This window comes from Paenibacillus sp. FSL R5-0407 (assembly GCF_038009185.1).
In the GTDB taxonomy this organism is placed as follows: Bacteria; Bacillota; Bacilli; order Paenibacillales; family Paenibacillaceae; genus Fontibacillus; species Fontibacillus vini.
Genome location: NZ_JBBPAX010000001.1, coordinates 1,759,347 through 1,817,017 on the forward strand (window position 1 = coordinate 1,759,347; position 57,671 = coordinate 1,817,017).

Genomic DNA, 57,671 nt, shown 5'->3' on the forward strand with positions numbered 1-57,671 from the left:
TTCTGCCGCTGCGCCGGCTTCTTCCGCTGCTGCGGGTTCGACGGGCGCGGCCTCATCGGTTTTAACTGGTTTGCGAAGCCATCGCATCATTGTGTATCGGTCTCCTAATTTCATTTTATAAATGCCAAGACGGTACGGGTCGGACGAAATCGCTTCTATGTATCCATCACGTCTTGCATTATAAACGAAAATTCATACCAAAAAGTTACAAGAAATTTTACGATATTGATATTTTTATTTCCATATTTTTTACACTGATGTAATCTGCTATTTTTTGATAGTATTACGAAGATTGCTATATTCAGTGGAAAAGAGGGGAGTACGATCAAACCGTTAAAAACAGCGATTCTCCTGCTCGCACTTCTATCACCTTCTATCATCCAACCGCAAACCTACGTTGCCGGTAAGGAATTTCCTTTTAATGACATTGGGACAAGCTATGCTAAAGAGACTATTATTCGGCTTAATGAACAAAAAATTATGAACGGTACCTCGGACAACGTATTCTCCCCCGCCAAGCCGATTACGCGCGCGGAATTTATAATAACCGTCAATCGTATACTGGGACTCGAATCGGTCTCATCGTCCGTTCCCGCCTATAAAGACGTTGCAAAAGGAGACTGGTTCTACTCCGGCGTCCAAGCGCAGACCGAACTGGGACTTACCGAAGGAAAAGGAGACGGTACCTTCGCCCCTTTTCAACCGGTTACAAGACAGGAAGCGGCTGTGTGGATCGTCCGGATTCTAAACGAGCAGGCCTCGGGCACCGGTACGGGATTAAATTACGGATATAAAGATGCGGACTTGATTGCACCATGGGCTCGCCCTTATGTCGCCGCCATGTCCAAGCTTGGACTGATGGAGGGGAGCGGCGGCCGCTTTAATCCCGTCCAGTCGTTGACCAGACAGGAAACCGCAACGATTCTGGACCGTATACTTCAGAACGATGCCTGGTCCCGTAAATTATCGGCTAAGGCTCCCGCCGCTATCCAATTGGGTTGGCAATATGACCAAACCGATGAGCAGTTCAAACAATCGGTCCTGAAATCGAACGTGAATGTGTTGTCGCCAAGATGGTTCTTTTTAAATGAGGACGGCAGCATCTCCGATCACAGCGATGCCAATCTATCCGCTTGGGCCAAAAAGAACGGTAAACAGGTATGGGCCATGTTCGGCAACCGTCTCAACCAGGAAAACACGCATTCCCTGCTATCCTCCGGCGAGAAATCGGCAGCCGCCATTGCCAAAATCAAAAGCCTAGCCGTGAAGAGTGGGTTGCACGGGATTAATCTGGACTTTGAAAATGTAGCTGCAACCGATGGGAGGGCCTTCACAGCGTTCGTCTCGGAGCTGGCCCGGCAGCTTCACGCCAACGGGATGACGCTGTCCGTCGACGTATCTCCGGATCTCGGAACCGATTGGACCGAAGCCTTCGATTATGCTTCTCTCGGTAAGATTGCAGACTATATCGTACTGATGGGCTACGATGAGCATTGGGCCGGCGGTCCTGCCGGCTCCGTCTCTTCGTTGCCTTGGGTTGAATATGGACTTGAGACACTGCTGAAGCAAGTGCCCGCCTCCAAAGTCATCCTGGCCCTGCCCTTGTACGTCAGGGATTGGACAGTGGATAGCAAAGGAAACACGATAAACTCGGAGGACCTTAGCTTGGGAGAACAATTTCAACGGATCGCGCGTTTCGGCGTCAAACCGGAGTGGAACAGCCAACTCGGCCAATACACGACCAAATACTATTCATCGGCTGCGCACAAGATCTGGCTGGAAGATTCCCGCTCTCTGACCCAAAAGTACACGATGGCGCTGGAAGAGAACATAGCGGGCTTCGCCTACTGGTCTATCGGAGGAGATACGCCCGAAGTTTGGCCAGCCCTGCGCAATGCCGCTAAATATTCGGCGATCAAGTCACAGAGATAACACTACACATAGTACAAGCCCGCTGGGGAGACCCTGCGGGCTTGTTTGGCTTTTGTGCTAAGATAGGACGGGGAACTGTTTCGAATTGAAACTGAATTAAAATTGGTCTGAAATTGTAAGTCTGATATGAGTCTGAAACGAATTTGAAGCTAATCTGAACCGAGCATACCGAAGCTCTCTGATCGCAAACTAACGAACTCCAGCAACGTTATTTCAAGGTATTTTCGAGGATTTGAAATGTAAGGAACTCAGTAACTCTTATTTGATGAAATCCTATCCCATTTACAACAATACCGTCTAATTAGCGATACATAGATTCGTTAAATTCTGAAAATCGCTTTTTTTCGCTCAATAGCGTGTCTCAGATTCGTTAAGTTCACAACAAAAAAACCATGACCCTTCACGCAAATGCGTAAGGGCCATGGATCATAGACATCTATACACTAATCTTCGTTTTACTTGCCGAAGGAGGACGGATCCTCTCTCCAGGACTTCAGCAAAGCCAGATCCTCCGGCTTGATTTCGCCCCGCTCGATGGCAACGTCGATCAGCGCGCTGTAGTTGGACAAGGTTTGCAGCGGAATTCCTGCCGCTTTAAAGCCCTGTACCGCCTTGTCCAGCTGGTAGCTGAAAATCGCCAGCACGGCCAATGGCTCGGCGCCCGCTTCGCGGACAGCCTGGGCCGCCTTGATCGAGCTGCCGCCGGTCGAAATCAAATCCTCGATGACGATTACTTTTTGCCCTGGCTTGATCAGACCCTCGATTTGGTTCTCCTTGCCATGTCCTTTCGCTTTGTCGCGAATGTAGGCCATAGGGAGTCCCAGCTTCTGGGCCACGAATGCCGCATGCGGAATGCCCGCGGTCGCTGTTCCGGCGATCACCTCAGTGTCGGGGTAGGCATCACGAATCACCGCTGCAAAAGACTCTGCAACCAGGTCCCGGATGTCAGGATAGGACATCGTCAACCGATTATCGCAATAGATCGGCGATTTGATGCCGGAAGTCCAGGTAAAAGGTTCATGCGGACGAAGCGCTACCGCGCCGATGTCCAGCAAACGACCTGCCACTTGATTTGCAATCTGTTCAATATTGATCATTACTTCATCATCTCCTCAATGATTTGTTCCGCTGCCTCACGCGGTTGTGGCGCTCCCGTAATCGGACGTCCGACAACGATATAATCCGTACCCTGCCGCATCGCTTCTCCAGGCGTTAATGTGCGGGATTGATCTCCCGCACTGCTTCCCGCCGGACGAATGCCGGGGGTGACTGTAATGAACGAGGCTCCGCATTGTCCCTTTATTGCTTGTACTTCCAAAGGAGAAGCAACGACGCCATCCAGACCGGCTTCCTTAGTGAAAGCTGCATAGGACAAAACCGATTGCTCAACGCTGCCTTGGATGCCGATTTCCCGATTTAACGTGTCTTGATTTGTGCTGGTCAGTTGGGTTACCCCGATCAAAAGCGGCTTCTTCAATGATGCATCGCTTTCCAAAGCTGACATCACGCCTTCATAAGCGGCTGCCATCATCTTCAACCCGCCTGCCGCATGGACATTGAACATATCGACGCCAAGACGCGTGATGCTGTTCGCCCCGCCCTTCACCGTGTTGGGGATATCATGCATTTTCAGATCGAGAAACACCGAGTAGCCTTGCGATTTCAGTTCCTTCACAAAATCCGGCCCCGCAGTATAGAAAAGCTGCATCCCCACCTTCATGTAGCAAGGTATTCCCTTCAATGCTTGAATCGTTTCCCGGGCTTGTTCCGCGGAAGGGTAGTCCAGGGCAACCATCAGCCTGCCGGCAGCCTGTTCATATGACAACGCCATTTGTACTCCTCCAGTCATACTTGCGGCTCCGATGCGCAAGATGCATCCGGAGCCGCTATATTTTTTATCAGATTGCTGTTATAAGCTTGGCATAGCCTGGGAAGAGAAGTTGATCGTCTGCAGCATGTTCAGCAGGGCACGCACCGTATCCAGCGAGGTCATGCACACAATCCCGTTCTCTACAGCTTCCCGGCGAATCCGGAAGCCGTCGCGCTCAGGTTCTTTGCCTTTGGTCAACGTATTGATTACGAAGTGCGCCTCTCCATTGCGGATCAAATCCAGAATGTTCGGCACGCCCTCGGTCAGTTTGTGCACCGTAGTGACATGAATGCCCTCTTCGATCAATGCCGCTGCCGTTCCTTCTGTAGCGATGATCTTGTAACCCAGGTTGTAGAAGCCGCGCAGCAGCTCTACCGCTTCTTGTTTATCCTTATCCGCAACCGTAGCGATGATGGCGCCCGTGGTCGGGATTTTCATACCTGCACCGATCAGGCCTTTATATAGCGCCTTGGCATATTGCGGATCGCGGCCCATTACTTCGCCGGTCGATTTCATTTCCGGTCCGAGCGTAGGCTCGACGCGACGGAGCTTGGCGAAGGAGAATACCGGCACTTTGACCGAGACCTGATCGCTCTCCGGCCACAAGCCGTCTTCATAACCCAGTTCCTTCAGCTTCGTGCCAAGGATAGCCTTAGTAGCCACATTAGCCATCGGGATGTTCGTAACTTTGCTCAAGAAAGGAACCGTCCGCGAGGAGCGCGGGTTGACCTCGATCACATACACTTCATTCTTATAGATGACGAACTGAATGTTGACCAGACCGACCGTCTTAAGTTCCTTGGCTATTTTTGTAGTAATATCGACGATCTTATCTTTCAGTTCATCCGAAAGGTATTGAGGCGGATACACCGCGATCGAGTCACCGGAGTGAACCCCGGCCCGTTCGACATGCTCCATGATGCCCGGAATGAGTACCGTTTCACCATCGCAGATCGCATCCACTTCGACCTCTTTGCCAAGCATATAGCGGTCGATAAGCACAGGATGCTCCGGGTTGATGTTTACGGCTTCCTTCATGTATTTCAGAAGCTCCGCGTCGGAGTATACGATCTCCATCGCACGTCCGCCGAGGACGTAGGATGGACGCACCAGTACCGGATAACCGAGCGACTGCGCTGTGCCGACCGCTTCGTCAACCGAAGTCACCGTACTGCCTTTCGGCTGGGCGATACCCAGTCTGGACAGAAGAGCTTCGAACTTCTTCCGGTCCTCGGCCTCGTCGATGCTTTCGAGCGAAGTCCCGAGAATGTTTACTCCTGCAGCTTGAAGCGGCGCTGCCAGGTTGATGGCCGTCTGGCCGCCAAACTGTACGATAACGCCGACCGGCTTCTCCTGCTCGATGACGTTCATGACGTCTTCGAAGAAGAGCGGCTCAAAGTACAGCCGGTCCGATGTATTGAAGTCCGTAGACACTGTCTCCGGGTTGTTGTTGATAATGACAGCCTCGTATCCGGCCTTTTGAATCGCCCATACCGCATGCACGGTGGAGTAATCGAATTCGATACCTTGGCCGATCCGAATCGGTCCGGAGCCGAGCACGACGATTTTCTCTTTGTCCGTATGGATGACTTCATTTTCCGTTTCATACGTGGAGTAGTAGTAAGGCGTTGAAGCTTCGAATTCGGCAGCGCAGGTATCGACCATTTTGTAGACCGGACGAAGTCCTCTCTCCTTCCGGAACAACGTAACGCTTTGCTCCGTCAGATGAGTGCCTGAAGGCTGGCCAATGGCGCGCAGCTCAGCGATCGCTCGGTCCGTAAATCCGAGTCGCTTCGCTTCATACAGCGTTTCATAAGTCAGTTCGGATTCCGAAGCAATTTTGGCTTCGAATTGTACCAGACGTTCAATTTTGTCCAGGAACCACCAGTCAATTTGCGTCAGATCCTGAATTTGTTGCAGACTGTAGCCGCGGCGGAAAGCTTCGGCCACCAGGAACAGGCGCTCGTCGTCGGCCTTGATCAGGCGTTGGTCCAGAGTTTCCTTATCCAGTTCGTCCGCCCCTTTCAGGTACAGACGGTGCGTTCCGATCTCCAGCGAGCGAACCGCTTTGTGGATCGACTCTTCAAAAGTCCGGCCGATCGCCATGACTTCGCCCGTCGCTTTCATTTGCGTGCCGAGCTTACGGTTGGCGCTGACAAATTTATCGAACGGCCAGCGTGGAATTTTGCTGACGATATAATCGAGCGTCGGCTCGAAGCAAGCATAAGTTTGGCCGGTAACCGGGTTTACGATTTCATCCAGCGTATAACCCATTGCAATTTTTGCGGCCATTTTCGCGATTGGATAACCGGTTGCTTTGGACGCGAGCGCCGAGGAGCGGCTGACCCGCGGATTCACCTCGATGACATAGTACTGGAAGCTTTGCGGATCCAGTGCGAATTGCACGTTGCAGCCGCCTTCGATGTTCAAGGCACGGATGATCTTGAGCGAAGCGGAGCGCAGCATTTGATACTCCCGATCGGACAGCGTTTGGCTCGGAGCCACTACGATACTGTCTCCGGTATGTACGCCTACCGGGTCAAAGTTCTCCATATTGCAGACTACGATACAGTTATCGTTCGCATCGCGCATAACTTCATATTCGACTTCCTTCATGCCGGCGATTGATTTCTCGATCAGGCACTGACCGATCGGGCTGTAGCGGATCCCCGATGCGACGGTCTCTTTCAATTCTTCCAAGGTTGCGCAAATGCCGCCGCCTGTGCCGCCGAGTGTGTAGGCCGGACGAACGATCACCGGATAACCGATCTCTTCGGCAAAATTAAGGGCTTCGTCTACCGAAGTGATGATCGCACTTTCAGGCACCGGCTGTTCCAATTCACGCATCAGTTCGCGGAACAAGTCGCGGTCCTCCGCCTTCTCGATGGAGGTAAGCTGGGTTCCGAGCAGTTTTACATTTTCGCGCTCCAGTACGCCGGCGCGGGCAAGCTCCACCGCCATGTTGAGGCCGGTTTGACCTCCGAGCGTAGGCAAGAGCCCATCCGGGCGCTCCTGGCGAATAATTTGCGTAACGAATTCCAGAGTAATCGGTTCGATATATACTTTATCCGCCATGTTGGTGTCGGTCATGATCGTAGCCGGGTTACTGTTGATCAGCACCACTTCAACGCCTTCTTCTTTCAGCGCTTGGCAGGCCTGAGTACCGGCGTAGTCAAACTCCGCCGCCTGGCCGATAACGATCGGTCCTGAACCGATGACGAGGATCTTCTTAAGTTCTTTATTAATCGGCATATTACAGTACTCCTTTCGCTGCAGCCGTCAGTTCGGCTTGACGCGGCTTTTGAGGATTCAGCCGCTTGTGTTCTCTTATCATTTCGATAAAGCGGTCAAAAAGATAGCTGTTATCATAAGGTCCTGGCGCCGCTTCCGGGTGATATTGCACCGAGAAGGCAGGGTATTTGGCATGCTTGACGCCCTCAACCGTTTTGTCGTTATTATTGATGTGCGTAACGATCAAATCCGTTCCCGCAAGGGAGGCTTCGTTGACCGTATAACCATGGTTCTGGGATGTGATGTAGCAGCGGCCGGTTTCGAGGTCCTTCACCGGGTGATTTCCCCCGCGATGGCCGAATTTCAGCTTTTCAGTATCCGCTCCGCAAGCCAGCGACAGCAGCTGGTGCCCAAGGCAGATCCCGAAGATCGGATATTCACCGAGCAGCTCGGAGATTGTGTTCACCGCATAAGAAACATCCTTCGGATCCCCAGGCCCGTTAGAGAGCTGAATGCCGTCCGGATGCAGCCGGCGGATTTCTTCTGCCGTCGTGTCATGAGGGACGATAACGACGTCACAGTCACGCTTGTTCAATTCGCGGAGAATCCCGCTTTTCGCACCGTAATCGACGAGAACGATACGTTCTTTGGATCCTGGGCTGCTGTATACGTTAGGCGTCGAAGTCCGGGCAACCTGGTTGCGCAGTTCCTCGATGCTGGTCGATGCGATCATTTCTTGCAGTTCGGCCACGGATTTGGAGGAAGTCGTCAAAATCCCCTTCATCGTGCCATGCTGGCGGATAATCCGGGTCAGCATCCGCGTGTCGATATCGGTAATTCCAGGGATGCCGTATTCCTTCAGCAAATCCCCCAAGTTGTACTGCGCCCGCCAGTTGCTTGGCGTTGGCTCATAGCGGCGGACAACAAACCCGTGGATCGAAGGGACGATCGATTCAAAATCATCCCTCGAAATTCCATAGTTTCCGATCAGCGGATAAGTCATTGTTACAATCTGTCCGCAGTAAGAAGGATCAGACAATACTTCCTGGTAACCTGTAATTCCTGTATTAAAAACGACCTCTCCGGTGCTTTCGGCTTCCGCGCCGAACGATTTCCCGGTGAACAATGTGCCGTCTTCCAACAATAATCTTGCCTGCATCCTGCAGCACTCCTTTACGTAATCTATTTATAATTGCTGATTATTCGCTCCAAACCACTTTGCCGGACACGATCGTCGTTACCGGCCAGCCTTTCAATTTCCATCCGCCGAACGGCGTGTTACGGCCCTTGGAGGCAAAGTCCTCCGGGTTGACGTCCTTCTCCAGATCCAGGTCCACGATCGTCAAATCGGCTGGTGCCCCTGGTGCTAATCGTCCCGTTTCCAGTCCGAATACGCGGGCCGGATCGGCCGTCATCCGCTGTACCAGCATCTCCAGGCTCCAGCGGCCTTCCGCGACGAACTTGGTATAAAGCAGCGGGAACGCCGTTTCAAAACCGACGATTCCGAATGGAGCAAGCTGCATTCCTTTAGCTTTTTCATCCTCGCTGTGCGGAGCGTGGTCCGTTACGACAATGTCGATCGTCCCATCCTCCAGCGCCTGGATGCATGCCTCCACATCGCGTCTTGAGCGCAGCGGCGGGTTCATTTTCCAATTGGCGTCCAGACCGGGAATATCCTCTTCCGCAAGAATCAGGTGGTGAGGGCAAACCTCGGCGGTCACGTTGATTCCGATCTCTTTCGCTTGACGGATCAGCCGGATGGATTGCTCCGTGCTGACATGGCATACATGGTAATGTACCCCGGTAGCTTCCGCCAGCAGGATGTCCCTTCCGACATGGATCGCTTCCGACTCGTTCGGGATTCCTTTCAGCCCGTGGCGCTTAGCGAATTCCCCTTCGGCTACCGGCGCGCCTTCGACGAGGGAATTATCCTCGCAGTGAGCGATGACCGGCATATCCATCGATGCGGCAAGAGTCATCGCATCCTTCATCATCTGCGCGTTTTGCACACCTACGCCGTCATCGGTGAACCCGATCGCGCCCGCCGCTTTCAAGGCCGCAAAATCCGTCAACTCGCGTCCCAACTCGTTTTTCGTAATGGCCGCATAAGGGAGCACATGAACCAACCCGGCTTCCTTCGCTTTGTCCAGTACAAAGGAAACGACTTCGGGGCTATCCGTTACCGGCCTTGTATTCGGCATGCAGGCGATCGTCGTGAATCCGCCCTTTGCAGCCGAGCGCGATCCGCTTTCGATCGTTTCTTTATGTTCAAATCCGGGCTCCCGCAGATGGACGTGCATGTCGATGAATCCCGGCGTCACCAGTTTGCCTGCGGCATCAATGACTTGAGCCTCCGCAGCCGGCTGATCTGCTGCGGTTTCTCCGGCGGCATCCGTAATTTTCACAATTACTCCGTCCGCCACCATGATGTGCTTGCTTTCCAGTTCTCCTTTTTCATTCAATACACTGGCATTTCGAATTATAAGTTGCATGGATGAAACCTCCGCTTGTTCTTTTGCAATCTTTGAAATCCAATTACCTTCTATGGTAAGAATCGTTACCTATATATGAATCGATGCCTATTTCATCGCTCGTTCCATAACCGCCATCCGGATGGGTACCCCATTCGACATTTGTTTAAAGATCCGCGATTGCGGATGTTCCACCACTGCGTCATCGATTTCTACGTTCCGATTGATGGGAGCTGGGTGCATGATGATCACATGCGGGGCAAGACCCGCTGCACGCTCCTCCGTAAGCCCGTACTCCAGACGATATTGCTCGGCGGATTTCAGCAATCCTTCGGCATGACGTTCCAGCTGTACCCGCAGCATCATGACTACATCGGCGCAGAGCGCCTCGTCCATGGATACATAGGGAGCTTCCGCCGCAAGTTCCGGAGCCCGCATGCTGTCCGGCGCGCACAATTTGACTTCAGCACCGAATTTCTGCAAGGCCCACAGGTTCGAGCGGGCTACCCGGCTGTGTTTAATGTCACCGATAATCGACACCTTAAGTCCCTTCAATTCTCCGAAATGCTTCTTCATCGTGTACAAGTCAAGCAAAGCTTGCGTCGGATGTTCGTTATTCCCGTCACCGGCATTCACTAGCGGTATGTTTACTCTGGTGGCCAATTCGGCCAACATGCCGACCGGCTTAAGCCGAATCACGCCTGCATCGATTCCCATTGATTCCAAAGTGCGCACCGTGTCGTAAATGGATTCGCCCTTTTCGACACTAGATACGGCGGCTGAGAAGTTCAGAACCTCCGCTCCCAGTCTTTTCTCGGCCATTTCAAACGAGAACCGAGTACGCGTGCTATTTTCAAAAAACATGTTCGCTACAAAACGATCTTTCAGTACGGGAATCACTTTCTCGTCCCGGCTTTCCCAATACGCCGCCCGGTCCAGAATCGAACTAATTTCCGAGGCGCTGAGCTCTTTTAGCCCAAGTAAGCTGCGTTCCTTCAAAGTGGATGCGGTCATTGTCATCACTGTTCCCCCCGCTGCTGCAAAATCCGGACTTGATCGTTACCGTCGCTTTCCTGAAGCAATACTTCGATTTCTTCAGCCTTGGAGGTCGGTACATTCTTTCCGATATAATCCGGCCGGATCGGCAGTTCGCGGTGTCCCCGGTCTACAAGTACAGCGAGTTGAATTGATTCCGGTCTTCCCGCGTCCATGATGGCATCCATCGCCGCACGGATCGTCCGGCCGGTATATAGAACGTCGTCGAACAAAATGACTTTTTTGTTATGAATCGGCACAGGGAAAGCTGCGTGCTCTGTTCCCCGCTCTTGAGCGGCGCGGTCATCGCGGTAAGCCGTTACATCCAGCTCAAACCATGGCATTGGCGTCCCTTCGATATTTTCGAGTCTTTCAGCAAGCCGTTTCGCTAAAAATACGCCGCGAGTTTTAATCCCGGCCAGTACACAGCCTTCAATTCCATTGTTACGCTCCAGGATTTCATGGGCCACTCTGGTAAGGGCACGGCGAATGGCTATTTCATCCATAATAATATGACTCTCGGTGCTCATTGGAACTGCCTCCTCAGGATAAATTATCCAGATTCCGTGATAAGCCACAAAAAAACTCCTTGCCTGATTCGGGCAAGGAGTCTCTAGTCACAGGTTTAAGCCATGACTGTCATGCGGATTCAGGGTATGCATTGCCGCAGCAATGGTCATAATGTTCCCCAAATCCTCATTCACGTTACCTTGCCAGCCTCACGGGACTGAATTAAAGGTTCATATTGATTTACATGAATTATGACAGAATGCGGCCTGACTGTCAAGACAACCACCCTTGGATAATTATCCCTGGCTGAAATCGATGTCGGCATCCTTGTTCCTTAATAAAGAGCAGCGAAAGTTTTCCTGCTAATAAATATACATTATAATTAATATTTATTCAATCCATTTTTGCGGGTCTGCATAGAAAAAACCGCCCGGCTGCTTGCCGGACGGTTCCAGATCATTATTCAAATATGAACTTCACATCGCCAAGACGGCGTTTGATTTCCGAGATGACCCTCTCTTCTTCCACAGCTCCGCTTGCCGCGAACGTAACCGAAAAGCGAACGTAAGGCCCGGCATCATCCCAAGGAACCGTCGAAATCAGTTTCTCCCGGATCAGGTATTGAGCAAAATCCTCCGCCGTCGCAAATGACGGTCCGCCTTCGACCCCTTTCGGAGCGGCTACGTAGAGGAAGAACGAGCCTTTCGGTTTTTTGGCCTTGAACCCGAGTTCATTCAGCGCGGCAACCAGCAGATTGTGGCGGCGCGAGTATTTTTCGGCAATCCGCTCCGTGATTTCAGGATGGGCTAAACCATATGCTGCCGCTTTCTGTATGGCAATGAACTGGCCGGAATCGTTATTATCCTTCACATCGCTGAATGCTTTTACAATCAGAGGGTTCCCGGCCACAAATCCGATTCTCCAACCGGTCATATTGTAAGATTTCGATAAGGAGTGCAGCTCGACGCCTACATCCTTTGCTCCGGGTATGGATAGAAAACTGAGCGGCTTCAATCCGTCATAGGTTAAAGCGGCGTAAGGAGCGTCATGCACGACAACCACATTAAATTTACGAGCCCATTCCACCACTTCCGCAAAGAACTCCGCCGTGGCGCTTGCGCCTGTCGGATTGTTCGGATAGTTCAGATAGAGCAGCTTGGCCTTGCGGGCAATCTCTTCGGGAATCGAAGCTAGGTCCGGCAAAAAATGATTTTCTTCCGTCAACGGTACCGTGTACACTTCACCGCCAAGATATTTCGTATGCGTCCCAAGAATCGGATAGCCCGGTACCGTCATAATCGTAATGTCTCCAGGGTTAATAAAACAGGATGGCAGCATCGCGAGAGCCGGCTTAGAGCCGATGGAATGCACGATTTCCATATCCGGATCGATTCCCGTTACGCCGAAGACCTCTTGAAGATATAGGGCTGCAGCCGATTTGAATTCGGCAATTCCATTGTCCGCGTAGCCGCGGTTCTCCGGTTTGGCCGCTTCCTCAGCCAGCTTTGCTACGATCCCGGGATCCGCCATTTCGTCAGGTTCGCCGACGCCCATATCAATCAATTCCACATCGGGAAAATCTCTTTTTGCCGCTGCTTTTGCGCGTTTGATTTTTTCAAATTTATAAATGGCGGTATCCTTCCCATAGTCGGCTCCTCCGATACGATCGGCAAATTGACGCTGGATATATGTCTCTTGATATAATTCTATACTCATAAAATGTCCATTCCCTTCTTCAAAATCTCCCTTGTCTGGTCCTTTTTCTTATATCCAGCTTAAATGGAATCGGGGTTTTTGGAGAATGGATTATTCACCGGATCGTTTGTACTTATCGACTTTATAAGATAACTATCGAAGTGGATGTGGTACCGGATTAAGCCAATCAAAAAGAGCATCCTTCGTTCCAATTTGCACAAAATGCACGTTTGGAAAAGGATGCTCTCAATGGATCAGTCATTGAATATTCGATTAACGATTACGCAGGGAATGCAGCAGATCCTCCATATCGCCCGGAATCGGTGCGCTGAACTCCAGGTATTCTCCGCTTGATGGATGGACAAATCCCAGCACTGCGGCATGCAGCGCCTGCCCGGGCAACTTAAGGCTGCCCTTACTCCGCCCGTACAATGGATCTCCTACCAGCGGATGCCCTATAAATTTCATATGCACACGGATTTGATGCGTTCGCCCGGTCTCCAATTTAAGCTCCAGCAGCGTATAGTCGCCAAAACGTTCCGCCACTTGAAAATGCGTGACCGCTTCCTTGCTGTTCCGCTCGATCACCGTATACATTTTGCGGTCATGGGGATCCCGTCCGATCGGAGCGTCAACCGTTCCCTGGTCGTGACTTACATTCCCGTGAACCAGGGCGTAATACTTGCGGGTCACCGAATGCTCCTTCAGCTGAGCGGCCAAAGATGCATGGGCCTTATCATTTTTGGCGGCCATCAACAAACCTGAAGTGTCTTTATCGATGCGGTGTACGATGCCCGGTCGAAGTTCCCCGTTAATGCCCGATAAGTCCTTGCAATGAAACATCAGCGCATTCACCAGAGTTCCCGAGGAATGTCCCGGGGCCGGATGTACCACCATCCCGCGGTCCTTGTTTACGACAATGACATCCGCGTCTTCATAATACACATCAAGCGGAATATCTTCAGGTACAATTTCTACCGACTCTGCTTCCGGGACGGTCAATGTAATGACGTCCCCCTCGGCGATTTTATAATTTGCTTTGATGCGGCCGCCGTTGACGAGAATGTCCCCGTTTTCGATCCAAAGCTGAATCTGGCTCCGGGAGTACTCCTCGCCTACCTGGGCTTTAATATACTTGTCGATTCGATCCTTCGCTGCACCGGCATCCGCCGTCCATTCTGCATTTCCGTCTTCAGGATCAAAGAAAGGCTTGTCCAATATCATACTTGCTCCTCTTGCTCATGTTTAGTCAACTGTTGTTGTTTTTCTCTGCGAATTTCCAAAATGGAATCCAAAACGATGAGACATACCCCGATCACAATACAGGAGTCCGCCACGTTAAAAATCGGAAAGGTGTAAGTGCCAAAATTGAATTGAAGGAAATCGACGACTTCGCCGCTTACGGCCCGGTCGAGGAAATTCCCCACGGCTCCGCCCAATACGAGCGACAGCGCGGTAGGCAGCAGCTTGTTGCCCGACGACTTCACTTTTTGCAAATACCAGATGATACCCACAACAACGACAGTCGTAATCACGATAAAAAACCAACGCTGCCCTTCCAGTATCCCGAATGCCGCCCCCGTATTCCGGTGGGAAGTAATCAGGAAAAAGTCGCCGATGACCGGAATTTGTTCCCCGATCGTTAAACCGGACGCAATCAGATATTTCGTTCCTTGGTCGATTAAAAACACAATTAATGCAATCAGAAAATAGATCACGCGGGAATTCACCTCGTTTTTTCGTTAGACTGCCGAAAGAATGCGACAGAATGTTCCACTTCTAAGACCTGTATATTGTAGCACAGCCGCAATTCACCCGTCCATGCACGAAAGGATTTTCCTTAGGTAAAACGTCATGCTTCTGCGCAAAATAGCTTTACGGCAAAATACCCAAACGATTTCTTTCCGGAAAGGAGAACCTTTCATGCCACACCTGACGAAGCAGCAACTGGCGGAGCTGAAATCGGACCTTGAAACGGCCCGTGACGAAACGTATCGAATGCTTGAGGAAAAGGATCATTACGGACTTCGCGGTTCCCTGCGGGATAATACGAGCGAGTTGTCCTCCATCGACAACCACCCTGCCGATATCGGAACCGAAATGTTTGAACGCGGCAAAGACCTGGCATTGAACGAGCATGATGAACTGCGGCTGACCCGGATCAACGGAGCCCTGGACCGGATGGCCGAAGGGACTTACGGATATTGTCAAACTTGCAAAGAGCCCATCAGCTTCGAACGCCTGAAGGCCGTACCTGAAACGGCTTACTGCGTTGATGATAGCCCTCAATCCTTTGTTTCGGCAAAACGGCCGATCGAGGAACTGTTTCTGGCACCACCTTTTGGCCGTACGAGCCTTGACGAGCATGAGGATCAGAACGGCTTTGACGGCGAGGACGCTTGGCAAATCGTCGAAGGCTTTGGGACATCCAACTCGCCGGCGCTTGCCGAAGATAACGAAATCGATGACTACAACGACATGGAAATCGAAGCCTCGGAAGAGCTTGACGGGTTTGTCGAGCCATACGAAACATTTGTCGCGACCGACATCTATGGAGAGAACGTCGTTTTTTACCGGAACGGATTATACAGAAAGCATATGCAGGCCACGGAACATCTGGATAGCGAGGACTCTTTGGGCACAGGATCTAATAAGTATTGAGTTCAAGCTGTCTTTGTACGATCCGTACGATGTCCGCGATATAATCGCCGATAATCGGCAGGTTAAGCGCGCCCAGTACCTGAAGGACATAAATGATCGTTGCCGCAAAAAAAGTAAAGCCGATCGCAATGCCGACCCCTCTTGCCGTGCCGGATAACAAATTCAGCCAAATTAGACGCCATGGCCGGTTTAGCAGTTCCGTGTATTCGGCAATTCTGGATCTTTCCAACTGCCTGGTCCAGCTCAAGGTTAGCCGGTAAATAGCGCTCATCTGCTCTTCGGGCGTCTGGGGAATCGGCATTTGAGGGTCTTCCGGCGGTGATTCGATTTTAGTTTTACCGTTCTTTCTTCGACGCTTCATCGGCACCTCCGCAAAAATGAAACGAGCCCGGGCGGACTCTTTCGAAATGAAAGAATGCCTCACCCAAGCTCGTTTCTTCTTGGTTAATCCTAGTATGACCGCTGGACTTGCGCTCCATACAACGGATAAACCTTATTCCTTTATGCGGAACTTCCTTTATGCCAAAATATAAACTCCGATTTTTTTACCGCCCAAATCTACGGTTTCTCCTTGGCCTTCCGCGGTTCCAAAGGTTACGTCTGTAATGAGCACGTTCTCCCGCAGCACCTGTTCAAAAGCCTGGATGGCAGCTTTAAGCTCGTCGTCGACATCCAAGGTCAAATGCACTCTCTTTTCGATCGGAAGATCGAGCTTTTTACGTGTGTCCTGTACGGCGCGAACCACCTCACGCACCCATCCTTCCTGCTCCAGCTCAGGAGTGATGTCGGTATTCAGCGCAACGGTAATCCCGTACCCGGATGCGGAGGCAAATCCCGCTTTCGCCTGTTTTTCGACAAGGAGTTCCTCTGCGGTAACAGACAGTTCCTCACCTTCAGGAGAAGTAACGTTCACTTTGCCGTTCTCCACGACTTTACGGGTTTCCTCGGCAGCCATACCTTTAAGAAAGCCTTGCAGAAAGCCGACGTTCTTGCCGTACTTCTTCCCGGCCACTTTGAGGTTCAGCTTTAATGTAAAATCAACGAACCCGCTGTCGCTGGTCTCCAGTTCGATCGCCTTCACGTTGATTTCTTCCTTGATGATCTCCTCATACTCGTTCAAAGCCACATCACGATCCATGGATACGATCAGGCTCGACAACGGCTGACGGGTTTTGATGCCGGTTTCGTTGCGGACGTTACGGGCCAATTCAACGATTTGCCGCGCGCTTTCCATATCCGCTTCCAGCGTAAGATCGATCAGAGATTCGTCCGCCTTCGGATAATCTGCCAGATGGACGCTTTCTCCGCCTCCCAGGTTCGTAAAGATATCTTCGGACAGCATCGGCGTAAATGGAGCCATCAGCTTGGACAGCGAGAGCAGCACGTTGATCAGCGTCTGGTAGGCGGATACTTTGTCTTCGCCCAGGCCGCTGCCCCAGAAACGGTCGCGCGACCGGCGGATATACCAGTTGCTCAGCTCGTCGATGAAAGATTCGATTGCTCTGGAAGTATTCACAAAGTCATTTACGGCCAATCCTTTGTCTACGACCAGGATCAGGCTGTTCAAACGGGACAGGATCCAGCGGTCCAGCTTATTCGCGGATGGGCGGAATGCATGCTCTTCCGGCTTGAAGCCGTCAATGCCGGCATACAGCGTCAAGAAGGCATGGGTATTAACCAGCGTATCCACCACTTTCGATTTCGCTTCCGCCACGATACCCTTGGAGAAGCGCTTGCTGTTCCACGGTGCACTGTCGGAAAGCAACGCCCACCGGAATGCATCTGTGCCGAACTCCTTGATGATATCCCAAGGGTCGATAACATTGCCCTTCGACTTGGACATCTTCTGTCCGTTCTCGTCCAGTACGTGACCGGTTGCGATAACGGCCTTGTAAGGCGCTTTACCCGTAAACAGGGTGGATACGGCCAGCAGGCTGTAGAACCAGCCCCGTGTCTGGTCAATCCCTTCGCAAATCATGTCCGCAGGGAATTGGTCCTTAAAGGTATCTTCGTTCTCAAACGGATAGTGATGCTGAGCGAAAGGCATCGAGCCGCTGTCGAACCAGACGTCGATCACTTCGCTCGTCCGTTCCATGATCCCATCTTCGCAGTGAGGACATTTCACTTTCACTTCATCCACATACGGTTTGTGAAGCTCCAGCTCCGGACTGACCTCTCCTACCGCATGAGCGCGAAGCTCGGCTAAGCTATGCGGCGCGAACTGCTTCCCGCAGTCGTTGCTTTGGCAAACCCACACATTAAGCGGAGTACCCCAGTAGCGGTTTCGGCTGATGTTCCAGTCCACCAGTTCCTCCAGGAACTTTCCGAACCGGCCTTCCCGGACATGCCCTGGATACCAAGTCACGGAGTTGTTGTTGGCGATCAATTGATCCTTGACCGCTGTCGTTTCAATGAACCAGCTGTCCATTGCGTAATACAGCAGCGGAGATTTGCAGCGCCAGCAGAACGGGTAGCTATGCTCGTATTTTTCCTTGCTGTATAGTGTGCCCTTCTCGGACAGCATTTTTACGATATCCAGATCGCAATCTTTAACGAAGCGTCCGGCAAAATCGCTAACCGTATCCGTATAACGGCCTTGCCCGTCCACGACGCTGACGAAGCTGATCCCGTTTTCGCGGCAGGTCTTGTAGTCGTCTTCCCCGTGTGCCGGAGCCATATGAACGATACCGGTACCGCTGGCATCCGTTACGAACGAAGCGCCTACGATGACGTTTACTTTATCCGCTTGGATGTAACTGAAAGGCGGCGAATAAGTTTTGCCGACCAGATCGGATCCCTTAACGACCGATTCCACGGTGTAGTCGCCCTTCATGACTTTTTCGACAAGGTTCTTGGCGACGATGTATACGCCATCCTCTTGTTTTACTTTGGCATATTCCATGTCCGGATTGACGGCCAAGGCAACGTGAGCCGGCAAAGTCCAAGGCGTAGTCGTCCAGGCAAGTACGTATTCGCCTGTATCATGGAGCTTGAATTTTGCGGTCGCACTCAGGTCCTTCACGTCCTCGTAACCTTGCGCCACTTCATGCGAGCTAAGCGAGGTTTGGCAGCAAGGGCAGTAAGGGCTGACCCGGTGACCCCGGTAAAGCAAGCCCTTCTCGTGAATGGTAGCCAAAATGTTCCACACGCTCTCAATGTAGTTGTTGTCGAGCGTGATGTACGGATCATCAAGGTCGGTCCAGTAAGCGATCGCTTCGGTAAAATCACGCCATTGTTTTTCGTAACCGAATACGCTGGCCTTACATTTTTTAACGAATTCCTCAATCCCGTATTTCTCGATTTCCTGCTTGCCGGAAATGCCCAATTCTTTCTCAACGCCAAGCTCGACGGGAAGACCGTGCGTATCCCATCCGGCTTTACGAACAACACGGTATCCTTTCATGGTCTGGTAACGGCCGACAAAATCCTTGATGACGCGTCCCAGCACGTGACCGATATGAGGAAGTCCGTTAGCGGTCGGAGGTCCTTCATAGAACACATAGTTCGGACGGCCTTCCCGGTTTTCGATACTGCGCTTGAACGTATTCTCGCTGTTCCATTTGTCCAGGATACGCAGGTCGCGCGTGCGGGCCTGTTCTTTGATATCGACTTTTTTCATTCCTGATACTTCCCTTCAACAAAATTCTTGTAAAATCAAAAAAGCCCCGTCCCAAAAGGGACGAGACTTGACCTCGCGATACCACCCTTGTTTCAAGCCGGTCACGGTTAATACATCTCCGTAGTCAGCATGACACCTTGATCCCATACGCTTCATATGGGTCCGGTATAACGGCCGGCTGCCGGCATAGCTTACGCTTTCCCTGCGGAAATTCAGCTAGGCTTCTCCGGGACGATCTTCCGTCGGCGTCTTGAACATTGGCTTTCAGCAAAATGCCAACTCTCTGGGGGACAACATCGCCGCGTACTGGTTCCCATCATCAAATCAATATAGGGAATTCACAAACACAACTTACAATATGTTATTATTTATAACTTATTTCCCAGGGGAATGTCAACCTAAGTGCAGCCTAATCGACGCAGATTGAATTTTTACTAATAAATCTCTTTCACTTCGCGGTCACGGTCGCGTTCACGTTCACGTTCTTGTTCGAAAGAACGCTCGCGGTTCTCAAGTGACTCCCACCCGTCGTGGCTCAAGAGGTCCAGTTGGGCTTCCACCAACGTACGGAAACGGGCGCGGTAGATCGAGGCCTGCTTTTTCAACTCCTCGACTTCCATTGCGATTTTGCGCGATTTGGAGAGCGATTCATTAACGATCCGGTCCGCATTCTTCTCGGCTTCCTTCACGATAAGCTGCGCTTCTTTCTTCGCGTTGTTCTTCACTTCATCGGCCGCCTCTTGCGCGACTATGATCGTCTTGCTAAGCGTCTCTTCAATATTGGAGAAATGATCCAGCTTCTCTTGCAGCGAGAACAGCTGATTGTGCAGCTCTTTGTTCTCCCGGATCACGATTTCATAATCTTTGATGACCTGGTCGAGGAATTCGTTCACTTCGTCTTCATCATAGCCGCGAATGCGTCTCGAAAACTCCTTATTATGTATATCCAGCGGTGTTAGTGGCATGATCCGCACCTCCTATTATATTTAAACCTTCCCCTCCGGGAAGCCTGTCTCCAGAACTCTCATTTTATGCGTAGGTAGTTAATTTCGACAAGAATTGCCGATCTCCTGCAAAGAGATCATACAAATTTACCGATTTTTACACGGAGTCTGCCTTTTTTTGTCATGCCATCACATTCGAGCACCTTGAAACGTCCAAAGCCCTGCAAAGCGACGATGTCGCCCGCCTTCAACATTTTGGACGGATCCTCCTCCGTCCTCCAATTCACCCGGCAACGTCCGGCCTTGATCGGCACCAGCACCTTGCTCCGGCTAAGCCGGTAAACATCGCCGGCGATGCCGTCTAAACGTAAAGAAGCCACCGTCAGATCCAGCGGCTCAAGCTCGGCTTCCGCCGTTTTGAGTGAATCTAAATCCATGATATCGGTCATAACGCCAACCCGGTGTACTTGGTGCAGATTCATGCTTAAAAAGGAGGATATTTCTTCCGCGACGATGACATGGCAGCCGTCCTCCCGAACGTGAATATCACCGATTTTCTCCCGCTTAAGCCCAAGCCCGAGCACGGCTCCGAGGTAATCCCCATGCTGCAAAGAGGCCAGTCTCTGGTCATCCGAGGTAATGCTCATTACTTTCATCCGCATCGGTTCCTCGTCCAAGTCCCGGTAATCCGGGGCCACGAGAGCACGCTGCCGCTCTGCACCATTATAACCGCCGTCCAACCGCAGAGCGGCATCAGGATGGCGGTTGACCAGTGTTTGCAATATGAAGCTCTGCCGCGGATCCAAAAAGTCGGTAAGCTTGACTTCATGATAATCCCCGGCGTTTACAACCCATTCCCAGGCCCGATCTACAAACGGACGTTCTTCCGGCTTAAAATGTTCATAAATGTCTGGTCTCATAGTCGATCCACGCTATATACCAAAAATATAACCCAGCACGGCGATGAGGCCGACTTTGGCTAAACGCAGCGCATACAAGGCCACGATTGGCGAGAAGTCGATCATTCCCATCAGCGGAGGAATAAACCGCCGGAAAGGAGATAGATAAGGTTCAACCAGCTTTCCGAGCAGATCGCCGATGAAACTCTCCCGTGCGTTAGGCACCCAAGACATCAGGATGTAAATAAGAATCATATAAAAATAAATATTAAACAACAAATTAACAATACTTTCGATTGTGCCGCTTCCCAAGCTGTCTTCACCTCATTCTGTTGTAATCGGAATCCTCGGTCAGTATTTCGGTAATCGCTCCCTGAATTTCCACGGTATCCGGCGTACACAGAAAAATATTGCCGCCAATCTTGGAAATGCTGCCGCTCAGCGCATAAATCGTGCCGCTCAGAAAGTCGATAATCCGCATCGCCTGGTCGTTGCGAACCCTTTGCAGGTTGACTACGACACTCCGGTGAGAACGCAAATGATCCGCAATCTCTTGCGCTTCATCATAAGAGCGCGGTTCATAAAGAATCACCTTGACGTTCTTTTGCGAATGAATGCTGACCACGTTGCTTCCCTTCTGGTTTCTACGGGTTTCAAAGCTCGGGGTTTCAAATTCGGGCTCATCTTGTCCCGGAAAAGTTTCGCGTTCCACGATTTCTTCCTCTTCCTGCAGGCCCAAGAAGTTCATGAACCGGTTCATTACTCCCATTACGTCTCTTCCCCTTTCCCTACTAAAAGAGTACCGAGGCGCACCCAGGTCGCCCCTTCTTCAATCGCCACTTCAAAATCGCCCGACATGCCCATGGACAATTCCGTAATCGGCTCCTTTGTCACGCCCTTGGCGTTCAACTCATCCCTCAATTCGCGCAGTCTGCGGAATACGGGTCTTGTCCGCTCGGGGTCTTCCTCCTCCGGTGCCATCGTCATCAGTCCGATAATCCGAATATGAGGATACTGCTCCGCTTCGCGAAGGAAGGCTTCGGCTTCTCCCGGGGTAATCCCCTGTTTGGAAGTCTCTCCGGAAACGTTGACCTGCAAAAACACGTTGACCGTGGCGCCCGCCGCTGCGGCGCGCTTGTCCAGTTCCTGGGCCAGCGAAAGCCGGTCCAGAGAATGAATATATTGAAATTTCCCTACGACGTCCTTGACCTTTCTGCTCTGGAGATGGCCGATAAAATGCCAGACTCCTTGTCCGCCAAGCGCCTCCCATTTCGGCACCGCCACACCCGGGCGATTCTCTCCCAAATGGGTAATTCCGCTCTCCAGGACGGAGCGGGTCATCTCGGTTGTCACATACTTGGTCACGGCGATAACCGTGACCTCCCCGGGATTTCTTCCGCTTCGGTCACAGGCCGCCCGGATCCGTTCTTCTACATGCTGTATCCGTTCTTTAAGTGACAAGAAGGGATCACCTCTCTTTCAAACCAACCCAGCTGGCCATTCGCCCGGTCACCCCGTTATGTTTACGGTAAGAGAAAAACCGGTCGCTCTGACAGCTTGTACACCAAGATGTACATTCGATATGTGTCGGCAATATTCCTGCTTTTATCATAATAATTCGATTCATTTCTTTCAAGTTCAGCATGCTTCGGTCTTCCCGGACAGAGGAAACCGCAATTTTCGGCTCCCATTCCTCTCTTGGAATTCCCGCGAAGGCCTCCCGGACTTTCCCCATCACATGCTCATCCACCTCATAGCAGCACTCCCCTATGGATGGGCCGATCGCCGTCCGGATATCGCTCCTGAGGCTTCCGTATTCCTGCTCCATCTTGGCGATGACCGCTTCTGCGATCCGGCCAACAGTCCCTTTCCAGCCCGCGTGTGCCAAACCTACCGCCCGGTGTACGGGATCAACGAAATAGAGCGGGACGCAATCGGCATAAAAAGAAGTCAGCAGCACATTAGGAACGTTAGTTACGAGACCGTCAGTTGCCTGAAATGCACTGTCCCGGTCGCGGAACCCTTTTCCGATATCCTCTTCCCTGACGACTGCGACGTCCACGCCGTGCACCTGCTCGCCGCAGGTCCAGGTTTCCGCCGGGAAACCTAAAGCACCGGCCAGTCTTCTCCGATTCTCCAGCACCGTTTCGGGATCATCGTCGACATGATACGCCAAATTCAGACTATCGTACGGTGCTTCCCCGACACCACCTGCACGGCCGGAGAACCCTGCGCTTAATCCCGGTACAAGGCTCTCCCATACCTTTAGTTCATATTGTTCAGGAATATCCTGTCTAGGATTCCAAATAAACGGCTCCATCATCCATCTCCCCCTGATGTTTGTCTCTCCACAGTTTAACACATCTGCCTCTCGCGAGTCCCCTGCGGTTATACGGCCATTAACGGCGATCGGCCCGCCCATCCCGGTCGATATAAACCGTTGTCTCATAAGAAGGCTGTATCCGGGATTCCCTCAATTCCTCCATCTTGACGAGGACGACGTCGGAGCCGATCTTCACGATATTTTTCCAGGGAATAATCAGATCGGTTCCGTTTCCGAATAGCCCGAGAAACTTGGTGCTTGCCGGTACGACGATCGCCTCGATCACGCCCTGCCGCAAATCCAGCTCAAGATCGCTAATATGCCCTAACCGCTTGCCGTCCACCACATTGATGACGTCTTTGGTTTGAAAATCCGATATCTTCATGCTTGCTCTGACCACATTGTCCATCCATCATCGCCCCCTGACTGCCGAATGCTATCCCTATACTATATGAGCGGCAGCTTCAAAACATTAAAGCCTACCGACAAGATGTTAAAGAAAACGGCAGCCCTTCCTCGCTCCCCTGTCCCAATGACGAAAAAAAGGCCCCGAAGGGCCTTGCAGAGTTCACGACTTTACATGCTTCTGCATTTGTAGGATGGCGGATTTCTCGAGCCTGGATACCTGAGCCTGGGAGATGCCGATCTCGTCAGCTACCTCCATCTGGGTCTTGCCTTCGAAGAATCGCATCGACAGAATCATCTTCTCCCGTCGTCCCAACCGCTGCATCGCTTCCCGCAGGGCGATCTCCTCAATCCACGAGACGTCCTTATTCCTGTCGTCGCTGATCTGATCCATGACATAGATGGGATCGCCCCCGTCATGGTAGATCGGTTCGAACAGGGATACCGGATCTTGAATAGCGTCGAGCGCGAATACGACATCCTCCTTCGGAAGACCGAGCGCCTCCGATATTTCAAAAATCGTCGGTTCCCGGGAATTTTTGTTCGTCAGGCTGTCGCGCATCTGCAGTGCCTTATAAGCGATGTCCCGCAGACTCCGCGATACGCGGATCGGGTTATTGTCCCGGAGGTAACGGCGGATTTCCCCGATGATCATCGGCACCGCATAGGTCGAAAATTTGACGTTCTGCGATAAATCAAAATTATCGATGGCTTTCATGAGTCCGATGCAGCCGACTTGGAACAGGTCGTCCACAAACTCCCCCCGATTGTTGAACCGCTGGATGACACTCAGTACGAGTCTGAGGTTGCCATTCACTAACTTTTCTCTGGCTGATCTTACGTGGTCCTGCTGCAAAGAGTGGAACAATTCACGCATTTCCGCATTGGTTAGAACGGGCAATTTTGCGGTATCAACCCCGCAAATCTCGACTTTGTTTCGGGTCATCAAGTCTACCTCCCAAGGAGAAACATTAATGATCATTATCTCCCGGGACTGTATTTTTATTCCTGAAAAAAGTACATGCCCGCTCCGGGCTACACCATCTTATTGAATTCCTTACGCAGCCGTTTAATGATCCTTTTTTCAAGACGCGAAATATAAGACTGGGAAATTCCAAGCAAATCCGCTACGTCTTTTTGCGTCTTTTCATCGCCGTCGACAAGGCCGAAGCGAAGCTCCATGATCATCCGTTCACGCTCGCTCAGCTTATCAAGCGCCTTATGAAGCAGCTTGCGGTCGACCTGTTCCTCGATGTTACGGTATATCGTGTCATTCTCCGTCCCTAGTACGTCGGAAAGAAGAAGTTCATTTCCATCCCAATCGATATTCAGCGGTTCATCGAAGGATACTTCTGTCCGGATTTTGCTGTTCCGGCGCAAATACATCAATATTTCATTTTCGATGCAGCGGGACGCATAGGTCGCGAGCTTGATTTTTTTCTCGGGATCAAACGTGTTGACCGCCTTGATAAGTCCAATCGTGCCGATCGACACAAGGTCCTCGATGTTAATGCCCGTGTTCTCAAATTTTCTGGCGATATATACGACCAGCCGGAGATTCCGTTCGATCAGCATCGCCCGGATTGCGGCATCCCCGGTCGTCAGCCGCTGCAGCAAATATTCTTCTTCCTCGCGCGTCAATGGAGGCGGCAGCGCTTCGCTTCCGCCGATATAATAGATTTCTTCGCTTTTCAGTCCGAATAAAAATAATAAACGGTAGTACTGCAGCTGCAGCATCATTTTCCATTTTACACGCATGGCTTATTTTTCCTCCCATATTCCATTCCCGTATTCATGAAGTTCCTAACCCCAGACTCATACACCGGCGTGAGACCGCGCTCCTTGATCCGGTTTCCCGTTGCCGAAGCTCTTCCGATCCGTTCCGCTCTCCTCGGCCTCCCCGGCTAATGACGGATGAATGATGGCCCGATACGCTCCTTCCGAAGACAGACTTCCCCCGTCCAGTCCGACAAGGACACGCGTATTCCTGATTTCCCGGCCTTCCAGCATAACGGTCACTTCATCCGGTTTCAAAGCGACCATAAACTGTGAACCTCTGTTCAATCCGCGATAAGGAACCAGTCTCAGCCGGTCCCGCCAAGGAAACTCCTCATCCTCCGACCATTCCAGAATAAGGTTGTCCGCCTGACTCCCGGCCTCGAGTCCTTTTAAGGAGCCCGGCAAAAATTCACTCCATAACGAAGTCTCCATCACCATTACCGGCAGCCGGCTCAGCGGATCGGTCAATTGATTGCCGGTATCGATCAGTCCGGTGCAGCAAATCTCCGCCTCTCCGATCCGGACCTTTACCTCCGCAAGATAAGTGGAGATCAATTCCTGCCTTCGTCTTGATGAAATCACCAGTTTGAACCAAATCAATACGGCGAAAAAAACGAAGAGCACAAACAAGGTACCGATTTGCAGCGAGAATCCCATGCCCCCGGAAGCGGAATACCAAATTCCATTCCAAAGGTCGCCGGAGCTCTGGAGCAAATAATGTATCCCCAAAATTCCACCGGCTGCCGCAAAATTGACGATGTAGAATGCCCCTAAATTCCGCAAATAGTTTTGCAGACTGCCAAAACCGAAGGCGATCCATAACATGACGACGGAAAACAGAAATTTCACCAAAAAAGTGAACAGAAACGACAGTTCGGGCAAGAACATCATAACTACGTAGGACGCCCCGACCGCCGCGGAAAGCAACAGCCGCCAAACGACGACTTTCCGTTTCCGCATCCACGCTGTTACGGCCAGAAGACTTCCGTCGATCAGCAGGTTCATCAAAAAAATCAGATCGAGATAAACGACCATGCTTCATCACCTGCCTGAACCTGTTCTCTACTAGAATCTACCTGCCTATAACGTGGAGATGGTTCTCAGTATATAGACTTCCATATGTAAAGTCTGTCTAAAATTGAAAGCGGGAGCCCACTAATTTTGTCGACAGCCAAGAATGATATAACTTAAAAATAGAAAAACCGGCTCAAGGTTCATCTTAACCCTTGAGCCGGTTCTCCCGCTTGCTATGTTTAAAACTGTCCCGTTACTTCCATCAGCAAAACTAATACTTTTGCTACCTGATCCCGGTTTGCCTGTTCCTGAGGAGCAAACTTGCCTTCAGGCAAGCCGCCGATCATTCCCAGATTTCTTGCGGCTTGCACGCTGTCCAGAGCAAAACTGCTGATCTGATCTTCGTCCGCAAAGGAACCGATAGAAGGATTTCCTGCCGGCAGGCCGGCGAGGGAATTGCCTTTCAAATATTCGTAGCCCTTCATCACCATGGTAAGCATTTCTTCCCGCGTTACTTTCTGGTCCGGACGGAAGGTTCCGTCTTCATAGCCAGAGACAATTCCGGCCTGCTTCAAGGCGATTATGAAGCCTTGGTAATACGAACCCGCGGCCACATCACTGAACGGCGCAGTTCCTTCGGCTTCACCCATTTGCAGGGCTCTGCCCAGGAAAGCTGTCAACTGCCCTCTTGTTACCGCATTCTGCGGCGCAAAACGTTCGTCATCGATTCCTGTTGCAACGCCACGAGCCACTAGAATCTCAATATAGGTTTTGGCCCAGCTGTCGGAAGAATCCTTGAACGTTTTGTTCGATTCCATTACGGCATAATTCCCGGTGTTCGTAGTATCAAAGCTTACGGCCCCGCTACCGAACTTTCCTCCACGGAACTGAACGTCACCGTTATCGTTCAACTGATATACACCGGATTTTCTCTTATCGCTAAGCTTCTGCATTTCTTCCTTAGACAGCAACAGAGACATCATTATCGGCTTGTTGAATGCCGAGATTTCGATTCGGTTACCAGAGTTGTCTAAGGTATAGCCGGTGAAGGAAAGTAGATTCCCGGCCGGCTTCAGATCTCGTCCAGCGACCCCTGCGTTCGACAACAAGCTTTGCGCTTCGGCCCCGTCAACAACGGCAAACCGAAGGTTCATCTCCCGGATCGTGGAGAGATTCATGGCCATTGGACTTGTTCCGGCCGCAATATTTGCCGTTGCATCCGCCGTCCGTACTTTCAAAGCGATTCCGGCAGCTTCCAGCTTGGCAAGATAGGAGCCGGTCAGCGTCAGTTCCAATGTTTCACCCGACTGTCCGCCGGTGTTAATGACCACGGCTGACCCGGTATTAATTTGATTTAATAGACCGGTCTTCCCCGCTAATTGTTGCCGGATCAAATCCAAACCATTAGTCAACCGATCCAGGGCGGACTGAAGCTGCTTCGGATCGACCTTCCAAACCTTCTTCCCGTCTTTATCCTTCGCTTCATAGGCCGTTACCGTTCCAAGCGTATCCAGCTCTTTCAAAATAGCTTCTGCCGCCTGAGCATCGCTTGCAGGCAGGCTGCCGAGCCGTTTCTTTAAGGAGTCCAAGGAGTTGTCTTTAGATGATGCGGACCCGTTTGACCCGGTATCTCCCCCACCGTTTCCGGGATTACCCGGATTACCCGGATTTCCTGGATTACCGTTATCCGAGCCTTGTGTTTGAATAATTACGGACGTTAATGGCTCAAGTGTTATGGAACTTGATGTAAGCTGGAAACCTGAAGGTTGTGAAACGCCATTCTTGCCAGCCTCATCATTATCGACTAGTACTTTGCCTGAGGTTAAATTCTCCTGCAGGCTCAGCGTTCTCGGCTTACTGTCCGCGTTCACGAATACATAGTAATTTCCGCTGCCATCAGTTGCTTTGTTTTTGTATGCGATGAGCAGATCGCTGTCGACGGCCATTTCAGGCGACTGGATCAGCGTGACATTCTGATCTACAAGCTTCATATCGCCCAACGTAAAGGCATTGGTCGACTTTCTCAGCTCGATCAGTCCTCTCGTATACTCCCTTGTGACATGATTGACAGGGAATTTCTCCGCATCCGTCGCTTTGGTCCAGTCGAACATATTGACCGCATCGGAAGAATCATAGGAATCATGAACGAAATAGCCGAAGGCATTGCCGGACTCATCTTTCAGTTCATGATATTTTTGCTCAGGCAAGCCTTCCCCTTTCCACTGCTTGGTTCGTCCGTATTCCTGCCCCGCATGAAGGAACGCCGTTCCCTGCGAAGTCATAATCAGCAGATTCCCCAAGCGGATGCGCTTATGGATTTCCAGATCATTGGCCGGAACGGCCGGATCCTTTTTGATAGACTGAGCGATGACGTCATAGAGCGGCAGATTGTCATGAGCCTCGATATAGGACACCATATCTCCGGGATCGTCCGCCGGCGTATTGGAAGGCTGAGCCTTGATGTTATTGAATATCGTTTCAATCGGCCTTGCACCGCCGGTAATAAATCTTGGTTCTCCCTCCGAACCGAAGCCGGACTTCAATTCATTCCGGATTTCATCCGAGAATACGCCGACATTATCCGTTTTGTTCATCCAGTCTTGGGTTGCTCCATGCCCTTCCAGAGCCGGTTCCGCAATCCCGCCGCTGAATGTCCGCCAGCCTTCCCCGATAAAGAGGACATCCGGATTGATTTTGACGGCTTCGTCGTAGGCGTTCTGAACGGCTTCATAAGTGGCATCGCCCATCATATCCCAGCGCATGCCGTCAATTTTATACTCGTCGAACCAGTACTTGACGGAGTCCACCATTAATTTTTCGGCCATCTTGTGGTTAGTTGCCAGGTTGTTGCCGAAGCCGCCGACATTATTTCCGTTGGCGTCTTTCCAGGCATAGTAGTCCGGCACGATGTCGTTCAAGAAGTCGGCTTTGGCCATATGGGTATAGACCACATCGAGAATAACGCCCATTCCCGCTTCATGGATGGCATCGATCATGCCCTTCAATTCTTCGATTCGAAGCTGCGGGTCTGCAGGGTTCTCGGAATAAGCTCCATCCGGTGAAAAATAATTGTGCGGATCATATCCCCAGTTATATTCATTTCCTTGTGTCGAGTAGGCGAGCTCTCTCTCTTCCATGTTCATCTCGTCCCCGTAATACCATGCCATAACGGGGAGCAATTGAACGTGGGTGACTCCCAGCGATTTTAAATAATCCAGTTTATCGCCGAACGCTTTATATGAGCCCCATTTTCCATTCAAATCGCCTTCAATGGAAGGATCGGAGGTAAAGTCCCTTACATGAATTTCCCAAACGACAGCATCCTCCCGCTTCTCATAGCCGTCAATTTGAGCAAAGTCATATCCTTCAGGATTCGTGTCGCTCAAGTCTACGATAGCCGCCTTACCGACGATATCACCGTCAGGACCGGGCTTACCGTTCGTATCCACTCGAAATGGCGCCATGGATTTGGCATACGGATCGAGCACAGCCTTTGTAACTCCTTGATTCGTGACAAAGTACTGGTAGAAGTATCCCTTCAAATCGGAGGTCTGAAAGTCGGCAGGAGACGCCTCCGCCGCCCACACCCCCTGGTCTCCCTGAACCAGGTCGATGCTGCCTATGTAACGCGTCGAATCGTCTTTGTCATAGACGCTTGCCGTAACGGAGCTGGCGGTCGGGGACCAAAGTTTGAACGTTACGCCGCCATCGTGGTAAGTCGCCCCCAGATCGTTTCCGTCGTAATAAAACATCTCATCCAGCATTCTCCAACTGGTTGAAGCCGTAACCGTCTTTCCAGAATAGGTCACGCTCAGAGGAAGATGCTCAAGCAGACTTGCGCCGGATACTTCCGCTTCAACCGACGTAGTGCTCGTTATGTTTACTTGATTGACTTTAACTTCTGCTCCTTGGCTATCCTTAATCACAAGTTCATCCTTCAAGGCATCTGGTTCCAGTCCATCCGTCATGGTAAAGCCCAGTAAAAGTTTACTTTCGGACAAGACCTCCGCAGATACGAGTCCTACCGGAACTTCCCCGTAAGGAGAGACATAGACATTGTTGTCGCCTTGCTTAATCCATAAGCGGTTGTACCGATCCATTAGGCTAAACGATTTGTCACCGCCGTCCTTCTCGTCTCCATTATTGCGGTTGACGACCAGGAAACCTATCTTTTTGGCTTCCGGCTGGAGCGGAACATCCACATAGGCGCCATAACGGTCAGTTTGCTCTGCGACAAAAGGAACCGCCCCCTTTGGCCAATCTTCGGTAGGTGCCAGCACGTCCCCCCATAACCAAAGACCGTAGGTGCCATAATTCTGGTCATCGCGGGAGTAATGAATCCGGACCGTGTTTGCAGGCAAATCTACAGGTTCATACGAGTAGACTTGATCCGAACCCGCCTTGATCCAGACCTCGTTCATGGCCGAGGAGGACAGGGTCAGGTTTTTGTCGCCTCCCTCCTTCTCTCCCGTAGTTCGGTGTACTACAAGAAATCCGACCTTCTTCGCACCTTCGCTAAGCTTGATATCGAGGTAATGTCCATAACTGTCGGCTTGATCAGGATTGAAGGCGCTTGCACCGGAAGACCAGTTTTGCGAAGGCTCCGCTACATCACCCCATAACCATATCCCCGTTCCGTCCGTATTCCCGTTGTAGTGGATCCGGACATGTCCGGCAGGCACTTCAGTCGCGACGCCACTCAGCGTTGCTTCGCTTTCTTCTGGAACATAAGGAACTTCCTCTGCAGCTAAACTTAATCCAGCGGAATTAAACAGTAATGAGAGTATCATAAAAAATGAAAAAATGACTTTTCCTTTTCTCTTCTTCCCTAGCTTCATTTTATCCGGCCTCCTGTTTATGCGAATAGAATGTTCAATCTCCAAGTTGCGCAATCGTTTGCGCAAACGGCACTATTCTCCTCCTCTCTATCCTGTAATAGCGGACAAGTCTAATTGCTAAATAATGAAACCGTTTGCATAATATATAACATATCGATTCCTTATTCGTCAATTCTCTAAATAGTTCACGCCAGGCTACCATCCATTAACGGGATGCCGGAAAAGAAAAAAAGACCCCCTCCCAATACAGGGAAGAGGTCTTCGGGGAAGACTTTTGATTATATAGATTATTCGTTATTGTTCCGACGATTCCGGAGGAAAGTAGGGATGTCCAACTGATCCCCGCTTGGCTGGTTCCCGAACGGTCTGAGTGAAGAAGACGTATTGCGGTTCTCCTGCGGTTGTTCGGTTGTGCCTGCAGCAGCAGGCTTGCGGCCCGGTAACATCGGCGGAGCCTTGTGCTCAAAGCCGGTAGCAATCACCGTTACCTTGATATCTTCCTTCATGTTCTCGTCGATGATAGCACCGAAGATCATATTCACTTCCGGATCGGAAGCCGAAATTACGATTTCTGCCGCTTCATTTACTTCATACAACGACAGGTTTGCTCCGCCGGTAATGTTCATAATTACACCGCGTGCACCCTCGATCGACGTTTCGAGCAGCGGGCTCATGATCGCTTTGCGAGCAGCCTCAGCCGCACGATTCTCGCCGGTTGCATATCCGATACCCATGAGTGCGGAACCCCGCTCGGTCATGATGGTCTTAACGTCGGCAAAGTCGAGGTTGATCAAGCCCGGTACGGCGATCAGGTCGGAAATGCCCTGAACAGCCTGACGAAGTACGTTATCCGCTTCGCGGAACGCTTCCAGCATCGGCGTTTTCTTGTCGACGATTTCCAAAAGCCGGTCGTTCGGAATGACGATTAACGTATCTACCTTTTCTTTTAACGCCTCAATACCGATATCTGCTTGCGAGGAGCGTTTGCGTCCCTCGAAAGTGAACGGACGCGTGACGACGCCAACGGTAAGCGCGCCGCATTCTCTGGCAATTTCCGCAATAACCGGCGCAGCACCGGTACCCGTACCGCCGCCCATTCCGGCTGTCACGAACACCATATCGGCGCCCTTCAGCGTGTTTGCGATCAAATCGCGGGATTCCTCAGCGGCCTTCTTCCCGACTTCCGGGTTGGCACCGGCCCCGAGGCCGCGCGTTAATTTATCGCCAATCTGCAGCTTATGTTCGGATTTGGCCAAATGCAGTGCTTGGGCGTCCGTGTTCACCGTAATGAACTCAACCCCCTGAACACCGTTCTCGATCATCCGGTTGACGGCATTGCTACCGCCGCCGCCGCAACCGATGACTTTTATTTGAGCCAAGCTCTCCATTTCAAAATCAAATTCCAACATACTCTTCCATCTCCCCCTCATTGTGCATGGATGGCCCGTCCATCGTAATAATCCTTATATAAATTCGCTGAATAATTTCTTAAGGCGTTCCATAACGCCTGTCTTCCCAACCGTTTCCTGCGGTCCCGCGGGTTTCGGCCGATTCGCCGTTTTCTTCGGGCTTGCATTCCGGATTCGGATGTTCTTGATCACCTTATAAAGGATCCCCACACCTCCGGTAAATCCCGGATCACGCACCCCGATATAATCGGGAACGGCGATCCGCACGGAAGCGGCCAATTCTTGCTGGGCAATCTTCAGCAAACCCGGCATGGAGACGGTACCTCCCGTAAGTATATAACCTCCAGGCTGTTCGTTGTAACCGAGTCGTTTGACTTCCTGGCCGATCATTTGGAATATTTCCTGTACCCGAGGCTCCGCAATCGCGGAAAGATCCTCTTGGGTAAATTCTTTATCCACATTGCTGCCAATGCGTGTTACCTTGAAAGTGACGTCCGGCGCCGCATCCTCCATGGACGCGCAGCCATACTTCAGCTTCACCTTCTCCGCCTGGTCAGTCAGCGTACGTAGGCCGTACGCGATATCATTCGTTATAAATTCTCCCCCAATCGGAAGCGTGGATGTAGCTACAATCGTGCCGCTTTCGAATACCGCGATTGTTGTGGAGCCGGCGCCGATGTCCACCAGTACCGAACCCATCGTCTTTTCGTCCTTGGATAGAGCCAATTGACCCGAACCCAACGACAGAAGAACAAGATCCCGCACCTTAAGTCCGGATTTTTCCACACAGCGAAGCAAATTATGTATCGCCGTTTTGGCACCGGTAATGATGGTCGCTTCGACCTCCAGGCGAACCCCGATCATTCCGCGGGGATCCTGAATTCCTTCTAACCCGTCAACCACGTACTGCTTGGCGACGACGTCTATAATTTCCCGTTCCGGAGGAAGCGCAATCACCTCGGCTGCCTTCAGAACCCGATCGATATCGTCTTCTCCGATTTCCCGGTCTTCATTTTGTACGGCTACAACTCCATGGCTCGTTTGGAGTCCGATATGATTTCCCGAAATGCCGACGTACACTTCCGATATTTGAATACCCACCATACGTTCCGCATGATCCACTGCATTACGGATCGAGAGAACCGTCTGGTCAATATCTACAATCGCGCCTTTGCGAATTCCTTCCGAGTCGGCAGATCCAACCCCAATAATATTAAAGGTTCCATTACTAATTTCCCCAATAATAGCACGAACTTTGGATGTACCGATGTCCAAACTAACAATGATGTCATTGTTGCTCAAGCCCCTGGCACCTCCTATTTCCCATAAAAATATAATGACGTTTGTAAAATGCACTCTCTACTTATTCAACGCGGCTTAACCTTTCCCTCTTTTTTCTACAAATTTTTTACTTCCAAGTTTTGCATAGAATCAGAGAAAAGAGGGGGATAGGAAACTAGCCCATAAAATGTATTTTATCATTGTTTGTCACTCATGAGTAGTATCATTTTCACCTTCCGTCTCCTCCCCGGAGGGCGCATAAGGCAGATAGCTATCGGCCTCGAGCAAGGTCAGCGTCCCGGGATCCTGGGAATCCATGATCAGGTTCATGTACTCCGCTTTGTCAGGCAGGACAGAGATCGCGGAAATGATCTCGAAATGCGACCTGGTATACATTTTGATCCGGTCGGGATAAGACACGGAAGGCGACGGCGTAATTTCCGAAATTTCCGAAATCAGGGAATCCGGAATTTTGGCCAAAGTAGCGCATAATTTTGCTAGATTAGGATCATCCCCGGACCAGCCGGTCAAAATCGGTTTTTCGATCGGCATGGACCCGTTCTTCAGATTGATCTTCGTTCCGTTTGCCAACAAGCCGTTTAAGCTGCCTTCCGCGGAGAGCTCATAGGCGACGACCGGGTATTCCCGAACCGTAATTTTAATGCTGCCCGGAAAAGACTTGTCCACGGTAACTTCTTCGATCGACGGCACTTTCGTAAGCTTGTCCTCAATTTTGGAGGCGCTTGTCCCAAAAAACGGGGCACCCGCCTTCAACCCGGAAATCTCAAGCAGTTCCTGGTCGGACTGATACAGATTTCCTTCGAAAGCAATTTCCGAAATTTTGCTTAAAGACGAACGAAAAAACAACACGCAAAGCAGGATAAGCACCAGCAGGAATAAAACTACCGCCACTTTCCGGCTGCTTTTCTTTTTCGGCTTGGGCTCTTTAAGGATAGGCACGTTAGCTTTTGGCATAATATTTCTCCGATATAGTTTATAGAGGTTGTTCAAAAAGTCACCTTTTGATCACGAAGCATTTCAGGCCCTTAACCGACATCGAATCTTGAATTCAGGCGGGCCTTCCGGTGCTCACGTAGGTTTTGCCTACGCTCCGCTCCTCAGTCCCTCCTTCATCCAACCTTCTCGGTGCTGAAAAGTCGACTTTTTGAACAAGAACTTATAAGATCTGTGCTCCGTTCATCGATTGTCCATGCTAATAAGAAAAACGTCTATCGACGTACTTTCATGAAAGCCAGACCGCGTTTAGAGGAAGTTTTTCTTCCGATATCAGGCAGTTAATACCCCGAAGTTCAAACCTTCTGATATCTTAATAAAGCCCGTATCCCCTCCATCAGGAGGGGACCCAAGGCTTGGATCAGGCCAAATCCAGTTGCTTCAATGCCGGGGTTTCCCGGTGCATTACGCCGCCGAGCTTTTGAAACATCAGCTCGATCCGGTCGTAGCCGCGGTCGATATGATGGATCTGCTCAACAACCGTCTTGCCTTGCGCGGCTAACCCCGCAATGACGAGAGCGGCTCCCGCCCGCAAATCCGTGGCTTCCACCGTAGCGCCGTATAAACGGGGTACTCCGCGGATAAAGGCAGAATTCAAATCCACCGATATGTCGGCGCCCATCCGCACCAGCTCATCCACATGTTTGAATCTTCCTTCGAATACCGTCTCTTTCATCAGGCTCATCCCGTCGGCAAGCGACAGAAGCACCATCACCTGAGACTGCAGATCGGTAGGAAAAGAAGGATACGGTGAAGTAACGATCCGTTCAACCGCCTTGGGACGTCCGGTGCCGCTTACGGTTATTATATCATTGCACGATCCGATTTGAACACCGGCCCGGCGCAGCACATGGAACAGCGAGGTCAGGTGCGCCGGATTGCAATGGGTAAGCGTCACCGTTCCGCGTGTTGCGGCAGCCGCAATCAGCGCGGTTCCCGCGACGATCCGGTCGGGAATAATCTCGTAATCGCAAGGCTCAAGCGATTCTACTCCCCGAATCGTGATCGTATCCGTTCCGGCCCCCATCACATTTCCGCCCAATGCATTTAAAAAGTTCTGCAAATCTTGTATCTCCGGCTCTCTCGCTGCATTCGTAATCACCGTAGTGCCTTCCGCGAGCGCAGCCGCCATCATAATATTCTCCGTCGCTCCAACGCTGGGGAAGTCGAGATGAATATCGTTCCCCTTCAGTTTTGCGGCCCGGCACCAGATTTGATGATCGTTTTCTTCGATGACTGCTCCTAAAGCCTCCAAGCCTCTCAGGTGCAAGTCAATCTTCCGTTCTCCAATCGCGCAGCCGCCCGGCTGATAGATACAAACTTCCCCGAACCTTGCCAGAAGGGGGCCCATGAGGAAAATGGAGGAACGCATTTGCTTCATCAAATCTTCCGGCACATGACAGGAATCCGCTCCGCTCGAATCCACAATAATCGTGTCGTCTTTATGAACTGCATTGCAGCCCAAACGGTTCAAGATCCCGAGCATGACGTCAATATCGAGCAGACGGGGGACATTTCGAAGTTGCACCTTGCCTTCAGCCAGCAGGCTGGCTGCCATAATCGGCAGTGCGGCATTTTTCGCTCCATGGATACGAATGGATCCTGATAGGGGTCTCCCGCCTTCGATCACCAATTTGTCCAATGTATCACCTCCGAGTTTACCGTTCACCCACGAAGAAGACCTCCGGCACCAGTGCGACTTCAAATTTGGAAAAAATGGTGGCCTTGATTTGCTCCATGAGCCTAAGAACGTCCTCTGCTGTCGCTTGCCCGGTATTGACGATGAAATTGGCATGCAATGTGGATATTTCGGCTCCGCCAACACTATGGCCCTTGAGTCCTGCGGCTTCAATCAATCTTGCCGCGTGATCGCCCGGCGGATTGCGAAATACACTTCCGGCACAAGGCTGCTGTAGCGGTTGGGTTTTGCGCCGCCGGTCCTTATAGGCCGCCATGGCTGCGGCAATCTCCAAACGATCGCCGGCCTCCAGCGTAAAATTAGCCCGGGCCACAATTCCGCGCCGTTCATGCAAGATGGAATGCCGGTATGCAAACTCCATATCCTCAGCGCCGTAAGTTACCAATTCACCTGTCTCCAGAACAATTTCAGCGGATTTGAATATGCGTGACACATCGGACCCGTGTGCGCCGGCGTTCATATACACGGCTCCCCCCACTGTTCCGGGTATTCCGCCGGCAAATTCCAGACCGGTCATTCCCTGCTTTCCGGCCATGATGCTTAATCTGACGAAGGATGCGCCTCCGTCTGCCTCCACGTCCGTTCCCTTGAATTCGATCTCCTCAAGCCCTGTACCTAATTTGATAACGGCGCCGCGAATGCCTTTATCCGATACGAGCATGTTGGAGCCCTTGCCCACCGTCATCCAGGGAACCTGCTCTTCATGAAGCAGGCGGACGAGGTTCGCAAGTTGTTCTTTATTTTCGGGAACGATCAAGGCGTCAGCGGGACCGCCGATTTTCCATGTTGTATATTTCGACATCGGTTCGTTAAGCAACACCGTCCCGACTTCTTGGTGTGATAGTTTCGATATCCACTGCTGCATCGCAAAATCCCTCCCTGATTAACATCCGGAATCCCCGCCCCGCTTAAGCGCAAGGCCTGGGTTCCGGTATTGCCGCCCGGCTAAAGCCGGCGCCCGGGTCCATAAGAGACCAAGAAGAAATGCATTCGTCTTCCGAGATCCCATTGAAATGAAGAATGTCACGATTTATAGGGTATCTTATGCCTTCCTTATGGAGAGTGTGACAATCGCCCAGAACCAGGGCTTGCGGACGACTTATGAACGACCTGACCCGGTAAGACGCCGGATTTCCTCAACGATCAAATGGGCGGAATCCGGCTTCCCGAGTTTTCTTGAAGACTTTGACATGGATTCATGCCGCACTTTGTTGCTCATAATCTCTTGAACTGCTGTGAACAGTGCTTTACCGGAAAGCTCCGGCTCTAAAATAACCCGGGCCGCTCCGGCTTGTTCCAGCGTTCTGGCATTCTTCTCCTGGTGATTGTTCGTCACGTTCGGCGACGGAATCAGAATCGACGGGATGCCAAGGGCCGTCATTTCAGCCAGGAAGGAAGCGCCGGCTCTGTTCACGATCAACGACGTTGAAGCCAACACTTCAGGCATATTATGCACGTAAGGCAGCACCTGCAAATTGCGCGGCAATGCGCCGGTTTTGGCCTGAATGGCCTCCAGCGTCGGCGCATAGTAGTTGTCTCCGGTCACATACACAAAAGAAAGATGATCCAGCTCCTTTAAATATGGAGCCATATCGACCATCGCATCGTTAATGGCTTTAGCTCCCCGGCTTCCACCGACAACGAGCACGATGGAACTGCTTGCGGGCAGTCCCAGCGATTCAAAGCCTTTGTTTTTATCCGCCTCAAAAACGGTTGTCGCCCGGGGATTTCCCGTATAAATAATGTTCCGCGCCCCGGGAAAGGCGGTCTCGGAGCCTTCGAAGCTGACCGCCACGGTAGAGACGTATTTGCTCAGAAAACGGTTTGTCAGCCCGGGTACCGCATTTTGTTCATGTATGATGCTCGGAATGCCAAGCTTGGCCGCCGCATAAACGACAGGTCCGCATACATAACCGCCCGTGCCGATCACTACGTCCGGCTTAAATTCGCGGAGCATCTGTTTGGACTTTCTCACGCCTTTGAGAAAGCGCATGACGGTTTTCATATTTTCAAAAGAAAGCTTCCTGCGGAAGCCCGTAATATCTATCGCTTTAAACGGAATCTCCGTTTTCGGAACCAGAGAGCTTTCCAGCCCTCTCTCTCCGCCGATATATAAGAACTCGGAACCGGGAATCTCCTCAGCACATCTGCTTGCTACGGCCAGCGCAGGATAAATATGTCCCCCCGTGCCGCCGCCGCTCAGTACGACGCGCATATTCTCACCTCGCATAACGGGATAAATTTAGTAGAATGCCAAGTGCCGTCAGCATCAAGGTCAGGGATGAACCCCCGTAACTGATGAGAGGCAGCGTAATCCCCGTGACCGGCATGAGGCCAATGACAACACCGATATTGATAACGACCTGAACGCCTACCATACCTACGATACCGACAGCCAGCAAACTGCCGAACATATCATCAATCGTCATCGCTACCCTCATGCCCCGCCACACCAGGATCAAGAACAGCAGAAGGACCAGCAGCCCTCCTATGAATCCCAACTCTTCGGCCAAAATAGAAAATATAAAATCCGTTTGCGGTTCCGGTACGTAGCTGTACTTTTGCCGGCTCATGCCCAGGCCCAAACCGGCCAATCCACCCGGTCCGATTGCATAAAGGGACTGGATGATCTGATAGCCCGCGCCGAGCGGGTCGGACCAAGGATCAAGGAAAGCAGTAATCCGCTGCAGCCGGTAAGGCGCAGCCAGGATGAGCCCAACGAAGCCTAGAGCCCCTACGGCGGCCAATCCGGCGAGGTGCTTGATCTTCGCGCCGGCCGTAAACACGATCAGCAGCGAGGCACCCAGCATTACTGTACCCGTACCGAGGTCCGGTTGAAGCATAGTGAGGCCGAACGCGGCGCCGATGATGCCTAGCGGCGGAAGCAGGCCTTTGGTGAAATGGGTGATTCTATAATCTTCTTTACTTAGCCAATAGGATAGAAAAAGAATCATGCCCAGCTTCATAAACTCGGAAGGCTGTATGCCGAACGAGCTGATGCCGAGCCAACTTCGGGCGCCGCCGCGCACTACCCCAATACCGGGAATCAATACGATGACAAGTAACCCGAAGCAAATCAGGAGCAGCACCTTGGCGTATTTTTTCAGAATCCGGTAATCTACGTTCATCGTAAAAAACATTGCTACGAAACCAAGAACAGCAAACAAAGCTTGACGTTTTACAAAGTAGAAGGAATCGCCGTAATCATGGAAAGCGAGTACGGAACCCGCACTGTAAACCATCACAATTCCGATTGCCAGCAAGCCGAAAATGCTGGCCATTAACCAAAAATCCGGTTTGTTGCGGCCTTTGACCATCGCGGAAGCCACCTCTTAACAAGGAAGTAGGGGCTTTTCCACCCCCCTACTTAAAGGGTATGCACCGCCTCTTTAAAAATGCGTCCACGCTCTTCATAGGACGAGAACATGTCCCAGCTCGCACAAGCCGGCGAGAGCAACACAATGTCCCCATCCTCGGCCAGGCCAGCAGCCTTGGAGATTGCGGTCCGCAGCGTTTCCGCGGCGCTGTCTCCAGTATCGACCAGCTCGATGTCGCTTAGACCCGCTAATTCGGCTACTCTTCCGATTTTCTCCTTCGTCTGGCCCAAAGCTACTATTGCCTTCACTTTATCTTTGAAAACAGGAAGGAGTTCCATATAATCGGAGCCCCGATCAAGGCCTCCGGCGATCAGGACGATCGGCTTATCCAGGGCGCCGAGCGCCATCGCGGTCGCTTTGGAATTCGTGGCCTTGGAATTGTTATAATAAGCCACGCCGTCTCTAACTTCGACGAACTCCAGGCGATGCTCCACGCCGCGAAACGTACGCAGCGGCTCCGCAAGCGACTCCGGCGCCGCGCCGGCCGCTACGCAGGCTGCAACCGCAGCAAGGGCGTTCCCTACGTTAAAACGGCCCGCCAGGCCGATTTCCGCCGTTTCTACGATCGTATGCTCCTGTCCTTCCTCATCGCGGTAAACAACGCTACGGCTAAGTCCGTCCTGTACATCCGGAACGTAAGCCGGTTTAACGTATACCCCGGCCGTACGCAGCTCCTCCGTCATCGAGAAAGGCAGCAGCTTCGCCTTGATGTAAGGCACCAATTCTCTGCAAACGGGGTCGTCCCAATTGATAACAGCCGTATCTTCCTCCGTTTGATTGGCAAAAATCTTGGCCTTGGAGGAAATATAATCGTCCATCGTACCGTGATAATCCAGATGCGTCTCGGCGATGTTCAGCAAAACAGCCACCTCGGGACGAAATTCCCGTGTCCCTTTGAGCTGGAAGCTGCTGAGCTCAACGACCAGCCAGTCTTCAACGTCGGCCGTCTCGGCCGCTGCACAGAGAGGCGTCCCAATATTACCGGCTATGACCGGGGACAGACTCGCCGCCTCCAGCATGTTGCCGATCCAGGTCGTTGTCGTCGTCTTACCGTTGGATCCGGTAATGCCGATCATCGGCGCTTTGGACAAATGATAAGCGACCTCCACCTCGCTCACGACCTCGATTCCAAGCTCAAGTGCCTTAGCGACTGGCGGTGCCGTGTAAGGAATGCCTGGGTTCTTGACGACCAGTTCTACAGCAGGGTTAATCAGCCCTTCCGGATGCCCCCCGCATACAACAGAAATTCCCAAAGCCTCCAATTCGGATGCTTCGGGACTCTCTTCCCTCGACTTTTTATCGTTGACCGTGACGACTGCGCCGCTCCGGTGTAGGGTTTTGGCGACCTGCACGCCGCTTTTCGCTAGACCGAGAACAACCACTTGTCGTCCCCGGTATTCATCTGGATGTTTCATCTCTACAACCCCTTGTTCAAGTAAAGTCCAATACCCGCCAGCACCAAGCCGACCGCCCAAAATGTGACGACGACGCGCCATTCCGACCATCCCGACAATTCAAAGTGATGGTGGATCGGGCTCATTTTAAAGATTCGCTTCCCGCGGGTTTTAAACGACACCACCTGCAGCACGACCGAGAGCATTTCAATTACGAAAATCCCGCCGATGACGAGGAACAGCAATTCGCTCTTGGTAACGATCGCGATAGCCGCAATCGCCCCGCCGATGCCGAGAGACCCCGTGTCACCCATGAATACCTTCGCCGGATGCGCGTTAAACACGAGAAAGCCGAGCACTGCGCCGATCATGGCCGCCGCGCAAACCGCAGCCGGAAGTGACGTAGCCTGCATCGCAATTACCGCGTAAGCTCCGAGAGCAATTGCGCTGACGCCGGAGAGCAATCCGTCCAAACCGTCGGTAAAATTGACCGCGTTGCTGATGGCCAGCATCATGATGATAATAAACGGATAATAGAACCAGGCTCCCCAGTCAAAAGAGATTTGCGTTCCCGGGATGCCGATAGCCGTACTGTGTCCTTCCGAAATCAGCAAGGCGCAGACAATACCGGAGAACAACAATTGTCCGAACATTTTTTGTCTAGGCGTTAAACCCAGCGATCTCTTAAACACAATTTTGATATAGTCGTCCAGAAAACCGACCAAACCGAAACCGAGTGTCGCTACAAGCAATACGTAAAAATCAGTGTTGATTACAGAAAATTTCAAGAAAGCCAGCGTGAACGCCAATATGATAACGATCCCGCCCATAGTCGGCGTTCCCGCCTTTTTTTGATGGCTCTGCGGACCCTCGCCGCGAATCTGCTGTCCAAATTTCATTCGCCGCAGCAAAGGAATCAGCAAAGGGGCCGAGATCACCGCTAAAATAAATGATACGCCGATCGTTAAAAGAATAAGTCCAAAGTCCATGGGATCACCCCCCTTTCGCCGGTATTATGTCTCTAGATTGCTATTTTTGACTGCGTCGACGACCTCTTCCAGCTTCATTCCCCGCGAAGCCTTCACAAGCAGCACATCCTTCGGATGCAGCATAGAAATCAACTTTTCAATAAGCTCACTTTTATCATGATATGCAAAAATGGTTCCTGGCTCCAAATTTTCCGCGGCGCCTTCCGCGATTTTCTCGGCAAGCCGGCCGTACGTAAACAGAAGATCTACCTTTTCGGGTGTAAGAAATCTGCCGACTTCACGGTGAAATTCATCTTCCGACGGCCCAAGCTCCAGCATATCGCCAAGCACGACAATCTTTTTCCGGTAACCGCGTTTTTTCTCAAGCACCCCGATTGCGGCCTTCACGGCGATAGGACTAGAATTGTAGGCATCGTTCAAAATCGTAATTCCGCTCGCGCCTGCAATCGTTTCAATCCGCATTCCTGTCAGTTCAACCCGACGGAGACCTTCCTCAATGTCATCTTCGGATACCCCGTAATGCCGGGCAACCGCCAGCGCCGCCAGCGCATTGACCACATTATGCTCACCAAGCAGCGGAAGTCTCAGCGACGCGCTCCCCCCAGCACGAGAGGTAAATACCGTCTCTTCCTCCATATACATAATTCCGCTCGGAGAATCGTCATTACTTCCGTCAAGGCCGAAGGTGAACATTCTCAGTCCCTCCGGTTTTTCGGTCGAAGGCTCCGCTAAAACCTGAGCGATGAGAGGTTCGTCCCCATTGTAAACAAACAACCCGCCCTGCTTCATACCGGACAGAATCTCCAGCTTCGCCCGGGCTATTTCCAGTCTGGAGCCCAGTTGCAGAAGATGCGCCTCACCGATATTGGTCACGATGGCCGTTTCCGGTTCAGCAAGCTTCGACAGCAATTCTATTTCGTGCCGGCCGCTCATTCCCATTTCCAGAACCGCGATATCGGTATCCTCCGGCATGGCGAGGATCGTCAGCGGTAAACCGATATGATTGTTGAAATTACCCTGTGTTTTATGCACTTTGAAAGTCGTAGCCAGCAACGAGAATACCAGATCCTTCGTCGTAGTCTTTCCGTTGCTGCCCGTTATGCCGATCACCTTGGTTCCGCATGCTGCAAGATAACTTTTTGCAAGGCGCTGCATCGCTTCGAGCGTGTCATCCACAATCACGGCCGGCCCAGGAGGGCTGCCTTTGGACTCGGACCACAGCACGGCTGACGCTCCGGCCGCCAGACAATCGCCGGCGAAGTCATGGCCGTCAAAACGTTCCCCGGCCAGTGGAATGAACAGGCATCCCGGCTTGATTTTGCGGGAGTCGGTGACAACTCCCTCTATGGTGATCTCGGAATCGCCGGCATCTGCAACGTGTCCGCCGCACATGGCGGCAAGTTCCGCTAATTTTCGTTTTATCACTTGTCTAAACCCCTTATCGCTTCTTTGGCCACGATCCGGTCATCGAAATCGTGTACCTCTTTGCCGATCAACTGGTAGGTTTCATGCCCTTTCCCCGCAATCAATACTACATCGCCTTGGCTTGCCATTTCAATAGCCTTTTGAATCGCTTTGCGACGGTCCACAATGAGCTCGTATCGGTCGCTTGGTACTTGGTCCTCTTTCAAACCTGCTTCAATGTCGCTCAAAATCAGATCCGGATTCTCCGTACGCGGATTATCGGAAGTTACGATGATATGGCCGGACAACCGCGCTGCGATTTTGCCCATAATCGGCCGTTTCGTGCGGTCCCGGTCTCCTCCGCAGCCGAATACGCAGATGACTTTGCCCTGTGCGAACTCATTCACCGTGTTCAACACGTTTTCCAGTCCATCCGGCGTGTGCGCGTAATCCACAATCACTGCAAAAGATTGTCCTTCGTCCACCGCCTCTACGCGGCCCTCGACTCCCTTGATGGCTTCGAGGCTGGTCTTAATATCGACAAGCGCGATACCTTCAAGGAGCGCGGCGGAAATCGCCGCGAGCGCATTGTATACGTTAAATTTGCCGACCATTCTTAAAGTGATGTCTTCACTGCCGCGGAACGTTTCCACATGGAAGGAAGTTCCTTTCGCCGTGATGGAGATGTTCGAAGCCCGTACATCCGCCTCATTCTCAACACCATAAGTGATTATCTCCGCCGCCGTTTGTTTGGCAAAATAAGCGGAAGCCGGATCATCGGCGTTCAATACGGCGTAGCTCCGCTGACCGGGTTCGGAAGCAAAGGTATTGCCAAGCCGGGAGAAGAGCAATCCCTTGGCCGCCCGGTACTCCTCCATGGACTTATGGTAATCCAGATGATCCTGCGTAAGGTTTGTAAACACCGCCGTACGGAATTTCGTCCCTTTCACACGGCCCTGTTCCAACGCATGCGATGAAACCTCCATGACGCAATACGACATATCCGCTTCTATCATTTCATGCAGGTAACGCTGCAGATCCAGCGATTCCGGCGTCGTTCCCGACATCGGAAAAGTCTGACCGGCGAATCTGCGCTGAATCGTTCCGATCAGGCCGGTTTGCTTGCCTTGATCCTCAAGAATACGTTCGATCAAATATGTGGTCGTCGTTTTTCCGTTCGTACCCGTAACGCCGATCACGTTCAGTTCCGAGCTTGGCGACCCGAAAAATACATTCCCCAATATCGCCATCGCCAACCGGCTATCCTTAACTTTAAGCTGAGGGAGAGAAACGTCGTCCAGCCACCGCTGCACGACGAGCGCCAATGCGCCTTGCTCGGCGGCCTTCGCCGCATAATCATGCCCGTCAACCGTATGACCCGGCAGACATACAAACAGATCGCCGGGCTGAACGCGGCGGGAATCGATGGAAATGCCACTGCACTCCGTATGATCATCGCCTTTTAGTTCCGAAGCTATTAAGTAAGTTGTTAAGTCTTTAAGCAGCATAAAATTCCCCTCTTTCCATTACTCAAACACACCTATCCATATTATCACCAAAAAATGATAATTTCAGGAATATTATTCACTTGTTTCATGCTGGTGGCCCTGCTCCGCATCCGCTTCGCTTCCCATATAAATCCGGATCGTCGACCCTTTATCCACCCGTGTTCCCGCTTTAGGCGCCTGGTTGATCACGACGTTTCCGGCCCCGGATTTTGCAAGGTTAAAGTTCATGTTCAGGTCCTCGTATATTTCTTGAGCCGTGTGTCCGACCAAATCGGGCACCGTGACTACAGGTGTTTCGCCATATTTATATTTCTTGGCGACCTGATCCGTGCGAGGCGCGATCTGCATGTACTCCAGGGCGTCTTTCATAATATTGCGAACAATCGGAGCCGCTACGACGCCGCCGAACTGAATTCCTTGGGGATTATCGACCGCCGTATAGATGACGATCTGAGGATCGTCCGCCGGAGCAAAGCCGATAAACGAAACGATATGTTCGTTTTGCGAGTACCGTCCGTTAATGACCTTCTGCGCGGTCCCCGTCTTGCCGCCGACCCGGTAGCCGTCGATAAACGCGTTGCCCCCGGTACCGTTGGCAACTACGCTTTCCAGCGCTTCCCGCACCTGCTTTGACGTTTCCTCCGAAATTACCTGACGGACCATTTCCGGAGCGTTCGTATGCACTACTTCACCCGTATCGGGGTTAGTCCATGATTTGGCTACATAGGGCTTATAAAGTTTACCTCCGTTTATCGCCGCCGAAACCGCGGTTATCTGCTGAATCGGCGTCACAGACACCCCCTGGCCAAAAGAAGTCGTGGCCAGTTCCACCGGCCCTACCCTAGGCAGCTTAAACAGGATACCATTCTCCTCACCGCCCAAATCGATGCCGGTCTTGGTGCCGAAACCAAAATCCTTGATATATTTGAACAAGGATTCTTTCCCCAATCGTTGGCCCAATGCCACAAACCCGGGGTTGCAGGAATTCTCAACCACTTGCAAAAAGGTCTGGCTGCCATGACCGCCTCTTTTCCAGCAGCGCAGCGTAGCTCCTCCTACTTTCACAAAACCGGGATCAAAGAACCGTTCGTTTTTCAAATCGACTTTCTTCTCTTGGAGCGCAGCAGCGAGAGTGATGATTTTAAACGTGGACCCCGGCTCATAAGTCATCCAGATCGGCAAATTTCGGTTATAGACCTCGGCGTCCACTTCCTGATACTGTGCCGGGTCATAACCGGGTCTGGCCGCCATGGCCAGAATCTCCCCGGTTTTGGGATTCATGGCGATGGACAAGGCTGAGTTGGCCTGAAGTCTGGCCATAGCCTGGTCCAGCTCGCGCTCCATAATGCTCTGGATCGATTTGTCGATCGTCAGCGTAAGGTTCAGACCGTCCTTCGGTTCCACATATTTCTCCGAGGAACCGGGCATCAACCTGCCTCCAGCGTCGGACAAGTAGGAAACACTGCCGCCCATCCCGTTCAGTTCACTGTCATACTTACTCTCAACCCCGGTAAGCCCCTGGTTGTAGCCGCCCGTAAAACCGAGAATATGAGCGGCTAGACCTCCATAGGGATAATACCGCTTATTGTCCTCGGCAACGACAATACCCGGAAGAGCCAAATCACGAATTTGCTGCGCTTTTTCCATCGTAATTTTGCGTCCGCCGGGTTGCAGCCTGACTATGGATTGTTTCTTGGTGATCGTCTTTAATACGGCTTCCTCGCTCATCCCAAGTAATGGCGCCAGGCTCCGGGCCGTAGTCTCCGGCGTTTTCACCTGCACCGGAATCGCCATGACCGTTGGCGTCGTAATATTGTAAGCCAGCACGCTGCCGTTTCGGTCTGCAATTTCTCCCCGCTTTGCGGAGTAAGGAATGTTGCGCCGCCATGAATCTTCCGCCTTGGCCGACAGCTCCGCCCCTTTGCCGATCTGCACGTAGGCAAGCCGGACGGCGAGAGCCGCGAACAGCAGACACAGCATACACAGCAAAAATAACAATCTTCGCCTTACAACTATTTTGGATATTCTCATCGATTGCCCCCCTGTTCCATCCAGTCACATGTTGATCTCATCACATGAATATTCAGGACAAACAGGGGTTAGAACAAGCTATGGAGAAGATCCGGAGCCTTCATCCGTGTTTTCGCCTTCCGCTCCCTCATCGGCGGTGTTGCTATCCTCTCCGGAATCCGCATTCTCCTTGAACGGCGGTTCCAGAACCAAATGAACTTTTCTTTGCCCGTTTTCTTCGGAGACGATCTGATCCACGACATAGCCTTCACCTTCGGCCGTCACGGAAACCTGAAGCACAGAGAGAAGCTCCAACGCTTCGCGAAGCGATTCCCCCTTCAGGCTCGGAATGGACATCGCTTTGCCTTCCTCGGTCAGGAGATACATATGCTGACCCGCTTTCAACGTGGCGCCCGCTTTTGGAAACTGAGAAATAAGTTCGGTTCCGCTGCCGAGCGTGGCGTAAGATATCCCTTTGCTCTTGAGCAGGTTTTTGGCTTCCTGCAGGGACAGTTTTTTCAGATCCGGCGTTTTGACGCCCGGATTGCTCTCTTGCACGGATTTAGAAGATGCCTCGTCGAACTTTTTCGGAACCCCCAAATATTGAAGCGTCTGATTGGCGATCTTCTGGAACACCGGGGCAGCGGCGGCACCGCCGCCCAGCTCGGAATCCTTCGGTTCGTCGATCAGCACCAGAATCGCGATCTTGGGGTCGTCTACCGGCGCGTAGCCGATAAAAGATATAACTTGCTTGGTATAATCATATACCCCGTTCACCGGCTTCACCGCTGTTCCCGTTTTACCCGCAACCCGGTAACCGTCGATATAGGCATGGCGCCCGGTCCCGATTTTCTGGTCGGATACGACTTGCTCAAGATAACTGCCGACTTCCTTCGCCTTTTCCGGGGAAATCACTTGCCTTATTTCTTGAGGTTGCGTCTTAATGGTTTCGCCCGTCTGCGGGTCGGTGATCGACTTTACAAGATGCGGTTCCAGCAATTTCCCGCCATTCGCCACAGCTGCGATTGCAGCCACTTGCTGCAGCGGTGTAACCAGCAGCTTACCATGACCGTAGGCCATTGCGGCAAAGTCCGCTTGTTGCACCGGCGTCACGACGCCCGCTGCTTCCCCAGGGAGCTCGATACCCGTCTTTTTACCGAACCCGAAATTGTCGACATATTCCTTCAACCGGTCAGGGCCCAGCATTTCATATCCCAATTTAACAAAGGCAACGTTACTCGAACGCTTAACGCCTTCGATATAACTGATTTCGCCCCAACCGGAACGCTTCATGTCATGGATCGTTTGTCCCGGCACCCGGATGCTTCCCGACATATATCTCGCTTCCGGATTAAACAACCCGTCCTGCACAGCCCCGGCCAGCGTTACGATCTTAAATGTCGAGCCCGGCTCATATACCGATTTGATCGCGTGGTTATAGAAATTCTTCTGATCCACATCGACCCAGTACTCATTAGGGTTATAGGTTGGCAGATTCGCCATTCCCAAAATGTCCATCGTCTTCGGATCCGCCGCTATGACCGTCATACTGATCGGCTTCAATTCATCGAACGCTTCCTTCATCGCTTCTTCGATATAATACTGTATCGTATCGTCGATCGTCAGCTGGATGTTCTTTCCATTCTTTACAGGGTTATAAATTTCGCTCGCTTTCGGTATTTCAATCCCCCTGCCATCGCTCTTGTACTCAATCGAGCCGTTCTGCCCTTTCAATTCCTCGTCGTAATAGGCTTCCAGACCGGAAACCGCATTGCCTTCACGGTCCGTGTAGCCCAATACATGGGCAGCAAGATTATTTTGAGGATAATAGCGTTTTTGTTCCTTGATCAAATAAATGCCCGTATCTTCAAGCTTATGCTTTTCCTTCAGTTCCTTGGCGAAAGCCTCCACTTTATCCCGGAGCTCCTGATCAATTTTCCACCCCTCATTGCGCACCTCGCGCTGAGAGTAGAATTGACCGTCCTTCTTCGTCGCCATCACCAACTGCTCGAGTTCTGCTTTGTCCTTGCCAAGCAGCTCATTTAATCCGTCGACGACTTCATCCTTTAAATTCAGTTCATTAATTAATTTAGGATTTATCGCCACGGTATAAGCCGGGGCATCGACGGCCAGAATATCCCCGTTCCGGTCGGTAATCGTCCCGCGGGTGGCAGTAATTGTTTTCTTCTTGGACCAGAGTTCTTCGGCGTGTTCCTGCCAGAAATCGGCCTGAACGACCTGGAGCCAGAAAACTCTCCCCATCAATACAGCAAAAAAGAGGGTAATACATCCCCCTATCAGCAGCGTCCGAAGTCTTATTCTCTTGATCATCTCTAAACCTCTTTAATACGTTATTTTTTGGCGGTGGTTACTTCGTCCGCCGAACCTTCGGTTTGCGAATTAGCCGGAATCTGAATATGGAAGCCTTCTTCCGACGTTTCTACATATCCAAGCTTCGCTGCTTCTTGCGGAATTTGCTCCTGCAGCTTTTCTTTCTGTACGGACATTTCTTTAATCTGTACGGTCATCGCCTGGATTTCAGTGTCCAGATTGTACATTTGCCGCTTAATATTGTAGAGGTTGGAATTTTGCCATAACAGACCGCCCATTACAGCCACACAGAAAAGAACGGTCACCATATAGAGCAGCTTTTCCCGAACCGGGAGCGGCGAGCGTCTTGTTACTACTTTCGTCGTTTCACGGAATCGCGGAGACTGTTGTCCGCGTTCCACTGTTTGTTCTTTTACTGCCAAATTCCCCCGAGTATACGCCATCTCACATTTCCTCCGCTTTAGAATGCAGTTTCTCCGCTACGCGCAGCTTAGCCGAACGCGCCCGCGGATTTTGTTCCAGTTCCTCATCCGAAGGAACCAACGGTTTCCGATTAATCAATTTCAATTGTCCTTGGCCTCCGCACACACACAAAGGAAAATCGGGAGGACAGGTGCACTTTTCTACATAGCTTGCAAAAATCTGTTTACAAATCCGGTCTTCCAACGAATGAAAGGTAATGACCGAGGCCCTTCCTTCCGGCGCCAAACACCGGACCGCCGCATGCAGCCCTTCTTCCAGCGCGCCGAGTTCATCATTGACCGCGATCCGCAAGGCCTGAAAACTTCGTTTGGCGGGATGTCCGCCCGTCCGGCGAGCCGCAGCCGGGATTCCTTCCTTCACCAGCTCGACCAGTTGACCCGTAGTCTCGATCGGCGAAGTTTCTCTTGTTTCCGCGATCACTTTAGCGATCCGCCTCGAAAACTTTTCTTCCCCGTATTGAAACAAAATCCGAGCAATTTCGCGCTCCGGCCACTCATTAATGATTTCCCGGGCCGTCAACTGCGCCGATTGATCCATTCGCATATCGAGTGGAGCATCCGCATTGTAGCTGAACCCGCGATCTCCTTCATCGAATTGAGGCGAGGAAACGCCGAGATCGAACAAAATGCCGTCAACCTGCGGAACCCCATTATGCTGCGGGATACCATCAAGCTCAAGGAGCTTCTGCTCGAGATGACGGAAATTACTTTTTACCAATGTAAGCTTGTCACCGTAGGCGGCCAGGTTCTCTCTGGCATTATCCAATGCCCAATCATCCTGATCAAATGCGATTAATCTTCCGCCGTCGCCAAGCTGGGACAAAATAACGGAGCTATGCCCGCCGCCGCCCAGCGTGCAATCCACATAAATGCCGTCCGGCTTAATGCGCAGCCCTTCTGTCGCTTCTTTCTTAAGCACCGTGATGTGATGAAACAAGACTGCAGCCCTCCAGACTGTTCCGGGATTAGCTATATGTATTAGTCTCATGGAGCTACCCGGTTATTATCAATGTTTACAGATCGAAATTAAAATCAACCAGCTTTTCCGCAATTTCGTTGAACGTATCCTCCGACTGTTGGAAATACTGCTCCCACGTATCCCGGCTCCAAATTTCTACCCGGTTCGACACGCCGAGAACGACACAATCCTTCTCCAGCTTCGCATACTGTCTTAAATTAGCGGGTAAATTTACCCTTCCCTGTTTATCCCACTCGCATTCCGTTGCCCCGGAGAAAAAGAACCGGGTAAACGCACGGGCATCGGATTTCATCAACGGCAAGGCTTTGAGCTTCTGCTCCAGCACTTCCCATTCCGATTGCGGATAAACGAAGAGGCATTGGTCCAGACCGCGGGTAACTACAAAAGAGGTTCCCAGGAGATCACGAAACTTGGCCGGAATAATGATGCGGCCTTTCTCGTCAATGCTATGTTGGAATTCCCCCATAAACATTGGTTAGCTCACCCCTTACCTCTTTCCCCCACTTTGCACCACTTTCCACCACTATGAATACTACTTATTCTGCATGCAAGGGCAAAATCCTTCTTATGTTCAAACTTTTTTTATCGGTAAAATTACCCTCAGCAGGAGACTGATGCATATTTTGGAGTTCCAAAGGCAAAAAAAGCCTTCCCCCTTCATTAAAGAAGAGGAAAGGCTTTGCTATTTGTTGCTATTCTAGTAATCAAATTATCAACAATCTAATTAATGTTCTTGCCAGCTGTCAAGGTATGTCCGCTGTTCTTCGGTCAAGGTATCGATCCCGAGTCCGAGGCTTTCCAGCTTGTAGCGTGCAACCTGCTCGTCAAGCTCGTACGGCACGTTGACGACGGATTTGCCGATCTTCTCATATTGTTCGTTCACATATTTAAGCGACAAGGCTTGCAACGCAAACGTCATATCCATAATTTCAGCCGGATGTCCGTCGCCGGCCGCGAGATTGACGAGACGACCTTCCGCAAGAATATACATTTTGCGGCCGTCCTTCAGTTGATATTCCTCAATATTGCGGCGTACCGTCCGCACCGAGCTGGAACGCTCGGCCAGTTCCGGCTTGTTCACTTCTACGTCGAAGTGGCCCGCATTGGACAAGATGGCTCCGTCTTTCATAACGTCATAATGCTCGCCGCGAATTACATCACGGTTGCCTGTGACCGTCACGAAGAAATCGCCAATCTTAGCCGCTTCCAGCATAGGCATTACGCGGAAGCCGTCCATATAGGCCTCTACGGCCTTGATCGCATCCACCTCGGTTACGATGACGTTGGCGCCGAGACCTTTTGCCCGCATAGCCACGCCCTTGCCGCACCAGCCGTAGCCAACGACAACGACCGTTTTACCCGCAACGACCAGATTTGTAGTCCGATTGATTCCATCCCATACGGATTGTCCGGTTCCGTACCGGTTATCGAACAAGTATTTGCAATAGGCGTCATTGACCGCAACCATCGGAAATTGCAGCTTACCTTCTTTATCCATCGCTTTCAGGCGCAAAATACCGGTAGTCGTTTCTTCAGCGCCGCCGCGAATATTTTCAAGCAGATCGGGGCGTTCGGAATGCAGAATCGTAACGAGATCGCCGCCGTCGTCAATAATGAGGTCCGGCTTGGTTTCAAGAGCACGAACCAAAAGCTCCTTGTACTCCGCAGGCTCCGGATTATATTTTGCAAAAACGGTCACTCCGTCCTCCACCAACGCCGCGCAAACATCATCCTGTGTGGACAGCGGATTGCTGCCCGTGATGGTAACTTCCGCGCCGCCTGCCTGAACCACCTTAGCCAAATAAGCGGTTTTGGCCTCCAGGTGCAGCGAGATCGCGACTTTCAGACCTTTGAAAGGCTGCTCGGCCTCAAATTGCTTCCGGATCCGTCCCAGTACCGGCATATGGGCTTCTACCCAATCAATTTTCAAATGCCCTTCCGGGGCCAACTTCATATCGGCAACAATGCTGTTTTGATTCGCTGAACTCATGATCAATTACCCTCCTACAAATATATAATCCGGTGCGTTCCCGTTACATCATAAGGAATTCCGGTCAAACCGTCAATCCAGTCTTCCCCGTAACGATTCATATAATAGAAAATGTTATAGACTCTCTCCTGCGGTTTGCCCATCGGAAACAGGGATAGCTCGATCCGGTCAAAGTGCCGTAATCCCGCTTCATTCGTTTTCTCCAGTGCATCCTTCGCTTTACCGTACAAATATTCAATCTGATCGATGATTTTATCCCGGTTGGCGTTTCCGAGCTTAGTCAATCCGTTTTGAATGCCGCCCAGCTGTTCGATTAAAGGATCATACATGCCGGTAAAGGCCGACTTGATTTCCCCGAACCTCTCCCCTAAGTTCAAAGCGTCCTGTCCGGCTAGCCAAGCTTCCCGTTTAGCCTGAAAAACATCCCGGTCCGCAACATCCTCCCAGGAAAGAGCATATTTATCCATGTGCTTATGAAGCGTTCCTTCCAGCACTGTAAACGATTCGCGTGGCAGCAGGATCGGCATCTGCAAATCCAAACGCCGGAATGCCTGACGGGTCAAACCCCAATAAGCGATTTCGCCGGATCCAAGCACAGCGCCCAGCACTGGCAGCAGCGAATCCTGCATTAAAGGCCGGGTCAGCACATTGTTGCTGAACCGTTCAGGGTGCTGGCGCAGCTCCTCCAGCAGTTCTTCCTTAGTCAGGGCTACCTTAGCTTTCCGGTCGCAAAATTTTCCGTCTTGTTTAAATAGAAGCAAACGCTCTCCCTCATGTATGTAGAACAGATTCGCCGCATGTTCCCTCGCATCCGCTTGGGCAGAAAATCCAAGCTGGAGTATGTCATCCGCCGCATGGCGATAAGCCTCTTCCAGTTCGTCGTTTCTGGCGATCATCTCTTCGAACACGGGAACTTCCAGCCGGCGCAGCCCGGGATCCGCTGAATCGAGCAGAATAAGCCCGTATTTGCCGAACCAGCTTCCCATCAGCTTGGCAAAGCAATCGGTCAATGTAGACGAAGATGCCGCGGCTTCGCGATACAGTTCCATCAATCCCGATTTGAATTCGGTCTGCGGAAGCAGTTGTTCCAGCTCGGCGGCCGCCTGCTCCCAAGCCTCGGCATCAAGCTCGGTCCAGCTGACCGGCAGACGCTGATCATGTCCTTGCGCAATCCGGATCCGGGTTACTTGCAGGTCCTGCGACAAGACGTACGTGTGATTGACCTCATCCCAATCATGGTCCTCCCCTGCGATCCAGAACACGGGAACAACCGGACGATTCAGCTTCGTTGAAGCTTCTTTGGCCGCTTTAATGATCGTTATCGCTTTATAAATAACCAGCAGTGGTCCGGTAAACAGCCCGCTTTGCTGCCCTCCGACTATAACTGCCGTTCCCGGCCGTCCCAGCTGATCCAAATGACCCGAAACCGCATCATGCGGATTATGCTTCAAATTATATTCGCGGAGCTGGTTTACAAGCTCCTTCCGGTCCACGCGGAGCCGATCGCTTTGATCAAGCCATGCCAATCTGTCGCTCCAGCTTTTCTCTTCGGCCGGATTATATTCATAAAGCCCGCTAACTTTCGAAAAATCTTGAATGAGTGCTTCCGCCAGCGGTTGGCCGGCCTTCAGCGGCTCTTGAACAATATTCATCAGGTTCTGATCCTCCTGTCTTCTCTCAAAGCTAGACTACCTTAAAAATATAGCATAACCGTCTACAAATCGCTAAGCAAACAACAGTCTTAACCCCGGCACTTCAGGATTGAAAAAAGCCCCCGCGCCGCAAAACGGCGCGAGAGCTGCATTCTAATCTTAACCTAAGCTTTGCCGGAACAAAATTATCCTTTATTCGGCATCGATACCCAGTGGCCTTTGGATACTTCGACGAGTTCCGAATTGTCGAGATCGAACAAGCCGCCGCCTGCAGAACCGTCTTTAGCCGAGTGAATCGGGCCGTTACCGTTATCTTCAAGCAGAATCCGCTTCTTGTTCTCTTCCACTTCCGGATCCGGAATCGGAATCGCCGAGAGCAGCGTTTTGGTATAAGGATGAAGCGGGTTGGCATACAGTTCTTCACTTTCAGCCAGCTCCACGATTCGTCCCAGGTACATAACCGCAACGCGGTCACTGATATGCTTCACCATGGACAAGTCATGCGCGATGAACAAGTAGGTCAGACCGAGACGATCTTGCAAATCCTTAAGCAGATTGACGACCTGCGCTTGAATCGAAACGTCGAGCGCGGAAATCGGTTCGTCGCAAATGATGAACTTCGGATTTACGGCAAGAGCCCGGGCAATCCCGATCCGCTGCCGTTGGCCGCCGGAGAATTCATGCGGATAGCGGGTTGCATGGTCAGGATTAAGTCCGACCATATCGAGCAATTCTTCTACCCGTTTCTTGCGTTCCGCGCGCGATCCGGCCATGCCGTGAATGTCGAGCGCTTCGCCGATAATATCCGTTACCGTAAACCGCGGATTAAGCGATGCGTACGGATCTTGGAAAATCATCTGCATATCGCGGCGCATTGCTTTCATTTTGCGCGGTGACAGTTGATTGATGTCCGTGCCATTGAAGCGGACGCTTCCGCCCGTTGGCTCGTACAGCCGGAGAATCGTCCGGCCTGCCGTGGACTTGCCGCAGCCGGATTCGCCCACAAGACCGAGCGTTTCGCCTTCGGCGATCGAAAAGCTGATATCGTTGACGGCCTTAAGCACATTGCCGCCGCCGACATTAAAATATTTTTTGAGGCCTTCAACCTCGATCAGGTTTTTACTCATGACGACTGTCCCTCCTTGGCCATCGGGTGAAGATCCCAGCAACGGGCCATATGCGTGTCGCTGAATACAGTCGCACCCGGATCAATGCGTTCGCAGATCTTCATGGCCTGATCGCAGCGTGCCGCAAACGGGCAGCCAAGCGGCGGTTTGATCAAATCCGGCGGAGTACCGATGATCGGAATCAGCGGTTCACCCTTCTTCTGGTCAAGCCGCGGCATCGATCTCAGCAAGCCTTTGGTGTAAGGATGCTGCGGGTTTTTAAAGATCTCCCATTTCGTACCGGTTTCAACCACTTCACCGGCGTACATAACGATAACCCGGTCGCACATGCCTGCTACAACACCCAGGTCATGCGTAATCAAAATGATGGAGGTGCCGAGACGCTGCTGCATCTCTTTCATGACATCCATAATTTGCGCCTGAATCGTAACGTCGAGCGCAGTAGTCGGTTCATCCGCAATCAGCAGTGAAGGCCGGCAAGCCAGTGCAATCGCGATCATTACACGTTGCCGCATGCCGCCGGAAAATTCGTGAGGGTATTGGTTAAAGCGGGCTTCGGCATTTTTGATGCCGACAAGCTTCAACATCTCGATAGCTTCTTTTTTCGCTTCGCCCGCTGACATTTTCTGATGTTTGATAAGCACTTCAGTGATTTGTTTACCTACTTTAATAGTAGGATTCAAAGAGGTCATCGGATCCTGGAAAATCATGCCAATATCTTTACCGCGAATTGCTTCCATTTGCTTATTGCTATTTTTGAGCAAGTCCTGTCCCTGGAACAGGATTTCGCCTTGCTTGATCATCGACGGAGGGGAAGGGATCAGGCGCATGATCGTCTGGGCCGTTACGCTTTTGCCGCTGCCGGATTCACCGACGATTGCCACCGTTTCCCCTTTACCTATCTCAAAGTTCATGCCGCGGACAGCTTTCACTTCTCCGCCTTTTACAGAAAAGGAGACATGCAAATCTTTGACTTGTAAAATCGGCTCCATCAGTTCCACCTCCTATTTTTTCAGTTTTGGATCCAGCGCGTCGCGAAGACCGTCGCCAAAAATGTTAAACGCCAGCATCGTCAAACTGATGACAGCCGCTGGGAACAGCATCCGCCAAGGATAGTACAACCAGCCGGTGAGGGCATCGTTAATCATCGAACCGAGTGAAGCGATCGGTGCTTGTACACCAAGTCCCAAGAAGCTCAAGAAGGCTTCGGAGAAGATAGCGTTCGGTACGGACAAAGTCACGGTTACGATGATCGGGCCTACCGCGTTAGGCAGCAAATGTTTAAATAAGAGACGTCCTGAACCTGCACCCATCGAACGGGAAGCAAGCACGAATTCGCGGTTTTTGAGCTGCATAATTTCTCCGCGAACAATCCATGACATATTAATCCATCCGGTAATCGTCAGAGCCAGAATAATCGTTCCCAAGCTTGGTTCCATAACGACAAGAAGCAGGATAGTAACCAGCAGGTAAGGAATGGAATACAAAATTTCGGAAAATTTATTCATGATTTCATCGACTCTTCCGCCGAAATAACCCATGATGCCGCCGTAAATAACGCCGATCATCAAGTCGATACAAGCAGCCGCCAGACCTACGATCAAGGAGATCCGGGCCCCCATCCAGGTACGCACCCACATATCACGGCCGAGATCATCGGTACCGAACCAATGGGCAGCGGATGGCTTCTGGTTTGTATTCATCAAGTCGTTGGAATAGTAATTGTAACCATGCACCCATTTTGAAATCCATGGCCCTACAAGCGCTGCAAGGACGATCAGCACCAGTACAGAAAGTGC

Annotated in this window: 47 protein-coding genes and 1 other annotated feature (2 of these 48 cut by a window edge); of the genes, 2 read left to right on the forward strand and 45 right to left on the reverse strand. The window is 51.5% G+C overall.

Features of this window, described 5'->3' with window-relative positions; all coding sequences use genetic code 11:
• Nucleotides 1-90 carry the start of an ABC transporter ATP-binding protein gene (locus NYE70_RS08625; protein ID WP_211019767.1) on the reverse strand. Its footprint begins 747 nt before the window's first position, so only the first 90 of its 837 coding nucleotides appear in the window; its start codon is at nt 88-90; the stop codon falls past the left edge of the window.
• Nucleotides 91-378: 288 nt separating this feature from the next.
• Here NYE70_RS08625 and NYE70_RS08630 point away from each other — a divergent pair, with 288 nt between their 5' ends.
• The gene (locus NYE70_RS08630; protein ID WP_341047553.1) at nt 379-1,932 is read left to right on the forward strand and encodes an S-layer homology domain-containing protein; all 1,554 of its coding nucleotides are present in this window, start codon (nt 379-381) and stop codon (nt 1,930-1,932) included.
• Between the two features lie 455 nt (nt 1,933-2,387).
• Here the strand turns inward: NYE70_RS08630 and pyrE are convergent, their stop codons facing one another.
• The 10 genes from pyrE to lspA form a co-directional block, all read right to left on the reverse strand.
• Nucleotides 2,388-3,029 (reverse strand): orotate phosphoribosyltransferase, encoded by a 642-nt coding sequence (gene pyrE, locus NYE70_RS08635; RefSeq protein WP_211019768.1) that lies wholly within the window; start codon nt 3,027-3,029, stop codon nt 2,388-2,390.
• Nucleotides 3,029-3,763 (reverse strand): orotidine-5'-phosphate decarboxylase, encoded by a 735-nt coding sequence (pyrF, locus tag NYE70_RS08640; protein ID WP_341045689.1) that lies wholly within the window; start codon nt 3,761-3,763, stop codon nt 3,029-3,031. Before pyrF ends, pyrE begins: the two co-directional genes overlap by 1 nt.
• A 78-nt stretch (nt 3,764-3,841) precedes the next feature.
• Nucleotides 3,842-7,054: a carbamoyl-phosphate synthase large subunit gene (gene carB / locus NYE70_RS08645; RefSeq protein WP_211019770.1), complete on the reverse strand. Its 3,213-nt coding sequence runs from the start codon at nt 7,052-7,054 to the stop codon at nt 3,842-3,844.
• A gap of 1 nt (nt 7,055) precedes the next feature.
• A complete protein-coding gene (gene carA / locus NYE70_RS08650; RefSeq protein ID WP_290407968.1) occupies nt 7,056-8,192 on the reverse strand; it encodes a glutamine-hydrolyzing carbamoyl-phosphate synthase small subunit in 1,137 nt (378 codons plus the stop codon).
• Between the two features lie 40 nt (nt 8,193-8,232).
• Nucleotides 8,233-9,525 carry a dihydroorotase gene (locus NYE70_RS08655; RefSeq protein WP_341045690.1) on the reverse strand — a complete coding sequence of 431 codons (1,293 nt, stop codon included), beginning with the start codon at nt 9,523-9,525 and terminating at the stop codon, nt 8,233-8,235.
• Between the two features lie 87 nt (nt 9,526-9,612).
• Nucleotides 9,613-10,524, reverse strand: coding sequence for an aspartate carbamoyltransferase catalytic subunit (locus NYE70_RS08660; RefSeq protein ID WP_211019773.1), 912 nt, complete (start codon nt 10,522-10,524; stop codon nt 9,613-9,615).
• Nucleotides 10,524-11,069, reverse strand: a complete 546-nt coding sequence (pyrR, locus tag NYE70_RS08665) for a bifunctional pyr operon transcriptional regulator/uracil phosphoribosyltransferase PyrR (RefSeq protein WP_211019774.1) — start codon at nt 11,067-11,069, stop codon at nt 10,524-10,526. Before pyrR ends, NYE70_RS08660 begins: the two co-directional genes overlap by 1 nt.
• Nucleotides 11,070-11,508: 439 nt before the next feature.
• On the reverse strand, nt 11,509-12,765 hold the full coding sequence (locus NYE70_RS08670; protein ID WP_341045692.1) for an LL-diaminopimelate aminotransferase: 1,257 nt from the start codon (nt 12,763-12,765) through the stop codon (nt 11,509-11,511).
• 252 nt (nt 12,766-13,017) lie between these two features.
• Nucleotides 13,018-13,968, reverse strand: a complete 951-nt coding sequence (locus NYE70_RS08675) for an RluA family pseudouridine synthase (RefSeq protein ID WP_341045693.1) — start codon at nt 13,966-13,968, stop codon at nt 13,018-13,020.
• Nucleotides 13,965-14,462 carry a signal peptidase II gene (gene lspA / locus NYE70_RS08680; RefSeq protein ID WP_211019777.1) on the reverse strand — a complete coding sequence of 166 codons (498 nt, stop codon included), beginning with the start codon at nt 14,460-14,462 and terminating at the stop codon, nt 13,965-13,967. Before lspA ends, NYE70_RS08675 begins: the two co-directional genes overlap by 4 nt.
• Nucleotides 14,463-14,667: 205 nt before the next feature.
• On the opposite strand from lspA, the gene NYE70_RS08685 reads away from it, so the two are divergent.
• Complete coding sequence (locus tag NYE70_RS08685) at nt 14,668-15,405, forward strand: TraR/DksA C4-type zinc finger protein (protein WP_211019778.1); 738 nt, start codon at nt 14,668-14,670, stop codon at nt 15,403-15,405.
• Here NYE70_RS08685 and NYE70_RS08690 read toward each other — a convergent pair.
• The 34 genes from NYE70_RS08690 to NYE70_RS08855 all read right to left on the reverse strand — a co-directional run.
• Entirely contained in the window at nt 15,392-15,706 is a 315-nt protein-coding gene (locus NYE70_RS08690) for a DUF5665 domain-containing protein (RefSeq protein ID WP_211020220.1), read from the reverse strand. The two genes, NYE70_RS08685 and NYE70_RS08690, sit on opposite strands and share 14 nt — an antisense overlap.
• Before the next feature lie 216 nt (nt 15,707-15,922).
• On the reverse strand, nt 15,923-19,024 hold the full coding sequence (gene ileS / locus NYE70_RS08695) for an isoleucine--tRNA ligase (RefSeq protein ID WP_213653856.1): 3,102 nt from the start codon (nt 19,022-19,024) through the stop codon (nt 15,923-15,925).
• A 53-nt stretch (nt 19,025-19,077) separates the two neighbouring features.
• Nucleotides 19,078-19,353: a binding site (T-box leader), on the reverse strand.
• 105 nt (nt 19,354-19,458) lie between these two features.
• Nucleotides 19,459-19,989, reverse strand: coding sequence for a DivIVA domain-containing protein (locus tag NYE70_RS08700; protein ID WP_211019780.1), 531 nt, complete (start codon nt 19,987-19,989; stop codon nt 19,459-19,461).
• A 116-nt stretch (nt 19,990-20,105) separates the two neighbouring features.
• Nucleotides 20,106-20,888 carry a YlmH family RNA-binding protein gene (locus NYE70_RS08705; RefSeq protein WP_211019781.1) on the reverse strand — a complete coding sequence of 261 codons (783 nt, stop codon included), beginning with the start codon at nt 20,886-20,888 and terminating at the stop codon, nt 20,106-20,108.
• Nucleotides 20,889-20,900: 12 nt separating this feature from the next.
• Nucleotides 20,901-21,179 carry a YggT family protein gene (locus NYE70_RS08710; protein ID WP_280520356.1) on the reverse strand — a complete coding sequence of 93 codons (279 nt, stop codon included), beginning with the start codon at nt 21,177-21,179 and terminating at the stop codon, nt 20,901-20,903.
• Nucleotides 21,180-21,186: 7 nt separating this feature from the next.
• Nucleotides 21,187-21,636, reverse strand: coding sequence for a cell division protein SepF (locus NYE70_RS08715; protein ID WP_211019782.1), 450 nt, complete (start codon nt 21,634-21,636; stop codon nt 21,187-21,189).
• The gene (locus NYE70_RS08720) at nt 21,636-22,328 is read right to left on the reverse strand and encodes a YggS family pyridoxal phosphate-dependent enzyme (protein WP_290407961.1); all 693 of its coding nucleotides are present in this window, start codon (nt 22,326-22,328) and stop codon (nt 21,636-21,638) included. Before NYE70_RS08720 ends, NYE70_RS08715 begins: the two co-directional genes overlap by 1 nt.
• A 7-nt stretch (nt 22,329-22,335) precedes the next feature.
• A complete protein-coding gene (pgeF, locus tag NYE70_RS08725; RefSeq protein ID WP_213653853.1) occupies nt 22,336-23,187 on the reverse strand; it encodes a peptidoglycan editing factor PgeF in 852 nt (283 codons plus the stop codon).
• A gap of 79 nt (nt 23,188-23,266) precedes the next feature.
• Nucleotides 23,267-23,599 carry a YlmC/YmxH family sporulation protein gene (locus tag NYE70_RS08730; protein ID WP_244861389.1) on the reverse strand — a complete coding sequence of 111 codons (333 nt, stop codon included), beginning with the start codon at nt 23,597-23,599 and terminating at the stop codon, nt 23,267-23,269.
• A gap of 159 nt (nt 23,600-23,758) precedes the next feature.
• Nucleotides 23,759-24,541 carry an RNA polymerase sporulation sigma factor SigG gene (sigG, locus tag NYE70_RS08735; RefSeq protein ID WP_211019785.1) on the reverse strand — a complete coding sequence of 261 codons (783 nt, stop codon included), beginning with the start codon at nt 24,539-24,541 and terminating at the stop codon, nt 23,759-23,761.
• An 89-nt stretch (nt 24,542-24,630) separates the two neighbouring features.
• Nucleotides 24,631-25,353, reverse strand: coding sequence for an RNA polymerase sporulation sigma factor SigE (gene sigE / locus NYE70_RS08740; protein WP_211019786.1), 723 nt, complete (start codon nt 25,351-25,353; stop codon nt 24,631-24,633).
• 57 nt (nt 25,354-25,410) lie between these two features.
• Entirely contained in the window at nt 25,411-26,409 is a 999-nt protein-coding gene (spoIIGA, locus tag NYE70_RS08745; protein ID WP_341045695.1) for a sigma-E processing peptidase SpoIIGA, read from the reverse strand.
• A 218-nt stretch (nt 26,410-26,627) separates the two neighbouring features.
• A complete protein-coding gene (locus NYE70_RS08750) occupies nt 26,628-31,226 on the reverse strand; it encodes a pullulanase (RefSeq protein ID WP_341045696.1) in 4,599 nt (1,532 codons plus the stop codon).
• A 287-nt stretch (nt 31,227-31,513) separates the two neighbouring features.
• Complete coding sequence (gene ftsZ, locus NYE70_RS08755; RefSeq protein WP_211019789.1) at nt 31,514-32,635, reverse strand: cell division protein FtsZ; 1,122 nt, start codon at nt 32,633-32,635, stop codon at nt 31,514-31,516.
• A 54-nt stretch (nt 32,636-32,689) separates the two neighbouring features.
• Nucleotides 32,690-33,937 carry a cell division protein FtsA gene (gene ftsA / locus NYE70_RS08760; protein ID WP_211019790.1) on the reverse strand — a complete coding sequence of 416 codons (1,248 nt, stop codon included), beginning with the start codon at nt 33,935-33,937 and terminating at the stop codon, nt 32,690-32,692.
• A gap of 186 nt (nt 33,938-34,123) precedes the next feature.
• On the reverse strand, nt 34,124-34,891 hold the full coding sequence (locus tag NYE70_RS08765) for a cell division protein FtsQ/DivIB (protein WP_211019791.1): 768 nt from the start codon (nt 34,889-34,891) through the stop codon (nt 34,124-34,126).
• Nucleotides 34,892-35,291: 400 nt separating this feature from the next.
• Entirely contained in the window at nt 35,292-36,572 is a 1,281-nt protein-coding gene (gene murA / locus NYE70_RS08770) for a UDP-N-acetylglucosamine 1-carboxyvinyltransferase (RefSeq protein WP_211019792.1), read from the reverse strand.
• A gap of 16 nt (nt 36,573-36,588) precedes the next feature.
• A complete protein-coding gene (gene murB / locus NYE70_RS08775) occupies nt 36,589-37,494 on the reverse strand; it encodes a UDP-N-acetylmuramate dehydrogenase (RefSeq protein WP_341045699.1) in 906 nt (301 codons plus the stop codon).
• Nucleotides 37,495-37,728: 234 nt separating this feature from the next.
• Complete coding sequence (gene murG / locus NYE70_RS08780) at nt 37,729-38,844, reverse strand: undecaprenyldiphospho-muramoylpentapeptide beta-N-acetylglucosaminyltransferase (RefSeq protein ID WP_341047556.1); 1,116 nt, start codon at nt 38,842-38,844, stop codon at nt 37,729-37,731.
• Nucleotides 38,845-38,848: 4 nt separating this feature from the next.
• Nucleotides 38,849-39,946, reverse strand: a complete 1,098-nt coding sequence (gene spoVE / locus NYE70_RS08785; RefSeq protein WP_211019795.1) for a stage V sporulation protein E — start codon at nt 39,944-39,946, stop codon at nt 38,849-38,851.
• Nucleotides 39,947-39,996: 50 nt separating this feature from the next.
• Nucleotides 39,997-41,421 carry a UDP-N-acetylmuramoyl-L-alanine--D-glutamate ligase gene (gene murD, locus NYE70_RS08790; protein WP_290407956.1) on the reverse strand — a complete coding sequence of 475 codons (1,425 nt, stop codon included), beginning with the start codon at nt 41,419-41,421 and terminating at the stop codon, nt 39,997-39,999.
• A gap of 2 nt (nt 41,422-41,423) precedes the next feature.
• Nucleotides 41,424-42,389 carry a phospho-N-acetylmuramoyl-pentapeptide-transferase gene (gene mraY, locus NYE70_RS08795; protein WP_211019797.1) on the reverse strand — a complete coding sequence of 322 codons (966 nt, stop codon included), beginning with the start codon at nt 42,387-42,389 and terminating at the stop codon, nt 41,424-41,426.
• A 24-nt stretch (nt 42,390-42,413) separates the two neighbouring features.
• Nucleotides 42,414-43,811, reverse strand: coding sequence for a UDP-N-acetylmuramoyl-tripeptide--D-alanyl-D-alanine ligase (locus NYE70_RS08800; protein ID WP_290408003.1), 1,398 nt, complete (start codon nt 43,809-43,811; stop codon nt 42,414-42,416).
• Nucleotides 43,811-45,301, reverse strand: coding sequence for a UDP-N-acetylmuramoyl-L-alanyl-D-glutamate--2,6-diaminopimelate ligase (locus tag NYE70_RS08805; RefSeq protein WP_341045700.1), 1,491 nt, complete (start codon nt 45,299-45,301; stop codon nt 43,811-43,813). Before NYE70_RS08805 ends, NYE70_RS08800 begins: the two co-directional genes overlap by 1 nt.
• A gap of 72 nt (nt 45,302-45,373) precedes the next feature.
• Nucleotides 45,374-47,332 carry a stage V sporulation protein D gene (locus NYE70_RS08810; protein ID WP_290407954.1) on the reverse strand — a complete coding sequence of 653 codons (1,959 nt, stop codon included), beginning with the start codon at nt 47,330-47,332 and terminating at the stop codon, nt 45,374-45,376.
• Between the two features lie 78 nt (nt 47,333-47,410).
• Nucleotides 47,411-49,642 (reverse strand): penicillin-binding transpeptidase domain-containing protein, encoded by a 2,232-nt coding sequence (locus NYE70_RS08815; RefSeq protein ID WP_290407953.1) that lies wholly within the window; start codon nt 49,640-49,642, stop codon nt 47,411-47,413.
• Nucleotides 49,643-49,662: 20 nt separating this feature from the next.
• Nucleotides 49,663-50,085, reverse strand: a complete 423-nt coding sequence (locus NYE70_RS08820; RefSeq protein ID WP_211019801.1) for a hypothetical protein — start codon at nt 50,083-50,085, stop codon at nt 49,663-49,665.
• A 1-nt stretch (nt 50,086) separates the two neighbouring features.
• On the reverse strand, nt 50,087-51,061 hold the full coding sequence (rsmH, locus tag NYE70_RS08825; protein ID WP_290407952.1) for a 16S rRNA (cytosine(1402)-N(4))-methyltransferase RsmH: 975 nt from the start codon (nt 51,059-51,061) through the stop codon (nt 50,087-50,089).
• A 76-nt stretch (nt 51,062-51,137) separates the two neighbouring features.
• Nucleotides 51,138-51,575, reverse strand: a complete 438-nt coding sequence (mraZ, locus tag NYE70_RS08830) for a division/cell wall cluster transcriptional repressor MraZ (RefSeq protein ID WP_213653844.1) — start codon at nt 51,573-51,575, stop codon at nt 51,138-51,140.
• Nucleotides 51,576-51,827: 252 nt separating this feature from the next.
• Nucleotides 51,828-53,093, reverse strand: a complete 1,266-nt coding sequence (locus NYE70_RS08835; RefSeq protein ID WP_211019804.1) for an adenosylhomocysteinase — start codon at nt 53,091-53,093, stop codon at nt 51,828-51,830.
• A gap of 14 nt (nt 53,094-53,107) precedes the next feature.
• Nucleotides 53,108-54,745 (reverse strand): bacillithiol biosynthesis cysteine-adding enzyme BshC, encoded by a 1,638-nt coding sequence (bshC, locus tag NYE70_RS08840; RefSeq protein WP_341045701.1) that lies wholly within the window; start codon nt 54,743-54,745, stop codon nt 53,108-53,110.
• 185 nt (nt 54,746-54,930) lie between these two features.
• A complete protein-coding gene (locus NYE70_RS08845) occupies nt 54,931-55,872 on the reverse strand; it encodes an ABC transporter ATP-binding protein (protein ID WP_211019806.1) in 942 nt (313 codons plus the stop codon).
• Entirely contained in the window at nt 55,869-56,864 is a 996-nt protein-coding gene (locus NYE70_RS08850) for an ABC transporter ATP-binding protein (protein WP_290407706.1), read from the reverse strand. Before NYE70_RS08850 ends, NYE70_RS08845 begins: the two co-directional genes overlap by 4 nt.
• Nucleotides 56,865-56,876: 12 nt before the next feature.
• Nucleotides 56,877-57,671: the 3' portion of an ABC transporter permease gene (locus tag NYE70_RS08855; protein ID WP_290407707.1), read on the reverse strand. Its footprint extends 168 nt past the window's final position; 795 of the gene's 963 nt are visible here — the last part of the coding sequence; its start codon lies off the right edge, out of view; its stop codon occupies nt 56,877-56,879.

Coding starts and splice junctions, on each gene's coding strand:
- mraY (WP_211019797.1), bottom strand. CDS start 42,389: ATGGACTTTGGACTTATTCTTTTAACGATCGGCGTATCATTTATTTTA.
- murG (WP_341047556.1), bottom strand. CDS start 38,844: ATGCGCGTCGTACTGAGCGGCGGCGGCACGGGGGGACATATTTATCCT.
- NYE70_RS08690 (WP_211020220.1), bottom strand. CDS start 15,706: ATGCCGATTCCCCAGACGCCCGAAGAGCAGATGAGCGCTATTTACCGG.
- pyrF (WP_341045689.1), bottom strand. CDS start 3,763: ATGGCGTTGTCATATGAACAGGCTGCCGGCAGGCTGATGGTTGCCCTG.
- NYE70_RS08805 (WP_341045700.1), bottom strand. CDS start 45,301: ATGCTGCTTAAAGACTTAACAACTTACTTAATAGCTTCGGAACTAAAA.
- murD (WP_290407956.1), bottom strand. CDS start 41,421: ATGAAACATCCAGATGAATACCGGGGACGACAAGTGGTTGTTCTCGGT.
- NYE70_RS08700 (WP_211019780.1), bottom strand. CDS start 19,989: ATGCCACTAACACCGCTGGATATACATAATAAGGAGTTTTCGAGACGC.
- pyrE (WP_211019768.1), bottom strand. CDS start 3,029: ATGATCAATATTGAACAGATTGCAAATCAAGTGGCAGGTCGTTTGCTG.
- carA (WP_290407968.1), bottom strand. CDS start 8,192: ATGCAGGCAAGATTATTGTTGGAAGACGGCACATTGTTCACCGGGAAA.
- NYE70_RS08715 (WP_211019782.1), bottom strand. CDS start 21,636: ATGGGAGTAATGAACCGGTTCATGAACTTCTTGGGCCTGCAGGAAGAG.
- NYE70_RS08655 (WP_341045690.1), bottom strand. CDS start 9,525: ATGCAACTTATAATTCGAAATGCCAGTGTATTGAATGAAAAAGGAGAA.
- NYE70_RS08850 (WP_290407706.1), bottom strand. CDS start 56,864: ATGGAGCCGATTTTACAAGTCAAAGATTTGCATGTCTCCTTTTCTGTA.
- pyrR (WP_211019774.1), bottom strand. CDS start 11,069: ATGAGCACCGAGAGTCATATTATTATGGATGAAATAGCCATTCGCCGT.
- NYE70_RS08845 (WP_211019806.1), bottom strand. CDS start 55,872: ATGAGTAAAAACCTGATCGAGGTTGAAGGCCTCAAAAAATATTTTAAT.
- NYE70_RS08835 (WP_211019804.1), bottom strand. CDS start 53,093: ATGAGTTCAGCGAATCAAAACAGCATTGTTGCCGATATGAAGTTGGCC.
- NYE70_RS08765 (WP_211019791.1), bottom strand. CDS start 34,891: ATGCCAAAAGCTAACGTGCCTATCCTTAAAGAGCCCAAGCCGAAAAAG.
- NYE70_RS08705 (WP_211019781.1), bottom strand. CDS start 20,888: ATGAGACCAGACATTTATGAACATTTTAAGCCGGAAGAACGTCCGTTT.
- ileS (WP_213653856.1), bottom strand. CDS start 19,024: ATGAAAAAAGTCGATATCAAAGAACAGGCCCGCACGCGCGACCTGCGT.
- murB (WP_341045699.1), bottom strand. CDS start 37,494: ATGCAGCAGTGGATATCGAAACTATCACACCAAGAAGTCGGGACGGTG.
- spoVE (WP_211019795.1), bottom strand. CDS start 39,946: ATGGTCAAAGGCCGCAACAAACCGGATTTTTGGTTAATGGCCAGCATT.
- NYE70_RS08660 (WP_211019773.1), bottom strand. CDS start 10,524: ATGACAATGACCGCATCCACTTTGAAGGAACGCAGCTTACTTGGGCTA.
- sigE (WP_211019786.1), bottom strand. CDS start 25,353: ATGCGTGTAAAATGGAAAATGATGCTGCAGCTGCAGTACTACCGTTTA.
- NYE70_RS08730 (WP_244861389.1), bottom strand. CDS start 23,599: ATGGACAATGTGGTCAGAGCAAGCATGAAGATATCGGATTTTCAAACC.
- NYE70_RS08815 (WP_290407953.1), bottom strand. CDS start 49,642: ATGATCAAGAGAATAAGACTTCGGACGCTGCTGATAGGGGGATGTATT.
- bshC (WP_341045701.1), bottom strand. CDS start 54,745: ATGAATATTGTTCAAGAGCCGCTGAAGGCCGGCCAACCGCTGGCGGAA.
- NYE70_RS08685 (WP_211019778.1), top strand. CDS start 14,668: ATGCCACACCTGACGAAGCAGCAACTGGCGGAGCTGAAATCGGACCTT.
- NYE70_RS08750 (WP_341045696.1), bottom strand. CDS start 31,226: ATGAAGCTAGGGAAGAAGAGAAAAGGAAAAGTCATTTTTTCATTTTTT.
- spoIIGA (WP_341045695.1), bottom strand. CDS start 26,409: ATGGTCGTTTATCTCGATCTGATTTTTTTGATGAACCTGCTGATCGAC.
- pgeF (WP_213653853.1), bottom strand. CDS start 23,187: ATGGAGCCGTTTATTTGGAATCCTAGACAGGATATTCCTGAACAATAT.
- carB (WP_211019770.1), bottom strand. CDS start 7,054: ATGCCGATTAATAAAGAACTTAAGAAGATCCTCGTCATCGGTTCAGGA.
- NYE70_RS08810 (WP_290407954.1), bottom strand. CDS start 47,332: ATGAGAATATCCAAAATAGTTGTAAGGCGAAGATTGTTATTTTTGCTG.
- mraZ (WP_213653844.1), bottom strand. CDS start 51,575: ATGTTTATGGGGGAATTCCAACATAGCATTGACGAGAAAGGCCGCATC.
- ftsZ (WP_211019789.1), bottom strand. CDS start 32,635: ATGTTGGAATTTGATTTTGAAATGGAGAGCTTGGCTCAAATAAAAGTC.
- sigG (WP_211019785.1), bottom strand. CDS start 24,541: ATGACCCGAAACAAAGTCGAGATTTGCGGGGTTGATACCGCAAAATTG.
- NYE70_RS08675 (WP_341045693.1), bottom strand. CDS start 13,968: ATGATATTGGACAAGCCTTTCTTTGATCCTGAAGACGGAAATGCAGAA.
- NYE70_RS08820 (WP_211019801.1), bottom strand. CDS start 50,085: ATGGCGTATACTCGGGGGAATTTGGCAGTAAAAGAACAAACAGTGGAA.
- NYE70_RS08670 (WP_341045692.1), bottom strand. CDS start 12,765: ATGAGTATAGAATTATATCAAGAGACATATATCCAGCGTCAATTTGCC.